Origin of the sequence: Nocardiopsis quinghaiensis, assembly GCF_008638365.1 — a bacterium.
In the GTDB taxonomy this organism is placed as follows: domain Bacteria; phylum Actinomycetota; class Actinomycetes; order Streptosporangiales; family Streptosporangiaceae; genus Nocardiopsis; species Nocardiopsis quinghaiensis.
In genome coordinates this window covers 1-56053 of sequence record NZ_VWVU01000006.1, presented here as the reverse complement: position 1 = coordinate 56053, position 56053 = coordinate 1, and the positions used below count along the sequence as shown (strand labels likewise).

53 protein-coding genes and 4 tRNA genes (1 of these 57 cut by a window edge) are annotated in these 56053 nt (G+C 69.6%); 31 read left to right on the top strand and 26 right to left on the bottom strand.

What is annotated here, in order from left to right:
• Nucleotides 1–374, bottom strand: partial view of a TetR/AcrR family transcriptional regulator gene (locus FYX01_RS14185; protein ID WP_150241461.1) — the 5' portion only. 280 nt of this gene lie to the left of the window's left edge; only the first 374 of its 654 coding nucleotides appear in the window; its start codon is at nt 372–374; the stop codon falls past the left edge of the window.
• A gap of 161 nt (nt 375–535) precedes the next feature.
• Here FYX01_RS14185 and FYX01_RS14180 point away from each other — a divergent pair, with 161 nt between their 5' ends.
• The 4 genes from FYX01_RS14180 to FYX01_RS14165 all read left to right on the top strand — a co-directional run bounded on the left by FYX01_RS14180 (nt 536) and on the right by FYX01_RS14165 (nt 6363).
• The gene (locus tag FYX01_RS14180; protein WP_150241459.1) at nt 536–2992 is read left to right on the top strand and encodes a beta-glucosidase; all 2457 of its coding nucleotides are present in this window, start codon (nt 536–538) and stop codon (nt 2990–2992) included.
• Nucleotides 2993–3098: 106 nt separating this feature from the next.
• A complete protein-coding gene (locus FYX01_RS14175) occupies nt 3099–4481 on the top strand; it encodes an ABC transporter substrate-binding protein (RefSeq protein ID WP_150241457.1) in 1383 nt (460 codons plus the stop codon).
• Entirely contained in the window at nt 4478–5449 is a 972-nt protein-coding gene (locus FYX01_RS14170) for a carbohydrate ABC transporter permease (RefSeq protein WP_150241455.1), read from the top strand. Before FYX01_RS14175 ends, FYX01_RS14170 begins: the two co-directional genes overlap by 4 nt.
• On the top strand, nt 5446–6363 hold the full coding sequence (locus FYX01_RS14165) for a carbohydrate ABC transporter permease (protein WP_150241453.1): 918 nt from the start codon (nt 5446–5448) through the stop codon (nt 6361–6363). Before FYX01_RS14170 ends, FYX01_RS14165 begins: the two co-directional genes overlap by 4 nt.
• Before the next feature lie 67 nt (nt 6364–6430).
• On the opposite strand, the gene FYX01_RS14160 is transcribed toward FYX01_RS14165, so the two are convergent.
• Nucleotides 6431–7369, bottom strand: coding sequence for a helix-turn-helix transcriptional regulator (locus tag FYX01_RS14160; protein WP_150241451.1), 939 nt, complete (start codon nt 7367–7369; stop codon nt 6431–6433).
• Nucleotides 7370–7498: 129 nt separating this feature from the next.
• Between FYX01_RS14160 and FYX01_RS14155 the strand changes: the two genes are divergently transcribed.
• On the top strand, nt 7499–8263 hold the full coding sequence (locus tag FYX01_RS14155) for an SDR family NAD(P)-dependent oxidoreductase (protein WP_150241449.1): 765 nt from the start codon (nt 7499–7501) through the stop codon (nt 8261–8263).
• Between the two features lie 61 nt (nt 8264–8324).
• Here the strand turns inward: FYX01_RS14155 and FYX01_RS14150 are convergent, their stop codons facing one another.
• Entirely contained in the window at nt 8325–8567 is a 243-nt protein-coding gene (locus FYX01_RS14150) for a hypothetical protein (RefSeq protein ID WP_150241447.1), read from the bottom strand.
• A 449-nt stretch (nt 8568–9016) separates the two neighbouring features.
• Here FYX01_RS14150 and FYX01_RS14145 point away from each other — a divergent pair, with 449 nt between their 5' ends.
• Nucleotides 9017–9196: a hypothetical protein gene (locus tag FYX01_RS14145; RefSeq protein WP_190394324.1), complete on the top strand. Its 180-nt coding sequence runs from the start codon at nt 9017–9019 to the stop codon at nt 9194–9196.
• A 137-nt stretch (nt 9197–9333) separates the two neighbouring features.
• On the opposite strand, the gene FYX01_RS14140 is transcribed toward FYX01_RS14145, so the two are convergent.
• On the bottom strand, nt 9334–9906 hold the full coding sequence (locus tag FYX01_RS14140) for an NADAR family protein (protein ID WP_150241445.1): 573 nt from the start codon (nt 9904–9906) through the stop codon (nt 9334–9336).
• Between the two features lie 312 nt (nt 9907–10218).
• Between FYX01_RS14140 and FYX01_RS14135 the strand changes: the two genes are divergently transcribed.
• From FYX01_RS14135 to FYX01_RS14125, 3 genes are all read left to right on the top strand, one after another.
• On the top strand, nt 10219–10659 hold the full coding sequence (locus FYX01_RS14135) for a DoxX family protein (protein WP_150241443.1): 441 nt from the start codon (nt 10219–10221) through the stop codon (nt 10657–10659).
• Between the two features lie 314 nt (nt 10660–10973).
• The gene (locus FYX01_RS14130; protein WP_150241441.1) at nt 10974–11651 is read left to right on the top strand and encodes a response regulator transcription factor; all 678 of its coding nucleotides are present in this window, start codon (nt 10974–10976) and stop codon (nt 11649–11651) included.
• Between the two features lie 3 nt (nt 11652–11654).
• Nucleotides 11655–13043: a sensor histidine kinase gene (locus FYX01_RS14125; protein WP_150241439.1), complete on the top strand. Its 1389-nt coding sequence runs from the start codon at nt 11655–11657 to the stop codon at nt 13041–13043.
• A gap of 45 nt (nt 13044–13088) precedes the next feature.
• Here the strand turns inward: FYX01_RS14125 and FYX01_RS14120 are convergent, their stop codons facing one another.
• On the bottom strand, nt 13089–14036 hold the full coding sequence (locus FYX01_RS14120) for a TAXI family TRAP transporter solute-binding subunit (protein WP_150241437.1): 948 nt from the start codon (nt 14034–14036) through the stop codon (nt 13089–13091).
• Between the two features lie 266 nt (nt 14037–14302).
• Here FYX01_RS14120 and FYX01_RS14115 point away from each other — a divergent pair, with 266 nt between their 5' ends.
• The 4 genes from FYX01_RS14115 (at nt 14303) to atzF (ending at nt 22237) form a co-directional block, all read left to right on the top strand.
• A complete protein-coding gene (locus FYX01_RS14115; RefSeq protein ID WP_150241435.1) occupies nt 14303–15868 on the top strand; it encodes an SLC13 family permease in 1566 nt (521 codons plus the stop codon).
• Between the two features lie 220 nt (nt 15869–16088).
• Complete coding sequence (locus FYX01_RS14110; RefSeq protein ID WP_223830461.1) at nt 16089–16802, top strand: GntR family transcriptional regulator; 714 nt, start codon at nt 16089–16091, stop codon at nt 16800–16802.
• A 51-nt stretch (nt 16803–16853) separates the two neighbouring features.
• Entirely contained in the window at nt 16854–20510 is a 3657-nt protein-coding gene (uca, locus tag FYX01_RS14105) for an urea carboxylase (protein ID WP_150241430.1), read from the top strand.
• On the top strand, nt 20510–22237 hold the full coding sequence (gene atzF, locus FYX01_RS14100; protein WP_150241428.1) for an allophanate hydrolase: 1728 nt from the start codon (nt 20510–20512) through the stop codon (nt 22235–22237). The genes uca and atzF overlap by 1 nt, the downstream gene beginning before the upstream one ends.
• Before the next feature lie 70 nt (nt 22238–22307).
• Here the strand turns inward: atzF and nhaA are convergent, their stop codons facing one another.
• Nucleotides 22308–23579: a Na+/H+ antiporter NhaA gene (nhaA, locus tag FYX01_RS14095; protein WP_150241426.1), complete on the bottom strand. Its 1272-nt coding sequence runs from the start codon at nt 23577–23579 to the stop codon at nt 22308–22310.
• Between the two features lie 231 nt (nt 23580–23810).
• On the opposite strand from nhaA, the gene FYX01_RS14090 reads away from it, so the two are divergent.
• On the top strand, nt 23811–24689 hold the full coding sequence (locus tag FYX01_RS14090) for an alpha/beta fold hydrolase (RefSeq protein WP_150241424.1): 879 nt from the start codon (nt 23811–23813) through the stop codon (nt 24687–24689).
• A 129-nt stretch (nt 24690–24818) separates the two neighbouring features.
• Here the strand turns inward: FYX01_RS14090 and FYX01_RS14085 are convergent, their stop codons facing one another.
• From FYX01_RS14085 to FYX01_RS14055, 7 genes are all read right to left on the bottom strand, one after another.
• Nucleotides 24819–25700 (bottom strand): aminoglycoside phosphotransferase family protein, encoded by an 882-nt coding sequence (locus FYX01_RS14085; protein ID WP_150241422.1) that lies wholly within the window; start codon nt 25698–25700, stop codon nt 24819–24821.
• Between the two features lie 102 nt (nt 25701–25802).
• Nucleotides 25803–26138, bottom strand: a complete 336-nt coding sequence (locus FYX01_RS14080) for a DUF2795 domain-containing protein (RefSeq protein ID WP_150241420.1) — start codon at nt 26136–26138, stop codon at nt 25803–25805.
• Between the two features lie 238 nt (nt 26139–26376).
• Nucleotides 26377–27471, bottom strand: coding sequence for an LLM class flavin-dependent oxidoreductase (locus FYX01_RS14075; RefSeq protein ID WP_150241418.1), 1095 nt, complete (start codon nt 27469–27471; stop codon nt 26377–26379).
• 48 nt (nt 27472–27519) lie between these two features.
• The gene (locus FYX01_RS14070) at nt 27520–28632 is read right to left on the bottom strand and encodes an ABC transporter substrate-binding protein (protein ID WP_150241416.1); all 1113 of its coding nucleotides are present in this window, start codon (nt 28630–28632) and stop codon (nt 27520–27522) included.
• Between the two features lie 8 nt (nt 28633–28640).
• Nucleotides 28641–29486: an ABC transporter permease gene (locus FYX01_RS14065; protein ID WP_150241414.1), complete on the bottom strand. Its 846-nt coding sequence runs from the start codon at nt 29484–29486 to the stop codon at nt 28641–28643.
• A 14-nt stretch (nt 29487–29500) separates the two neighbouring features.
• Entirely contained in the window at nt 29501–30304 is an 804-nt protein-coding gene (locus tag FYX01_RS14060) for an ABC transporter ATP-binding protein (protein ID WP_150241412.1), read from the bottom strand.
• Between the two features lie 501 nt (nt 30305–30805).
• The gene (locus FYX01_RS14055) at nt 30806–31243 is read right to left on the bottom strand and encodes a hypothetical protein (protein WP_150241411.1); all 438 of its coding nucleotides are present in this window, start codon (nt 31241–31243) and stop codon (nt 30806–30808) included.
• A gap of 542 nt (nt 31244–31785) precedes the next feature.
• Between FYX01_RS14055 and FYX01_RS14050 the strand changes: the two genes are divergently transcribed.
• Nucleotides 31786–32070 carry a hypothetical protein gene (locus FYX01_RS14050; RefSeq protein ID WP_223830460.1) on the top strand — a complete coding sequence of 95 codons (285 nt, stop codon included), beginning with the start codon at nt 31786–31788 and terminating at the stop codon, nt 32068–32070.
• Between the two features lie 59 nt (nt 32071–32129).
• Here the strand turns inward: FYX01_RS14050 and FYX01_RS14045 are convergent, their stop codons facing one another.
• The gene (locus tag FYX01_RS14045; RefSeq protein WP_150241408.1) at nt 32130–33266 is read right to left on the bottom strand and encodes an undecaprenyl-diphosphate phosphatase; all 1137 of its coding nucleotides are present in this window, start codon (nt 33264–33266) and stop codon (nt 32130–32132) included.
• Nucleotides 33267–33777: 511 nt separating this feature from the next.
• A complete protein-coding gene (locus FYX01_RS14040) occupies nt 33778–34026 on the bottom strand; it encodes a hypothetical protein (RefSeq protein ID WP_150241406.1) in 249 nt (82 codons plus the stop codon).
• A gap of 887 nt (nt 34027–34913) precedes the next feature.
• Here FYX01_RS14040 and FYX01_RS14035 point away from each other — a divergent pair.
• The 3 genes from FYX01_RS14035 (at nt 34914) to FYX01_RS14025 (ending at nt 37587) form a co-directional block, all read left to right on the top strand.
• The gene (locus FYX01_RS14035; protein WP_150241404.1) at nt 34914–35294 is read left to right on the top strand and encodes a VOC family protein; all 381 of its coding nucleotides are present in this window, start codon (nt 34914–34916) and stop codon (nt 35292–35294) included.
• An 846-nt stretch (nt 35295–36140) separates the two neighbouring features.
• On the top strand, nt 36141–36941 hold the full coding sequence (locus FYX01_RS14030) for a hypothetical protein (protein ID WP_150241402.1): 801 nt from the start codon (nt 36141–36143) through the stop codon (nt 36939–36941).
• Nucleotides 36942–36975: 34 nt separating this feature from the next.
• Nucleotides 36976–37587, top strand: coding sequence for a ribonuclease D (locus FYX01_RS14025; protein ID WP_223830488.1), 612 nt, complete (start codon nt 36976–36978; stop codon nt 37585–37587).
• 41 nt (nt 37588–37628) lie between these two features.
• Here the strand turns inward: FYX01_RS14025 and FYX01_RS14020 are convergent, their stop codons facing one another.
• Nucleotides 37629–38198, bottom strand: a complete 570-nt coding sequence (locus FYX01_RS14020; protein ID WP_150241397.1) for a class IV adenylate cyclase — start codon at nt 38196–38198, stop codon at nt 37629–37631.
• 19 nt (nt 38199–38217) lie between these two features.
• Nucleotides 38218–39036, bottom strand: coding sequence for an XRE family transcriptional regulator (locus FYX01_RS14015; RefSeq protein ID WP_150241395.1), 819 nt, complete (start codon nt 39034–39036; stop codon nt 38218–38220).
• 112 nt (nt 39037–39148) lie between these two features.
• Here FYX01_RS14015 and FYX01_RS14010 point away from each other — a divergent pair, with 112 nt between their 5' ends.
• The 4 genes from FYX01_RS14010 (at nt 39149) to FYX01_RS13995 (ending at nt 42225) form a co-directional block, all read left to right on the top strand.
• Nucleotides 39149–39277: an albusnodin family lasso peptide gene (locus tag FYX01_RS14010; protein WP_150241393.1), complete on the top strand. Its 129-nt coding sequence runs from the start codon at nt 39149–39151 to the stop codon at nt 39275–39277.
• A gap of 61 nt (nt 39278–39338) precedes the next feature.
• The gene (locus FYX01_RS14005; protein WP_150241391.1) at nt 39339–41030 is read left to right on the top strand and encodes an albusnodin/ikarugamycin family macrolactam cyclase; all 1692 of its coding nucleotides are present in this window, start codon (nt 39339–39341) and stop codon (nt 41028–41030) included.
• Nucleotides 40964–41653, top strand: a complete 690-nt coding sequence (locus FYX01_RS27165) for a lasso peptide biosynthesis B2 protein (protein ID WP_317846066.1) — start codon at nt 40964–40966, stop codon at nt 41651–41653. The genes FYX01_RS14005 and FYX01_RS27165 overlap by 67 nt, the downstream gene beginning before the upstream one ends.
• Complete coding sequence (locus FYX01_RS13995) at nt 41650–42225, top strand: GNAT family N-acetyltransferase (protein ID WP_150241387.1); 576 nt, start codon at nt 41650–41652, stop codon at nt 42223–42225. The genes FYX01_RS27165 and FYX01_RS13995 overlap by 4 nt, the downstream gene beginning before the upstream one ends.
• Nucleotides 42226–42267: 42 nt before the next feature.
• Here FYX01_RS13995 and FYX01_RS13990 read toward each other — a convergent pair whose 3' ends face one another.
• A complete protein-coding gene (locus FYX01_RS13990; RefSeq protein ID WP_394350466.1) occupies nt 42268–42471 on the bottom strand; it encodes a DUF397 domain-containing protein in 204 nt (67 codons plus the stop codon).
• Entirely contained in the window at nt 42468–43325 is an 858-nt protein-coding gene (locus FYX01_RS13985; RefSeq protein ID WP_223830458.1) for a helix-turn-helix domain-containing protein, read from the bottom strand. Before FYX01_RS13985 ends, FYX01_RS13990 begins: the two co-directional genes overlap by 4 nt.
• Nucleotides 43326–43530: 205 nt before the next feature.
• Between FYX01_RS13985 and FYX01_RS13980 the strand changes: the two genes are divergently transcribed.
• Entirely contained in the window at nt 43531–44013 is a 483-nt protein-coding gene (locus FYX01_RS13980) for an ATP-binding protein (RefSeq protein ID WP_150241383.1), read from the top strand.
• A 435-nt stretch (nt 44014–44448) separates the two neighbouring features.
• On the opposite strand, the gene FYX01_RS13975 is transcribed toward FYX01_RS13980, so the two are convergent.
• A tRNA-Lys gene (locus FYX01_RS13975) sits at nt 44449–44524 on the bottom strand.
• Between the two features lie 307 nt (nt 44525–44831).
• Between FYX01_RS13975 and FYX01_RS13970 the strand changes: the two genes are divergently transcribed.
• From FYX01_RS13970 to FYX01_RS13955, 4 genes are all read left to right on the top strand, one after another.
• Nucleotides 44832–45218 (top strand): PPOX class F420-dependent oxidoreductase, encoded by a 387-nt coding sequence (locus FYX01_RS13970; protein WP_150241381.1) that lies wholly within the window; start codon nt 44832–44834, stop codon nt 45216–45218.
• Between the two features lie 133 nt (nt 45219–45351).
• Entirely contained in the window at nt 45352–45966 is a 615-nt protein-coding gene (locus FYX01_RS13965) for a TetR/AcrR family transcriptional regulator (RefSeq protein WP_150241379.1), read from the top strand.
• Between the two features lie 49 nt (nt 45967–46015).
• Complete coding sequence (locus tag FYX01_RS13960; RefSeq protein WP_150241378.1) at nt 46016–47599, top strand: MDR family MFS transporter; 1584 nt, start codon at nt 46016–46018, stop codon at nt 47597–47599.
• Between the two features lie 271 nt (nt 47600–47870).
• Entirely contained in the window at nt 47871–48131 is a 261-nt protein-coding gene (locus tag FYX01_RS13955) for a PspC domain-containing protein (protein ID WP_150241376.1), read from the top strand.
• 139 nt (nt 48132–48270) lie between these two features.
• Here FYX01_RS13955 and FYX01_RS13950 read toward each other — a convergent pair whose 3' ends face one another.
• Together FYX01_RS13950 and FYX01_RS13945 are read right to left on the bottom strand one after the other, a co-directional pair.
• Entirely contained in the window at nt 48271–49575 is a 1305-nt protein-coding gene (locus tag FYX01_RS13950; protein WP_150241374.1) for an MFS transporter, read from the bottom strand.
• A gap of 333 nt (nt 49576–49908) precedes the next feature.
• On the bottom strand, nt 49909–50259 hold the full coding sequence (locus tag FYX01_RS13945; protein ID WP_150241372.1) for a metallopeptidase family protein: 351 nt from the start codon (nt 50257–50259) through the stop codon (nt 49909–49911).
• A gap of 85 nt (nt 50260–50344) precedes the next feature.
• On the opposite strand from FYX01_RS13945, the gene FYX01_RS13940 reads away from it, so the two are divergent.
• The 4 genes from FYX01_RS13940 (at nt 50345) to FYX01_RS13925 (ending at nt 52321) form a co-directional block, all read left to right on the top strand.
• Entirely contained in the window at nt 50345–51889 is a 1545-nt protein-coding gene (locus tag FYX01_RS13940; RefSeq protein ID WP_394350471.1) for a metallophosphoesterase family protein, read from the top strand.
• A gap of 96 nt (nt 51890–51985) precedes the next feature.
• A tRNA-Glu gene (locus FYX01_RS13935) sits at nt 51986–52058 on the top strand.
• An 89-nt stretch (nt 52059–52147) separates the two neighbouring features.
• A tRNA-Asp gene (locus tag FYX01_RS13930) sits at nt 52148–52222 on the top strand.
• A gap of 25 nt (nt 52223–52247) precedes the next feature.
• Nucleotides 52248–52321 (top strand) — tRNA-Phe (locus FYX01_RS13925).
• Nucleotides 52322–52451: 130 nt separating this feature from the next.
• Here the strand turns inward: FYX01_RS13925 and FYX01_RS13920 are convergent.
• From FYX01_RS13920 to FYX01_RS13905, 4 genes are all read right to left on the bottom strand, one after another.
• Nucleotides 52452–53924: a tyrosine-type recombinase/integrase gene (locus FYX01_RS13920; protein WP_150241370.1), complete on the bottom strand. Its 1473-nt coding sequence runs from the start codon at nt 53922–53924 to the stop codon at nt 52452–52454.
• Entirely contained in the window at nt 53921–54142 is a 222-nt protein-coding gene (locus tag FYX01_RS13915; protein WP_150241368.1) for a helix-turn-helix transcriptional regulator, read from the bottom strand. Before FYX01_RS13915 ends, FYX01_RS13920 begins: the two co-directional genes overlap by 4 nt.
• Nucleotides 54139–54324 (bottom strand): hypothetical protein, encoded by a 186-nt coding sequence (locus FYX01_RS13910; RefSeq protein ID WP_150241366.1) that lies wholly within the window; start codon nt 54322–54324, stop codon nt 54139–54141. The genes FYX01_RS13915 and FYX01_RS13910 overlap by 4 nt, the downstream gene beginning before the upstream one ends.
• A gap of 86 nt (nt 54325–54410) precedes the next feature.
• Nucleotides 54411–56053, bottom strand: a 1643-nt coding sequence (locus tag FYX01_RS13905; protein ID WP_150241364.1) for an ATP-binding protein, incomplete at its 5' end; no start/stop codon positions are given.

The following is a 56053-nucleotide window of genomic DNA, read 5'->3' as shown; positions in this document are numbered from 1 at the left end:
TCGGTGGCGCTCTCCGCAGACAGCACCGCGTACAGCCGGGTGGTTCCCGGGCGGGCCGCGTTGCGCTCGGCGGTGGACACCAGGTGGTCCAGCATCCGGCTGCCCTCCGGGGCCGGGTCGGTGTCGTCGCGCAGCTCCAGGACCGCGGTGAGCAGGTCGGTCTTGGAGCCGAAGTGGTGCAGGACCCCCGCCGGGGTGATGTCGAGCATCGCCGCGATGTCGGCCAGCGAGGTGTTGTGGAAACCCTGTGAGGCGAACACGTCGGCGGCCGTGCGCAGGATCTGCTCGCGCCGGTTCACCCGTCGGCGTGGCGCCGGGGCCTCCTCGGCACCGGGGGAGGGACGTGTGTCCGGCGCTGGTGTCGTCTCGCTCATTCCTGCTCTCCGCTTCCTGCGCTCCTTCGGGGCGCTCGGGGTCCGTGGCTGGGGTCGGGACCCACCTCTACGGTATCGAGACTTCCCACCTCTCTTGCTTAATGAGTATTAAGTAAGTAAGGTTCCGCTCCAAGAGACGTACGTCACAAGAGCAGGGGCTCATGACCTCAGACATCCACGCCCGTGTCACCCGGCTCCCGATCGAGGACAAGGTGCGCATGCTGACCGGCCGCACCGGGTGGGTCCTGCACGAGATCCCGGAGGCCGGACTGCTGCCGGTCACCGTCTCCGACGGCCCCGCCGGGGTGCGCGGCACCGAGGCCACCCAGCAGGAGCACTCGGCCAGCACCCCCAGCCCCACGGCGGTCGCCGCGGCCTGGGACACCGGGCTGATGGAGCGCACCGGCCGCTTCTTCGCCGCCGAGGCCCGCCGCAAGGACGTCGACGTCGTCCTCGCCCCGGTACTCAACCTCCACCGCTCGCCCGTCGGCGGGCGCCACTTCGAGTGCTTCTCCGAGGACCCCGTCCTCACCGGTGAGCTCGGCGCGGCCTTCGTACGCGCCGTCCAGGGAGAGGGCGTGGGAGCCTGCCCCAAGCACTTCGTCGGCAACGAGACCGAGCGCGAGCGCACCAGCTACCGCGCCCGTATCGACGAGCGCACCCTGCGCGAGGTCTACCTGCCGCCCTTCGAGGCCGCCCTGGACGCCGGGGCGTGGACCGTCATGGCCGCCTACAACGGCGTGGACGACGGCGTGGAGTCCAACAGCATGACCGACCACCACCGCCTGCTCACCGGGTTGCTCAAGGAGGAGCTCGGCTTCGACGGAGTGGTGGTCAGCGACTGGACCGCCGCCCGCAGCACCGCGCCCTCCGCCAACGCCGGACTCGACCTGGTCATGCCCGGCCCGCGCGGCCCCTGGGCCGAGGGCGACGCCCTCCTGCGGGCCGTCCGCTCCGGCGAGGTCCCCGAGTCCGTCATCGACGACAAGGTCGTCCGCGTCCTGCGCCTGGCCGCACGGGTCGGCAAACTCGACCACGACACCTCGCCCGCCGTCGAGGGTGAGGACGAGCGCGTCCTCCTGCGCGAGACCGGATCACGCGGCCACGTCCTGCTCCGCAACGAGGGCGGCCTGCTGCCCGTCGCCGTCGACGACGTGCGCCGGATCGCGCTCATCGGCCCGAACGCGGTGGACGCCTACACCCAGGGAGGCGGCAGCGCGCACGTCAACTCCAAGTACCTGGTCAGTCCCGCCGAGGGGCTCCGCGAGGCCCTGCCCGACGGGGTCGAGCTCACCGTCGTGCGCGGCGTCGATCCCCGGCGGCTCCTGCCCGCGGCCTCGCGCGACCTCGTCACCTCCCTGGGCATGACCCTCCTCGACGCCTCCGGAGACCCCGTCGGCACCCCCGAACTCGACCGCACCGCCTTCCACATCGGCGTCGACGACCCCCGTGCGGCCAGGGCCGTCGTCACCGCCGACCTCCACCTCGCCGAGCGGGGCCTCCACCAGGTCGAGGTCGGTGTGGTCGGCCGCCACACCGTCCGCGTCGACGGCGACGTCCTGGCCGAGGGCGGCCGCCCCGCCTCCGACGCCGAGATCCTGGAGTCGCGGCACAGCCACCCCGACGGACCCCGCACCGGGATCGTGGTCGACGCCCCCCGCACGGTCCGCGTCGAGATCGGCCTGGAGGTCTCCGACTTCGGCGACTTCGGCCGCGGCGTCGTCGCCCAGCTCCGCCACCTGCCGCCCGGCCCCTCCGCGGAGGAGGAGATCGCCGAGGCGGTCCGGGCGGCCGAGGACTCCGACGTCGCCGTTGTGGTGGTCGGCACCAACGACGAGGTCGAGTCCGAGGGCTACGACCGCCCCACCCTCGCCCTGCCCGGGCGCCAGGACGAACTCGTCCGCCGCGTCGCCGCGGCCAACCCGCGCACCGCCGTGGTGGTCAACGCCGGAGCCCCCGTGCTCCTGCCCTGGCTCGACGAGGTGCCCGCCGTCCTGTGGTCCTGGTTCGGCGGCCACGAGTACGGCCACGCCCTCGCCGACACCCTCACCGGGCGGTCCGAGCCCACCGGACGCCTGCCCTGGACCCTGCCCCGCGACCACGCCGACGTTCCGGTCATGGACACCCGGCCCGACCGCGGAGTCCTCGCCTACGACGAGGGCGTGTTCGTCGGCTACCGCGCCTACGACCGCGACGGCCGCGAGCCCCACCGCCCCTTCGGGTTCGGGCTCGGCTACACCGACTGGGAGATCACCGAGGCCCTCCTCGGCGACCCCCTCCCCGAACGCGACGGCGGCCTGCTCGGCGGTCCCGTCCGAGTCACCGCGACACTCGCCAACACCGGTGCCCGGCCGGGACGCCACGTGGTGCAGGTCTACGTGGAGCCCCCCGCCGACAGCGCGGGTACCACGCGTCCGGTACGGGCCCTGGCCGCGTTCGCCTCCGTACGGGCCGAGCCCGGATCGGAGGCCACCGTCCACCTCGACGTCCCGCCGCGGGCCTTCGCGGTCTGGGACCCCGCCACCCACTCGTGGCGCACTCCGGAGGGGACCTACCGCCTCGCGGTCGGCTCCTCCAGCCGCGCCATCGCGCACCGCCTCTCCCTCGACGTGCGCTAGTCCGTATCATCCGTCTCGCCTCGCTCGCGTGTTCTGGTGCTCAGGGACCGGGAACCTCGGTACCCGAACCAACCCCCCCCGCAGAAGGTCCCCCCGAGGAGACAGCATGAAAGTTCCCATCCCCCCACCGGGCGGTATGTCCCGCCGCGGCCTGCTCCGCGCGGGCCTGACGGCGTCGGCGCTCGGCTCCACCGCGGCACTCGGCGGATGCGCCGCCACCGTCGGCCCGGCCGAGGACCGGCCGCTCGTCCCGCCCAAGGGCCCCGACGAGAACATCACGCTCACGTACTGGACCTGGTGGCCGGGCCTCCAGGCGGTGGCCGACATCTGGAACGCCGAGCACCCCGACATCCAGGTCAGGGCCGTGACCATCCCAGGCGGGCTCGACGGCGGGTACGCGAAGATGTTCAACTCGCTGGTCGCGGGCAACCAGCCCGACCTGGCGCAGGTGGAGTTCTTCCAGATCCCCTCCTTCCTGCTGGAGAACGGACTGGAGGACCTCGGCCGGTACGGCGCGCTGGAGTACGCCGACCGCTACGACGAGTGGCAGTGGCTCCAGGCCTCCTACGTCGGCGGCCACTACGGCGTCCCCGTGGACTCCGGGCCGCTGACCTACTTCTACCGGGCCGACAAGTACGAGGAGTGGGGGATCGACGGCGCTCCCGCCACCTGGGAGGAGTACGCGGAGGCCGCCCGCCGCGTCGCGGCGGCAGAGGACGGCGCCTTCATCGAGTCCTTCCCCGTCGGGGACGCGGACTGGCTCGCCGGCATGTGCATGCAGGCCGGAGCCCGGTGGTTCAGCACCGAGGGCGGGGAGTGGTCGGTCAACCTCGTCGACGACGCCTCGGTACGGGTGGCCGAGTTCTGGGAGGGGCTGGTCCGCGAGGGCGTACTCAACCTCACCCACGCCGTGTGGTCCACCGGCTGGTACCAGGGCCTGCAGCAGGGCACCATCGGCACGTGGACGGTCGGCAGTTGGGGCGACGCCATCATCAGGGGCAACGATCCCGACAACCCCGGCCGGTGGAAGGTCTCCAGCATGCCCCAGTGGGACGACGGGCAGCGCCGGGAGGGCACCTGGGGAGGTTCGGCCTCGGCCGTGCTCAGCGGGGCGCCCCACCCCCACGAGGCGGTGCTGTTCGCGAACTGGCTCAGCACCGACCAGCGTGCGGTGGACGCCATGATCACCGAGTGCGGCATCGGCTGGGCCGCCTCGGAGGAGCTCAACGGGAACTCGGTCCGCAACCAGGGGCCCGACCCCTACTTCTCGGAGCAGAACTACACGAGCACCATCGCCGAGGCCACCGAGTACATCCCCACCGACTGGGAGTGGGGTCCGACCCTGTCCAGTACCAAGGACCACATCGGTGACGCGTTCCGCTCCGCCGTCGCCGACGGCACCTCCTTCGTGGACGCCCTGGCCGTCGCGCAGGAGAGGACCGTCGACGACATCCGGAACAAGGGCCTGTCCGTGAGGAGCGCGTCATGACCGCCACCACGCGTACCGCGCCCGGAGCGGACTCCCCGGACAGACCGGGCACGGCCCCCGCCGTGCCTCCCCGCCGCCGGTTCCCGTCCAGGGCCCTCATCCCCTGGGGTTTCGTCGGACCGTTCCTGACGCTGTTCGCCCTCTGCTTCGTCCTGCCGATCCTGTACGCGCTCTACCAGAGCCTCATCCAGATCCGCCGGTTCGGCCTGTTCGGCGAGGAGGGCCGGGAGACCGTCTTCGCCGGGTTCGACAACTACGCCCGGGCCCTGGGCCAGGAGACGTTCGTCGACTCCATCGGCCGCGTGCTGCTCTTCGGCGTCGTCCAGGTCCCGGTCATGATCGGCCTGGCCCTGGTACTGGCCCTGCTCCTGGAGTCGGCCTCGGCCCGCTGGCCCGGCTTCTTCCGCGCCCTGTACTTCATGCCCTACGGCGTCCCCGGCGTGGTGGCCTCGCTGCTGTGGGGCTTCCTGTACGTCCCGGGCCTGTCCCCGGTCCTGGACGTGGCCGGATGGGCGGGCCTGGAGCCGGACCTGCTCGGTCCGAACAGCGTGCTGTGGTCCATCGCCAACATCATCACGTGGCTGTTCATCGGCTACAACATGCTGATCCTCGTCGCGCAGCTCAAGACGATCCCGAGCGAGCTGTACGAGTCGGCGCGTATCGACGGGGCCGGACCGCTCCAGACCGCCTGGAACATCCAGCTGCCGCTGATCCGTCCCGCCCTGGTGCTGACCACCGTCTTCTCGATCATCGGAACCCTCCAACTGTTCGCCGAGCCGCAGATCCTGGCGGCGTTCACGGTGAACATCGACTCCGCGTACACGCCGAACATGGCGGCGTACAACTCCGCGTTCACCGACAACGACTACAACGTGGCGGCGGCGCAGTCGGTCATCGTGGCCCTGACCGCGTTCGTGCTCTCGTTCGGGTTTCTCTGGTTGGTCAACAGGAAGGACCGGCGGCGATGACCACGACCGACGTCAAGAAGGGCGACGCGGCGCCCGCGCGGCGCCGCCCCGGGGGCCGGGGCACCGCGACCGGTGCCTCCACCAGGTCAAGGATCCTGGTCACCGCGATCCTCGCCGTCGCCGCCGTCTACTTCCTGGTACCGGTGTACTGGGTGTTCGTGGCCGCGACCAAGACCACCTCGGACCTGTTCAACTCGTTCGGTTTCGGGCTGGGCGAGGACTTCGTCCTGTTCACGAACATCTCCGAGGTCCTCACCTACAACGGCGGCATCTTCTGGCGCTGGACCCTCAACAGCCTCCTGTACTCGGTGCTCGGCGCCTCGCTGGCCACCCTGCTGGCGGCCGCCGCCGGGTACGCCCTGGCCAAGTACGACTTCCGGGGCCGCGAACTGGTCTTCGGCCTGGTCCTGGGCGGTGTGCTCGTCCCAGCGGCGGCCACCGCCCTGCCGCTGTACCTGCTGTTCAGCCAGATCGGCCTGGCCAACACCTACCTGGCGGTCCTGCTGCCCAGCCTCATCTCCCCGTTCGGCCTCTACCTGTGCCGGATCTACGCCGACGCGTCGGTGCCCGACTCCGTCATCGAGTCGGCCCGGCTGGAGGGCGCGGGCGAGGGACGCATCTTCTTCACGCTCGGGCTGCGCATGATGGCCCCCGCACTGGTGACGGTGTTCCTGTTCCAGATGGTGGGCATCTGGAACAACTACTTCCTGCCGCTGGTGATGCTCGCCGACGAGGGGCTGTACCCGATCACCCTGGGCCTGGTGACCTGGCAGTCCTACCAGGGCCGTGACATCGAGATGTACACGCGGGTGGTGACGGGCTCCATGCTGTCGGTCATCCCGCTGATCATCGCCATCATCGTCCTCCAGCGCTACTGGCGCGGAGGCATGACCGCGGGCGCCGTCAAGGGCTGACCCGCGTCGGCGGGACCTCCGACCGAGCCCTTCGGAGGTCCCGCCACCCCGGACCCCTCGGACCGGGTCAGCGTGTGTCGGCCTCCACGGAGGGCGGCGGGGCCCCGACCGGCCCGCCCGGGCCGCGGGGCACCGGTCCCAGCGGCCGGGACAGAGGGGGAACGTGCTCGGGTGAGGGCGCGGGGAACTCGGCGGCCAGACGCTCCATCGCCCGTTCGGTGGGGGAGCCGGGCTCGGGGCAGTACATCATGACCTGCTGGTCGTTGTCGGGCACGGACAGGATCTGGCACTCGAACTCCAGCGTCCCCACGAGGGGGTGCTCCACCCTCTTGCTGAATCCGCGCCGCTCCCGCACCTCGCGCGACTCCCACATGCGGGTGAACCTCGGCGAGGTGCCCAGCAGGGTGGTGACCAGGCGGGCGATGTCCGGATCGCCGGGGTAGCGGGCGTAGGTGGCGCGCAGGTCCGCGACCGAGTGGCGGGTGAAGCAGTCGGTGTTCGGGTCGTCCCAGTGCGGGGCGTCGTCCGGCTGGGAGAACATCCACTCGATGATGTTGCGCCGGTCCTCCGGCAGCGCCGTCATGTCCCCGATGAAGTAGGTGGCCATCCGGTTCCACGCGAGTACGTCGTACTTGGCATCCAGCACGTAGGCGGGGGTGGTGGTCAGGCCGTTCAGCAGGTAGTGCACCGCCGGGGTGATCTCGCGGTTCACCCCCCGGGTGGCCGGTGGTTCCGCGTCCGCGATCCGGAAGAGGTAGGCGCGTTCGTCCACGTTCAGCATCAGGGCGCGTGAGAGCGCCGACAGCACCTGCCGGGACGGGTTGGGGCCGCGCGCCTGTTCCAGCCGCACGTAGTACTCCACCGACATCCCGGCGAGCTGGGCCACCTCCTGGCGGCGCAGTCCCGGGGTGCGGCGGCGCCCGGTCTCGGGCAGTCCGGCGTCGCCGGGGCCGATCCTGGCCCGCCGGTCGCGCAGGAACGCCGCGAGTTCGCCGCGGTCCACCATCGGGTGCCTCCTCAGATCGGTGCCCTCTCCCCCAGGGTGCCCCAGAACCGCGCTCCTGACAGTGGTACCGCTGATACCAGTCTCGACCGTTCCTTCCTCGTCTCCCGGTTCGTCTCCACGATGGGAGACATGGCGAAGACACAGAACGACAGGATCGCCCTCGTGACCGGGGCGAACAAGGGAATCGGATTCCAGACCGCGCGACTGCTGGGTCTGGAGGGGATGACGGTGTTGGTCGGGTCCCGGGACGCCGCACGTGGCACCGAGGCCGAGAAGGCACTGCGCGAGGAAGGGGTCGACGCCCGCGCTCTGGCGGTCGACGTCACCGACATCGAGAGCGTCCGGGCCGCCGCCGCACGGGTGGAGGCGGACTTCGGGCGGCTGGACGTGCTGGTCAACAACGCGGGCGTGGCCATGGGCTGGGGCGATCTCGGTGAGACCGATCCGACCGCGTTCCTCCAGATGCTGGAGGTGAACGTGGTGGGCATGGTGACGGTTACCGACGCGTTCCTGGACCTGCTGCGCCGCTCGGAGTCCGCACGGGTGGTGAACGTGTCCAGCGAGATCGGCTCGATCGGGACGATGACCGACCCGGCCAGCCCGTTCTTCGCGATGCGGGGCAACGTCGGGTACCCCGCCTCGAAGGCGGCGGTGAACATGGTGACGGCCCTGTACGCCAAGGCCCTCGCGGAAACCGGGGCCAAGGTGAACGCGGCCAACCCCGGATACTGCGAGACCGACCTCAACCACAACACGGGTCACCGCACCCCCGAGCAGGGCGCGCGGGTGAGCCTGCACCTGGCGACCCTGCCCGACGACGGGCCGAACGGGGCGCTGTGGGGCCACCTGGCCTCCGCATCGGACCCGGAGAGCTACGGCGTCCTGCCCTGGTAGCCGGTGCCGGTAGCCGGTAGCCGGTAGCCGGTGCCGGGCACCCGGCACCGGCTACCGGTCCTCACCAGGCCCGGACGCCGCCGACCGGAGCGGGCAGGTGCTCGCTCAGCCAGGTCCAGGTGCCGTCGTTCTCGGTGAAGCGGCGCTGGACGCGCTCCACCTCCGTGAGAGGGTTCGCGAACACCTCGGTCCACGCCCCTGCGGTGCGCTCCTCCAGGTAGAGGCTGCTCGCGTCGGTGCGCATGCGCACCGCCTGCAGGGTGTGGGAGGAACCGTCGCGCAACTGGATGCGGTAGTAGGCCATGAGAAGTCCCTGGAGTGTGGTTCGTCCTGGTCGGAAAGGACGGTGCGTTTCCCGGAACGCGCGTGGCACCGGCGGGTGCGTATGGGATCGGTTTCCCGGGGCGTGCGGCGGAACGTACGTGGTCGGGCCGCGAGAGTGCCTGCGGGGTGCGGCGAGGGCGCCGAGACCCGGAGTGCTCCGGAGAAACAGGCGCGGATGCCGGGGCACCGTGCTGTCCGCGTGATCGGACTCTACTCCTGTCCGGTGCGAGGCTCGGCCGTAAACGGAGGCACGGCAGGTGAAATTCGGATGATCCGGCGGTGATCACGGATGCTGATCCGGAAAGAGGCTTCGTTATCGCCACATCGCACTCAATTCGGTATCAGTAGGGCGATAACGAAAAACCCCTTGCGCCCGGTCCCGGCCTCGCCGCGACGGCGGAGGGCTGGTCCGGCGCGTGGTCGGCGAACGTGCTCACCACCGTCCCGCACACCCAGGCTCCGCTCCCCCGCTTTCGGGGACAGGAGGACCGGACCGTCAACGTCAGCTCCATCGCCGCGCTGCGCGGTGGTGGCGGCGCCATGACCGAGGCACGCCACGTCGCCGGCCAGGTCGTCCAGGTCAACGGGGGCGCGTACATGGGCCGTTGACCGCCGTCGGCGGATCCTGCCGGGCCTCGCGCGCCGGAGCGCGCGTTGATGACCGTTCCCGACCCGGCGGCCGACGACCCGGCCGCCGACGACCCGGGCGACCGGACGGGCCACGGGGTCTGGCGCTCGGCGGTGGGTCAGGGGGCGGCCGGGGTGAGGCGGGCGCGGGCCTCCATCAGCGCGAAGCCCAGCAGGTTGCGGCCCCGCCAGCGTTCCGGGACCTGCGCGTCGTCGTTCTTCGCGCCCATCCCGATGCCCCACACCCGGTCACGGGGGCTGGCCTCCACCAGCACCCGCCCGCCGGTGCCCAGCAGGAACTCCCGCAGGTCCGCGTTCTGGCCGAACTTGGCGACGCCGGCCTCGACCACGATCTCGAAACGGGCCGCCTCCCAGGCTCCCTGGTCGAAGCCGCGGACCTGGCGGCCGACCACCTTGGCGTCCCGGGGGTGGCCCGCGGCGAGGATCCGCTTCCCGGCCTCGGCGTCGCCGAACAGGCGTGCCTTGGCGGCCATCATGTAGTGCTCGGCGGTGGGGTAGCCGATCCCGTCCATGGTGAAGGCGGCGGGCCACCACTGCGACAGGCAGCTCGCCGACACACCCCCGTCCGCGGGTGGCTTGTGCCCCCAGAAGCACAGGTACTTCGCCCGCCCCGCCGAGGCGACCAACTCCTCCACCGTGCGTGCGTCCACGGGATCGCGTGTGTCCGTCATGGCGGAAGGGTCCCAGACGGCGGTGACAAGCGGCCCCGCGCGGATGCGCCCTGCCCGCGGGGAGGGCTCGCGGCGGGGGAGGGCTCCCGGTACGCGGGGCCGACGGGTACGGGGAGCCAGGACTGAACCACGTTCTGTTATATGCCCTCACCAGGGTGAATGCCTGGTGTAGGAAATCTTCCGATTTAGCACTCTATGTGACTAGGCGGATAAGTATTACCATTTGGTCTCCCGGAAAAAGGTCGCCGTCTCGGTTATCGGACTGGGAGCGCGGCCTATTTCCGGGTACCCGCTCACAGAACAGGAATCCCCATGACCGAGAGATCACGCATATCCGGAGTCGGCGACGCCACCACACTGCTCGCGAGGGTGGCGGTCGGCCTCGTCTTCGTCTCCCACGGTTGGCCGAAGGCGACCGACCCCGCCGGCACCGCCCAGGGCTTCGCCGCCCTGGGGATCCCCTTCCCCCAGTTCTCCGCCCTCCTCGGGGCCTTCATCGAGGTGGGTGCCGGACTGGCGCTCATCGTCGGCTTCGCACTGCCCCTCGCCGGGCTCCTCCTGGCCTTCATGATGGCCAACGCCTACTACTTCACCCACCTCGGCGACCCCCTGGTCGGCGGTTTCGAGTTCCCCCTGGTCCTCGGCGCCACCGCCCTGGCCCTCGGCTTCGCCGGCGGCCGCTACTCACTGGACCGCCTCATGCCGTGGGGCCGCTCCCATAGCCGGACCTCTGAACCCGTACCGGCCGCCTGACCAGGACACCCGGCCGTCCGTCGCCGGAGACGGACGGCCGGGTGGCTTTTCACAAGCCACCGGGTGCCAGGCCCCTTTTCTTACTTGCTTATCCCCTTTCACGACTCAGACAGAGGAACACCACGTATTTCCCGGCGCCGCACGGCGCTCCCGGCCTTTCGCGAAAGACGGACGGAGCCAGCGCACGAGGACATTCGGTCCGCACGCCGAGGTGGACCGCGCCCCGGCCGACCGCCGCACACCACCGCCGACCGGGTGTCACCGGCGGCCGCGGACCGGCGGAGTGCCATGAGCGGGGTGGAACACTGCCTACCATGCTGGTCATGCGCATTCTCGTGGTCGAGGACGACGACCGGGTCGCCCGTGGCCTGGTGACCGCCCTGCGGTCGGCGTCCTTCGACGTCCAGCGGGTGGCCACCGCGGAACGGGCCCTCGGCGCCCCGCCCGCCGACGTCGTCCTCCTCGACCTCGGCCTCCCCGACGCCGACGGCATCGACCTGCTGCGCAGGCTCCGGGACCGCCCGCAGACCGCCATCATCGCCGTCACCGCACGCGGGGAGGAGCGCGACCGGGTGCGCGGCCTGCGCGCCGGGGCCGACGACTACGTCGTCAAGCCCTTCGGCGTCGCCGAGCTCCTCGCCCGCATCGACGCGGTCCTGCGCCGCACCCGCGCCGCGCGGGCCGGAGCCGTCGACGAGGAGCCCCGGCTCCGGGTCGGCGCGCTCACCGTCGACCCCGGCTCCCGTGCGGCCAGGGCCGGCGGCGCCGAACTCCAGCTGACCCGCAAGGAGTTCGACCTGCTCTCCCTCCTCGCCTCCCGGTCCCCGTCGGTCGTGGCCCGCGACCAGATCCTCGACCAGGTGTGGGGCACCGCGTGGGAGGCCTCCTCCAGGACGCTGGACACCCACGTCGGATCACTGCGGGCCAAACTCGGCCACACCGTGCGCATCCGGACCGTGCGCGGTGTCGGCTACGTCCTCGACGGGTCCTGAGCCTTGCTCCGCAGACTGCTCGCCATCCTCCTGCCCGCCGCGTTCGTCCTGGTCGCGGCGACCGTCATCCCGCTGGGGGCCGTCGTCGCCCAGCAGCGGACCCAGGAGGTGTACGTCGACCGGCTGGGGGACGCGGGCCGGTTCGCGTCACTGGCCCGCACCGCCCTGGAGACCGACCGCCAGGACGCGCTCGTACAGGAGATGTCCCGCTACGAGGAGCTCTACGGCATCCCGGTGGTCGTGGTCGCCCCCGACGGCGAGACCGTGACCGGGTCCGGAAGCACCGGGCGCATGCGCGAAGTCATCGCGGACCTGGACTCCCCGGACACCGTCACCATCGCCCTGGCCGGAGAGCGCCCCGCCCCGCCCACCACCGTCTGGCCCTGGGCAGCCGGGCCCCTGGTGGTCGCCGAACCCGTCGGCCGGGACAGCGAGGTGGTCGGCGCGGTCGTCCTCGTCGCCCCCACCGGTCGCCTCGGTATCGACATCCTCGGCTCGTGGGGATGGCTCGCCCTGCTCAGCCTGGTACCTCTGGGACTGCTGGCGGCGGCCTCGCTGCCGCTGTCGCGCTGGGTCCTGCGCCCCATCGGCGGACTGGACGCGGCCACCACAGCGGTCGCCTCGGGGAACCTGGACGTGCGGGTGGACGCCGAGCGCGGACCGCCGGAGCTGCGCCGCCTCACCGAGTCCTTCAACACGATGGTCGGCGTGGTGCGCAGATCCCTGGACCGTCAGCGCTCCTTCGTCTCCGAGGCCTCCCACCAGCTGCGCAACCCCCTTGCGAGCCTTCGCCTGGCGGTGGAGAACCTCGCGCCCCACCTCACCACGGAGGAGGCCAGGGAGGCGCACGCCGTGGCCGTGGACGAGACCACGGCCATGCACCGGATGCTCAACTCCCTGCTGGCCGCGACCCGGCTGGAGAGTGTGACGGGTTCGGAGACCGTGGAGGTCTCCGAGCTGCTGGACACGCGGATGGAGCGCTGGCGCGCCCTGGGCGCGGCCAGGGGGATCTCCGTGTCCGCCGACGTCCCCGGGGGCGTGTGGGCGCAGGCTCCGGCCGGGGGCCTGGGCAGCATCCTCGACGAACTGGTGAGCAACGCCCTGCGCCTGTCAGGGGGGACCCGGGTGGAGGTGCGCGCCCGGGTGGGGGATCCGGCCCGGATCAGCGTGCTCGACGACGGGGAGGGACTGACGGAGGAGGAACGCGGCGCCGCCCTGAACCGCTTCTGGCGGTCGTCCCGGCACCAGAACACCGAGGGGACCGGGATGGGGCTGGCGATCGTCGCCGACCTGGTCCGCGAGGCCGGAGGGGAGCTGACGCTGGGCGAGGGACTGCCCGGGGACGGGCGCCCCGGGTTCGGTGCGGTGATCGCCCTGCCGCCCGCGCCGTGATCCTCACGGGGATCCTTGGCGGAGGCCCCCGGGCCCGCCAGGGCCTCACGAGGGCTTGTTGTCCCGGTACCAGCGCGCGGCGCCGCGGTGCAGGGGGACCACACCGGTGGATATGCCGGTGCGCACGTTGATCTGGGCCGCCTCCGGGCGGGAGGCCGCGATCCGCCCGGCGCCCGTGTACACGGTGTCGGCGACCAGGCGGGCGAGGTCCTCCGGCAGGTCGGCCGAGCACAGCAGCAGGTTCGGCACGGACATGGTGGGGCAGGCGGGCACGCCCTCGTAGGTGGTCGCCGGGACACTGGCGGGGAAGTACGCCTCGGGACGGGCGTCGGCCATGGCGACCGCCGCGTCGGAGAGGTCGATCAGGCGTATCACGTGCCGCTCGGCCAGGTCGGCGACGGCCGGGGTGGGCAGCCCCGTCAGGGAGAACATCGCGTCGATCTCCCCGCGCCCCAGGGCCAGGGCGGAGGCCGCCTGGTCCATGCGCACCGCCTCCGGTGCCACCCCGGTCTCCGTGAGGATCTGGTCCGCGGTGAACTCGGTGCCGGAGTGGTCCGCGCCCACCGAGACCCCGCGCCCCTCCAGGTCCCCCAGGCGGCGCACGGGCGACCCGTCCAGGACCACGAGGTGCACGAAGCTGTCGTAGAGGCGGCCGACGGCGCGGAGGGGGTCGGCGTCGGCCACCCCGCCGGCCATGACCGAGTCGAGGTTGGCCAGGCCGAGTTGGGCCCCACCCGCCTCGATGAGGCGCAGGTTGTCGTGCGAGGCGCCGGTCTCGACGGTCTCCACCCGGGTCCCGGGCAGGCGCTCGTCCAGCAGGAGCGCGATCTCCGCGCCGATCTCCCGGTACACGGCTCCGGGCGGGCCCGTGGCCACCACGAACACCGGCGGGGACGGGGGCTCCCGCCACGTGCAACCGCTCACCGCGGTCACGGCGAGGGCGCCTGCGACGCCCCGCAAGGCGGTGCGTCGGTTCGGTCCCCTCGGATGCATACGTGCAGCTTAGGCAGTGTGGAGGGGTGTCCGGGCGCGCTGCCCTCCGGGTCACCCTGTGTCCCAGCTCACCGACTCACCGTGTCCCAATGTCAGAGGAACCCCAAATTTCGGATGAGGTGTTGGACACCCCGGGGGGAGGTCACCACCATCGCTGTGTCAAGTCGGAGCAACCCGGGGGAAACCGGCAGGAAAACCCAGTGAGACGCAGGAGTCCCCCGGTGGGCGAACCCCGCCCCCCACTCGCCCGTCAACAGGAGGAATCCATGGCGTCCCCGAAGGGTGTCGACGCGCCGGACACCATGTCGCCCACACAGGACGGCAAGCCCGCGAACAGCTACCCCCGCTCCCGACTCATCGGCCTGGTCGCCGGTCCGCTGGTCGGTCTGCTGGTCCACTTCCTCATGCCGGACATGCCCATGCCCCTCGGCGAGGGGGAGGACGGCGATCCGGTCATGTCGGCCAACGGCCGGGCCGTCGCGGGCATCACCGCGTTCATCGCCATCTGGTGGGCCACCGAGGCCATCCCGATCCCCGCCACCTCGCTGCTGCCCCTGGTGCTCTTCCCGGTCATGGTCCAGGGCACGTCCGTCGACGACGTCGCCCCGTCCTACGGCTCGGACACCATCTTCCTGTTCATGGGCGGCTTCATGCTCGCCCTGGCGATGCAGAGGTGGAACCTCCACAAGCGGATCGCGCTGACCATCGTCTCCAAGGTCGGATCCAACACCGCCGGTCTCGTCGGCGGCTTCATGATCGCGACCGCGTTCATCTCCATGTGGGTCTCGAACACGGCGACCGCCGTGATGATGCTGCCCGTCGGCATCTCGGTCGTCGCGCTCATCACCCAGTTCCGCAACGGGAGGACGGACGCGAACTTCGCCACCGCGCTCATGCTCGGTATCGCCTACGCCGCCTCCATCGGTTCGGTCGCCACCATCATCGGCACCCCGCCCAACGTCCTGATGGTCGCCTACCTGGCCGAGAACCACGACGTCCACATCGGTTTCGGCCAGTGGATGACGGCCGGCGTCCCCCTGGCCGCGGTCTTCCTGCTCATCGCCTGGTTCGTCCTGGTCCGCGTCTTCCGCCCCGAGACCCGGAAGGTCGAGGGCGCGCAGGACCTGATCCGCGGTGAACTCGCCGGGATGGGCCCGATGTCGCGCGCCGAGAAGATGGTGCTCACCGTCTTCGCCCTCGCCGCGCTCTCCTGGATCTTCGTCCCGGTCCTGGCCGACATCGGGGCCGTCGCCTCCGCCGCCCCGTGGCTGGGCGGCCTCGGCGACGCGGTCATCGCGATGACCGCCGCGATCGCGCTGTTCCTCATCCCCGTCGACCGCGGGACCCGCCTGCTGGACTGGGAGACCGCCGTCCAGCTCCCGTGGGGTGTCCTGCTGCTCTTCGGCGGCGGCCTGGCCGTCTCCTCGCAGTTCACCGCCTCCGGGCTGAGCACCTGGATCGGCGGACAGGTCTCCGCCCTGGCGGGCGTCCCCCTCTGGGTCGTCATCCTGGCGGTCGCCGCCCTGGTCCTCGGCCTGACCGAGCTCACCAGCAACACCGCCACCGCCGCCACCTTCCTGCCGATCCTCGGCGGTGTGGCGCTCGGTATGGACGTCGACGTGATGATCCTCGTCGTTCCGGCCGTCCTCGCCGCCAGCATGGCCTTCATGCTGCCGGTGGCCACCCCGCCGAACGCGATCGTCTTCGGTACCGGCCACGTGCGGATCGGTCAGATGATGCGCGGCGGCCTCTGGCTGAACCTCGCCGCGATCGTCCTCGTCCTCGGCGCGATGTACGGCCTCATGAGCTGGGCGCTGGGCATCAGCCTCTGACGTCGGCGCCCGCACGGGGCGGACGGCGCCCACGGGCGCCGCGGTACCGGTGGAGGACGGGTCCTCCGTCCTTCCGGGCCGCGGCGCCCTTCGCGCCGTGCCCGGGCACAGGGCGCGAGCAGGCGTGGAACACGCCGAAACACGAGGAAACCCACGCTTCACCCTGGCGGAGGTCCGCCGAAACACGTCCTCCCTAGCGTCGGTCCCCATGGACACACGGATGTATACACGTCCCGAACCGCTGGTGGAGGCGACGGCCACCCCGCGCCGCGACAGGGTCTACGCCCTGATAAGCGAGGAGGTCCTGAGCGGCAGGACCGGCCCCCACACCCGGCTGGGCGAGGTCCGGCTCGCCGAGCGCTTCGGCGTCTCCCGCACCCCGGTACGCGAGGCGCTGGCACGCCTGCACTCCGACGGGCTGGTCGAACGGCGCGAGAACGGCTTCTACGCCACCGTTCCCAACCTCGTCGAACTCCGCGACCTCTACGAGCTCCGGGTCACCCTCGAACTGCGCGGCATCGCGCGTGCCACGGAGGACCCCGGTGTCCGGCACGATCCCGCGATCCTCGCCGCAGAGCTGGAGCGCTGGCGGGGCCTGCGCGCCGACCCGCCCCCGCCGGACCCCTCCTTCGTCCTCCTCGACGAGGAGTACCACGCCGCGCTGTCCCGGGCCTCCGGGAACGGGGCGCTGACCGACTCCCTGGTCTCCGTCAACCGGCGTATCCGCAGGGTGCGCATGTACGACTTCCTCACCGAGGACCGGATCACCTCCACCGTCGACGAGCACGTCGGGATCGCCGAGCACCTCGTCGCGGGCGAGCTGGACGCCGCCTACCACGCCATGTACGAGCACGTCGGCGCCTCCATGGAGGTCGTCCTGGAACGCGCCCGGCGGGCCCTGACCCGGATGGCGCTGCACGCGCACGTCCCCTGACCTCTCCCCGCGCACCGCAGCACACAAGCCCCCGGACCAAGGAGAGCCAGCGTGTTCGACTCCGTGCTCGTCGCCAACCGCGGCGAGATCGCCTGCCGCGTCATCCGCTCCGCCCGAGGACTCGGCCTGCGCACCGTCGCGGTCTACTCCGACGCCGACGCGGGCGCGCCGCACACCCGCCTCGCCGACGAGGCCGTCCGGTTGGGGCCCGCCCCCGCCGCCGAGAGCTACCTGGACACCGAACGCGTCCTGGCCGCGGCCGCTGCCTCCGGAGCGGGAGCGGTCCACCCCGGATACGGCTTCCTGTCCGAGAGCGCCGGATTCGCCGACGCCGTCCAGGACGCGGGCCTGGTGTTCGTCGGACCCGAGCCCCGCCACCTGGAGGAGTTCGGCGACAAGCACACCGCGCGCAAGGCCGCGGCCGCCGCCGGACTGCCCATGGTCGCGGGCAGCGATGTCCTCGCCGACGTGGAGGAGGCGGTCGCCGCCGCCGAGCACATCGGCTACCCCGTCATCCTCAAGTCCACCACGGGCGGAGGCGGCATCGGACTGCGGCCCTGCTCAGGCGAGGAGTCCCTGCGCTCCGCCTTCGACCAGGTCAGCCGGATGGCCCGGACCCACTTCGGCGGTGGCGGCGTGTTCGTGGAGCGCTTCGTCTCCCGGGCCAGGCACATCGAGGTGCAGGTCTTCGGTGACGGGAACGGCGGGGTGGTCACCCTCGGGGACCGCGACTGCTCCCTGCAGCGCCGCAACCAGAAGGTCGTCGAGGAGGCGCCCGCCCCCGGCCTGCCCGCGGAGCTGCGCGCCGAACTCCACCGCGCCGCGCGCGAGCTCTGCGCCGGAGTGTCCTACCGCAGCGCCGGGACGGTCGAGTTCGTCTACGACGTCGAACGCGGCGAGGCGTCCTTCCTGGAGGTCAACACCCGCCTCCAGGTCGAGCATCCGGTGACCGAGGAGGTCACCGGGGTGGACCTGGTCGCCTGGATGCTCCGCCTGGCCCGCGGCGAGGACGTCCTCGCCGGCCTTCCCCCCGAAGGGCCGGCGCGCACCGGCCACGCGGTCGAGGCCCGCGTGTACGCCGAGGACCCGGCCCACGGATTCCGGCCCAGCTCCGGCCTGCTCACACGGGTCGAGTTCCCCGCGGGGGTGCGCGTGGACGGCTGGGTGGAGGCCGGGCAGTTCGTCACCAGCGACTACGACCCCATGCTCGCCAAGGTCATCGTGCACGGCGAGGACCGGGCCGACGCCCTGGAGAGGCTCGCCGCCGCGCTGGCCGGTGTCCGGATCGACGGGCTCCAGACCAACCTGGGCCTCCTGCGGTCCCTGGCCCGCCACGAGGACGTCCGAGCCGTCGGACACACCACGGCCACCTGCGCCGGGATCGGCGACCGGGAGCCGCGCGTCGAGGTGGAGCGGGCCGGGACCCTCACCACCGTCCAGGACTTCCCCGGACGCACCGGCTACTGGCAGGTCGGCGTCCCGCCGTCGGGCGCCATGGACGACCTCTCCCTGCGCCTGGGCAACCGTGCCCTGGGCAACCCCGAGGGCGCCCCCGGACTGGAGTGCACCATCGAGGGCCCCGCCCTGCGCTTCTCCGCCGCCGCCACCGTGTGCGTGACCGGTGCGCCCGCCGGGGTCACCGTGGACGGCGTCCCGGCCCTCCAGTGGGAACCTGTGCGGGTGCCGGCGGGCGGCCTGCTCGACGTCGGAGCCTGCCGGGGACCGGGCATGCGCACCTACGTACTGGTCCGGGGCGGGCTGGACGTCCCCGAGTACCTGGGCAGCGCGTCCACGTTCACCGCCGGCGGGTACGGCGGCCACAGCGGCCGGGCCCTGCGCCCCGGGGACGTGCTCCGGTCCCTGCCGGAGCCCGCCGACGCGCCCGCGCCCAGGCCCGTCCCCGAGGCCGAGCGGCCCGGGATCCCGGGCCCGTCCGGGATGGCGGACACCGCTCCGGAGGCCACCGCCGCCGGTCGATCCGCGGACGGCACGGGCTCCCACTGGGACATCGAGGTGTCCGAGGGGCCGCACGCCGCACCGGAGTTCCTCACCCGGGAGGGGCTCGCCGCCTTCTACGCCACCGCCTGGAGGGTGCACTCCCAGTCCGCGCGCAACGGGGTCCGCCTGTCCGGTCCCAAACAGTCCTGGGCGCGCCCCGACGGCGGCCAGGCCGGACTCCACCCCTCCAACATCCACGACACCGCCTACTCCGTCGGCGCCGTCAACCTCTCCGGCGACACGCCCGTCCTGCTCGGCCCCGACGGCCCCAGCCTGGGCGGGTTCGTCTGCCCCGTCACCGTGGTCAGCGGGTCCCGGTGGAAGGTCGGCCAGCTGCGCCCCGGCGACACCGTGCGCTTCCACCCGGTGACCGAGGCCGCGGCCGAGAGGATCCACACCGCCCCCGAGGCCGCCGCGCTCCTGCGCGGCAGCGGAGCGGACGGCGACGACGGCGTCCTCGCCCGCGTCCCGGCGGACGAGGGCACACCGGAGGTCACCTACCGGCGCGGCGGCCACGACAACCTCCTCGTCGAGTACGGGCCCATGTCCCTGGACCTGGGCCTGCGCATGCGGGTCCACGCCCTCATGGCCGCCCTCGGCCAGGCCGCACCGCCCGGCATCGTCGACTCCACCCCCGGCGTCCGCTCCCTGCACCTGCACACCGACCCGCGGGTCCTGCCGCTGCGCACCCTCCTGGGCCTGCTCCGGGAGATCGAGGGGCAGCTGCCGCCCACCTCGCGGCTGCGGGTGCCCAGCCGCACCCTGCACCTGCCGATGTCCTACGACGACCCGTCCATCCACGAGGCCATCGCCCGCTACCGGACCGGCGTGCGCGACGACGCGCCCTGGAACCCCGACAACATCGAGTTCATCCGCCGGATCAACGGCCTCGACTCGGTCGACCAGGTCCGCGACACCGTCTTCGACGCCTCCTACCTGGTCCTGGGCCTGGGCGACGTGTACCTGGGCGCCCCGGCGGCCACCCCGCTCGACCCGCGCCACCGCCTGGTCACCACCAAGTACAGCCCAGCGCGCACCTGGACCCCCGAGGCCGGGGTCGGCATCGGCGGCGCCTACCTGTGCGTGTACGGCATGGAGAGCCCCGGCGGCTACCAGCTCATCGGCCGCACGGTCCCCGTGTGGTCCGGACTGCGCCAGTACGGCCCGTTCGAACCCGGCACCCCGTGGCTGCTGAGGTTCTTCGACCGGATCAGCTGGTACCCCGTGGGCCACGAGGAACTCCTGGACATCCGCGCCGACCTGCTGGCCGGACGCCACGAACTCGCCGTCGCGGACGGGGAGTTCGTCCTGGCCGACCACGAGCGCTTCCTCGCGGAGAACGCCGACTCCATCGGGGAGTTCGAGCGCCGCCGGTCCGCGGCCTTCGAGGCCGAGCGGCGGGCGTGGGAGGCCTCCGGAGAGTTCGAGGACAGGCCCGAGCCCGAGCCCGTCGTCCCGTCCGCACCGGACCTGCCGCCCGGCGCCCGCCTCGTCGAGGCGCCCCTGTCCGCCTCCGTCTGGAAGGTGGACGTGGCTCCCGGCGACCTGGTGGAGGAGGGGCAGCCCCTCGTGCGCCTGGAGGCCATGAAGCTGGAGGTCGTCGTCCGGTCCCCCGGAACGGGAAGGGTCTCGGACATCCTCGTCACACCGGGCCAGCACCTCGAACCGGGGAGCGCCATGGCCGTCATCGCCCAAGGAGGGTCCGCCTGATGCCCGCTCCCACCGACCGTGTCCGCTCCGCCTACCGCCGGATCACCGGGGCCGACCGGCCCGAGGTCTGGATCACCCTGCGCCCCGAACGGGAGCTGGCCGTGGAGGCAGAGGCGCTGGAGGACCGGCTCGCCTCAGGAGAGGAGCTGCCGCTGGCGGGGACGCTCGTTGCGGTCAAGGACAACATCGACGTGGCGGGCCTCCCCACCACGGCCGCCCACCCCGGGTACGCGTTCACCCCCGCGGCGAGCGCGCCGTGCGTGCGCAGGCTGGTGGACGCGGGCGCCCTGGTGCTCGGCAAGACCAATCTCGACCAGTTCGCCACCGGGCTGGTCGGCACCCGCAGCCCCCACGGCGCGGTCCGTGGCGCCCACGACCCGGAGCGGATCTCCGGCGGGTCCAGCTCGGGTTCGGCCGTGGCCGTGGCCCTGGGGATGGCCGACATCGCCCTGGGCACCGACACCGCCGGTTCCGGCCGGGTGCCCGCCGCCCTGAACGGCATCGTCGGACTCAAGCCGACGCTCGGCCTGGTCCCGTCCTCCGGTGTGGTCCCCGCGGCCCGCCCCTACGACTGCGTCACCGTGTTCTCCCGGGACCTGGCCTCCGGCCGCGCCGCCCTGGCCGTGATGACCGGCCCCGAACCCGGGGACCCGTTCAGCCGCGACTGGCCCGCCGACGTGCGGCTCGCCGCCCGGCCCGGGGGACGCGTGGCGGTTCCCTCGGACGAGGCGCTGGCACCGCTCGAGGACGGGGAACGGGCGGCCTTCCGGAAGGCCGTCGACGCGCTGCGCGCCTTCGGAGTGCGGACGGGGGAAGTCGACGTGTCCCCCCTGCTGGAGGCGGCGCGGCTGCTCTACGACGGTGCGGTCGTCGCCGAGCGCTACGCCGCCGTGGGGGAGTTCCTGGCCGGCCACCCCGAGGGGGCCGACCCCACCGTCTCCGCGATCATCCTGGCGGCGGAGGGCGTCCCCGCCCACCGGCTCGCCGCGGACCAGCACAGGCTGGCCTCCCACAGGGCCGAGGCCCGCCGGCTCCTGGACGGGTTCGACGCCCTCCTCCTGCCGACCACGGTCGGCCACCCCACCCTGGAGGAGGTGGCGGCCGACCCGGTGGGGGCCAACTCGCGCCTGGGAACGTACACGAACTTCGTGAACCTGCTGGACATGGCGGCGGTGGCGGTGCCCGCCGGCACCGCCGACGGACGGCCCTTCGGGGTCAGCGTGCTCACCCGCGCGTTCGAGGACCAGGTGGCCCTCGACCTGGCGGCGGGCCTGGTCGGTGAGGATCCGGGGGAGGCCTACCCCGCGCCGGGCGTGGAGTTGGCGGTGTTCGGCGCGCACCTGCGCGGTCAGCCGCTCAACCACCAGCTCACCGGTCTGGGAGCCCGGTTCGTGGAGGAGGCGCTCACCAGCGCGGACTACCGCATGGTCGCCCTGCCCGGGTCCGCCGCGCCCGACGGGAGGTCAGCGGCGGTGCCGTCCAAACCCGGCGTGCTCCGGACGAACGGACGGGGCACCTCCCTGCGATGCGAGGTCTGGCGTATCTCCCCGGCGGGGCTCGGCGCCTTCCTGGCCGCCCTGCCCCCGCCCATGGCGCTGGGAGCGGTCACCCTGGCGGACGGTCGCGCGGTGGTCGGGTTCACCTGTGACCCCGCCGCCGCCGAGGGCGCCGAGGACATCAGCCACCGCGGCGGATGGCTCGCCCACCTGGCCTCGGGGAGGGGCTGAACAGCGGCGGGCCCGTCGTCCCGGCGGGTTCCGGGACGACGGGCCCGTGCCGTCGCGTCCTCGCGTCCGCCTACTCGGCGGGCAGGTTCGTGGGGTCGACCGGGCGGCCCAGCTTCCGGTAGTGCCTGGCCCGGAAACCCAGGATGCCCGTGGCCAGGAGGGTGGCGATCAGGGAGGCGACCAGCACACCCGTCTTGGCGTGCGCCAGGTGCTCCGGAGCGCCCAGGAACGACAGCTCACTGATCAGCAGTGAGACGGTGAAGCCGATACCGGCCAGCTGCGACATGCCGACGATGTCGATCCACTTCAGGCTGGGGTTGAGCTCGGCGCTGCTCACCTTGGTGGTCAGCCACGAGCCGCCCGCGATGCCGATCACCTTGCCGAGGATCAGGCCGGCGGTGATGCCCAGGGCGGCCGAGTCGGTGACGATGTCGCCGAAGCCGTCGAAGACCACGCCGGCGGAGAAGAACGCGAAGATCGGCAGGGCCAGCCCCGAGGCCCAGGGGCGCAGCAGCTGCTCCACACCGTGGCTGGGGTCGTGGGTCTCGCCGGGCAGCGCGCTGGTGCGCATCAGCAGTCCCATCGCCACGCCCGCGATGGTGGCGTGCACGCCGCTCTCGTGGACCAGGAACCAGATCGCCGCGGCCAGGGGCACGTAGACCAGCCAGTTGGGGACCACCGACGCGTTGAGCGAGGCGGCCAGCCCCCTGCCCCGCTGCAGGTACCAGAACACCACCAGACCGGCGGCGGCGGCCAGCAGTGCCACGAAGTCGATGCCCGAGGTGTAGAACACCGCGATGACGATGACCGCGCCGAGGTCGTCCACGATCGCCAGCGTCAGCAGGAAGGTCCGCAGTGCCACGGGCAGTCCGCGGCCGACCACCGCGAGGATGGCGAGGGCGAAGGCGATGTCGGTCGCCATCGGGATACCCCACCCCTGGATGGTCTCGGGGGAGGTGATGTTGATGGCGACGTAGATCGCGGCGGGCACGATCATGCCGCAGATGGCGGCGACGATCGGCAGCATGGCACGTCTGGGATTGCGCAGCTCGCCGTGGACGAACTCCTGTTTGAGCTCGTTGCCGACGACGAAGAAGAAGACGGCGAGGAGGCCGTCGGCCGCCCAGGTCTCCAGCGTCAGGTCCAGGTGCAGGAACTCCGGTCCGAAGGTGATCGCGCGCAGGCTCTCGTAGACCTCACCGAACGGGGAGTTGATCCAGACAAGTGCGAGGGCCGCGGCTCCGATCAACAGAAAACCGCCGACGCTGTCGCTGCGGAGCGCGTCGGCGAAACGGGAGAGCACTCCTGGACCTGGGGAGTGCTCGATCGGGTCGATGCTCATGGGCACCTTTCGGGAATACGACGGAAGGACTCGCCGACCAGTCTTCCCGGCACACCTAGGCGCCAGTGCGCCTCGCCCATGCTCCCGGAAGGGGTGGTAAATGTCCAGCCCAGGGGCTATGTGTCCGATTCGGATGGCGCGCCCGGAGGTCGGTGAGTACAGTCTTCCGCAGGTGTGCCGGGAAGACTGGTCGGCGGTCGCTGTCTCCTACCCCGAAACAGCAGGTGGCTCATGCCCGATTCGAACCCGCAAGGTGTGCGTGTCTACCGCTCCGAGGCCGGGGCCCGCGAGGTCCGCGCCTGGTGCGGGAGACGTCTCGCCGACTGGCCGGAGCTCACCGCGCTGCCCGAACTGGACACCGCTCTCGGAGCCACCCGCGCCTTCCGCGCCCCCGGCGGGGACGCCACGCCGGTACTCGTCCTGAGCGGGACCAACTTCAACTCGGCGACCTCGGTGGACACCGCCCGGGTCATCGCCCGGGACCGCCGGGTCCTCCTGGCCGATCTGCCCGGACAACCCGGCCTCAGCGCCGGTGTACGCCCCAGGACGGACCGGGCCTCGGCCTACGGTTCCTGGTTCGACGAGGTGCTCCCGCAGCTCACCGAGCGCCCCGTCACCGTGCTCGCCCACTCGCTCGGCGCCGCCGTCGCCCTGGCCGCGAAGCCCTCGCAGCTGGTCCACGCCCTGGTGCTGGTCGGCCCCGCGGGCCTGACCACGGCGGCCAAGAGCCCGGAGCTGATGCGGGTCGCCCTGCCGTGGATGATCGGTCCGCACGAGGGCAAGAGCACCCGCCTGCTCAACTTCATGAGCGGCCCCGGACACGTCACCACGGGCGTCCACCCCTACGCCGGGTGGATGACGCTGGTCGGTCGCCACTGCCGGACCAGCCTGGCCCCGGGGCCGCTGCCGCTGGAGTGCCTGCGCCCCTGGGAGGGCACCCCGGTCATCGTGGCCACCGGCTCCCACGACGCGCTCTACTCGCCCGCGCGCCTGCACGGCCCGGCCCGCCGCTTCCTGGACGCGGACGTGGCAGTCATGGAGGGAGCGGGCCACCTCGCCCTGAACGAGCAGCCCGAGCGGGTCGCCGAACTGCTGCGCTCGGTGGACTGACCCGGGCGGTCCTGGAGGGGCGGACCGGGGCTGCTCCCCCCACGGGCCGCAGGCCGGATCGTCCGCACCGTTCGGCCACTGCCGTGCCCTCGGATGCGCGCCCTCGGAACACACGCGTGACGACCGGCTTCAGGCCAGCACCTGTTCGAGGGCGTGCGCGCCGACCGACGCCAGAGGCGCGTCGTCGGAGGCGTACAGCAGGCTCCCGAAGAGGAGCGCCCAGGCCCGGGCGCGGTCCCAGGTGTCGGAGTCCACCGGGCAGAGCTCCTCCAGCCGGGCACGGAAGGCGGCGCGGCCGGGGGCGTCGAACAGCAGCCAGGCCACGGCCAGGTCGGTGGCGGGGTCCCCCGAGGTCAGGTCGCCGAAGTCCAGGACGGCCGCCAGTTCCGGTGCGCCCTCGGAGGTGACGAGGATGTTGGCGGGGTGCAGGTCGCCGTGGAGCCACAGCGGCGGTCCCGGCCACGCCGGGGTGGCGGTCAGCCGTTCCCACAGGGACAGGAGTTCGCCCGCGCGGGGGAACGGGCCCGCGTCCAGGCGTTCGCGCACACGCGCGTACCGGGCGGTCAGGGGCACGCCGCGGAAGGGGTTGGCCGGGGCGTCGTCGGGGGCGGGCACGTGCATGCGGGCCGCGAACCCGGCCAGGGGGCGGGCCAGGCGGCGCCGCTCGGGAACCGGCAGGACGGCGGCGGTGCGCCCCTCGAACCAGCGGTTGACGGACCAGTGCCAGGGATAGCCGCAGCCGGGCACCCCGGTGCGCACCGGGACGGGGAGGGCGACGCCGACCCGGTCGGCGATCCGCCCCAGCCAGCGCTGTTCGTTGAGGACCAGGGCGGCGGCGGACTCGCGCCGGGGGAGCCGGACGGTGAGGTTCCCTCCCAGGCGCAGGATCGTGTTGTCCCATCCGCTGGCGAGGGGAACGAGGGGGAGGCGGGCCAGGTCGGGGTACTGTTCCCGGAGCAGCCGCTCGACGAGCGGGACGGTGACGTCGACGTCCGCGGCAGGGGTGTTCATGCGTCCATGATCCGCCACGCCGCCGGGCGCTCCCCGCCGGCGCGCCCACCGCCCCGGTGTACCCGGTCGGACCGGATCCGGGGCGGCCCCGCGGTGCGCGGGTCAGGCCTTGCGGTTCTCGCCCAGCTCGTCCTCGATGGGGTTGACCGGCCTGGTCTCCTTCGTTGACTCGGCCATGCCGGGCTTGCGGTGCTCTCGACGGTGCTGCGCGCGGGCGGACTCGGGATGGGAGTCCGTGTCGGACCGGGGCAGGGGCACCGAGCGCAGTACCTCCTCGGGCTGGTAGTAGTCCGCCGGCGGAATCGCCCGCAGGGCGCTGAGCAGCTCCTCGTCGGCCTCCGCGTCCCGGGCGTGCTCCACGATCCGGTCCTTGCCCGCGGGGAAGTCCACCTCGCCCAGGATTTGCTGCAGCCCCTTGATCCCATGCTTGACGCTCATCGTCAGTCCCTCCGTCTCGTGCGAGGGCCGGACCGCTCCACGCCGTTCAGCGGCGGTGAGCGGTCTGACCTGCCAGGACACGGAGGCTGCTACCCGATCGGAGCGGACCCAATCGTCGGTCCCGCCGCCGCGGACCCGGCGGGACACGGGAGTCCGGCGGACACGGGACGCACCGCACCGCCCGGCCCCGGGCGGATCCCCGCCACGGGCGGCCGGGCGGTGCGGTGGGGGCGGCCCGTCAGCCCCGCTCCGCCTCCGCCTCCTGGCCCGGGCGCAGCAGCGGCAGGACCCTCTCCCCGAACTCCACCATGTCCGCGTGGTAGTCGGGGAAGATCAGCATCAGGCCGTCGAGTTCGGCGTACTCCACGATCTCGCGGATCCTCCCGGCCACCGTCTCGGGCGAGCCGGTGACGAACGGCGTCTGGAACGCCTCGTCCTCGGGCCTCTCGGAGGTCAGCGACAGGGCCTTGTCCAGGGGCAGGCCCCAGGACAGCTTGAGGTTGACGATCGCGTCGACGTCCGCACCGCGACCGTACTCCAGCCTCCGCTCCTCGGCGGCGGCGTCGGTGTCGGCCATGATGACGGTGAGCATCGAGTACGTCTTGATGCTCCGCTCCTGCTTGGCGGCGCGCTCCTTGACGTCGCGGCTGGCATCGCGCAGGCCGGGCAGGTCCTGCGCGGTCAGGAACGAGCCGTCGCAGTGACGGGCCTGGAAGTCCAGACCGGTGTCGGAGCGGCCCGCGCTGATCAGGGCCGGAGCCGGGTCGGGATGCGGACGGGAACGGCAGTCGTCGAGCTGGAAGAACTCGCCGTGGTGGGTCACCGAGTCCTCGGTCCACAGCCTCTTGAGGACGGTGGTCCACTCCTCGGTGTACCGGTAGCGGTCGGCGTGCCCGAGGTCCTCCCGCCACAGGCCCATCTGCGCGAACTCGCCCGCGTAGGCGCCCACGACGATGTTCATCCCCGCCCGGCCGCCGCTGATGTCCTGGAGGGTGGTGTACATCTTGGCGGCGATGGCCGGGTTGAACAGGTTCGTGTGGACGGTCGCCCACACCTTGACGTGCTCGGTGGCCTCGGCGAGCCCCGACATCATCGTCATCGACTCCAGGGTCCGTCCCCAGTGGTCGGTCGCACCGTCGTAGCCGCGCCACTTGCCCATGGACATGACGAAGTCGAGTCCGTAGGCGTCGGCGAGGACCGCGGTCTTCTTGTTGTACTCGTAGGTCGCCTCCGGGTGCGGTGAGGTCTCCGAGACGATCCACCCCCCGTTGCCGATGGGAAGGAAGATGCCGTACTCGGTTTCGGCGGCCGGAGGCCCGCCTGGTGCTGCCATCCTTGGCTCCTCGGTTGTCGCTCTTGTGCGCTGTGCACCTTTCGGTGCCTACTCGCCGCCGGTCCAGGTCACCTCGGAGGCGACGTGGACGGCCTCCAGGTACCGGGGGTCGAACAGGGGCTCCACGTCGGGCATCTCGTCGAGCTGACCGTTGTCGACGAGCGTCCGGCCCTCGGCCTCGGTCAGGGTCAGGTCGATGTAGCCGACCGTGGCGTCATCGGGGGTGGAGGCGTTGACCAGCTCCTGCTCGGAGTTCCAGATCCGCAGGTTGTGGTCGACGTCGTATCCGGCCTCGGCCAGCTCGGCGGCGTACCCGACGCACTCCTCGCCGTTCTCCTGGCAGTACGAGAAGGCCTGGGAGAGCGCCCGCAGGTAGTCCTCGACCACCGTCGGGTTCTCCTTGGCCCACTCGGGGTTGGCGGCCATCACGCCGAACGAGCCGACGACCCCGTAGTCCTCGGGAAGCCACTCGTTGTAGTCCTCGTCCATGTCCGAGAGCAGGAACGGCTCGTTGGAGCGGAACGCGGTCAGCGCCTGCACCTGGTCGCGGGGCAGCACGCTGGGGTCGTAGCCCACCTCCACGATCTCGATGCTGTCGAGGTCGACGCCGTCGGCGACCAGCATGGCCTCCAGCGGCGCGGGCAGCATGCCCTTGTGGCCCAGGGTGGTGCCCTCCAGGTCCTCGAGCGCCTCGATGCCGGTGCCGGTCAGGAGGCTGGCGATGGGAACGTGCCCGTAGGTGGCGATGCCGATGACGTCGTGTCCGGCGTCGTTGGCCTGGAGGACCTCGGCCTCGTTGCCCAGGGACGTGAAGTGCGCGGTGCCCGCGGACACCAGCTGTGAGTTGCCGATGGTGTCGCCGCTGCCCGGCTGGATCTCCACGTCCAGGCACACGGCCTCGAAGTAGCCCAGGGCGTCGGCCGCGACGGCCTCCAGGATGCTGACGGAGGCCTGGTACTGGTAGCCGGTGATGTAGGTGACCGTCCCGGCCGCGCGGTTGGTCTCGCAGCGCTCCTCGTCGATCACGCTGGTGATCTCGGGTGCTTCGTCGGTCGCCTCACCTTCGGCGCATGCCGCGGTGAGGAGGAGGACCGACGCCGCGACCGTCGCCAGGACGGGGCGCAGGCGTCGGTCGCGGGGGTGCGAGGGCGGAGTGCTCATGGGGCTCCTTAGGAGGTGGTTCGCTGCTGGGACTCGTGCCAGAACAGCAGCCTGCGTTCGAGGATGGTGATGAGTGCGAGCATCAGCACGCCCATCACGGCCAGGCAGGCGACGGCCGCGTAGACGTACTCCAAGCGGGCGGTCGCGGCCGCGTTGCGGATCATCGTGCCGAGTCCGCTTGAGGACCCGGCCGCGACGAACTCGGCGACCACGGCGCCCACGATGGACAGGGGGAACACCACTCGCAGCGCGGCGAGGGTGTAGGGGAGGCTGCTGGGAACACGCAGCCGCAACAGCACCTCCATGCGGGAGGCGTGCAGGGTCGAGAAGACGTGTAGGACGGGGACGGACACCGACCGCAGGCCGGTGGTCACGTTGATGAGCACGGGGAAGAACGTGATGATCGCGGTGACGATGACCTTGGGGGCCATACCGAACCCGAAGGCCACGACCAGGGCGGGGGCGAGCGCGACGACGGGGGTCACGTTCAGGACCACCGCCAGCGGCATGATCGCGCGCCGCAGCACCGGGATCTCCGACATCAGCAGGGCGAGGAAGAACGCCGTACCCGCGCCGCAGGCCACGCCCAGCAGGGCGATGCTGAGTGTGGACCAGGCGTTGGCCAGGAACAGCAGGGGGTCCTCGACGAGGATCGCCCCGACCTCCGCCAGCGGGGGCAGGAGGTAGGGCTGGTCCGCGGCGATCGCCGACCAGGCGAGGCCGACGAGCAGCACCGCCACGGCGGTGGGCAGCCACACGCCCGGCCTCAGGGCGGAGCCGTGTGTGCGAGCGCCGCGGCGGCGCACGGGCGCAGCGCCGCCGGAGCGGGAACGCACGGGTGTGGTGGTGGCCATGGTCTCTCCTCCTCTCACTGGTGGACGAGGTCGTCGGGAGCGGCTCCGACCTCCCACGCGGACTGCAGGGACGCGCGGACCCGGTCCTCCAGGGCGTGCATGAGCGGCCCGGTCACCACGGCCTCGTCACGGGGACGGGGCAGGGCGACGGGCAGCACCTCGTGTACACGGCCGGGCCGGGCCGACATCACGACGATCTCGTCGGAGAGGGTGACCGCCTCGCGCACCGAGTGCGTGACGAACACGACCGTCGTGGACATCCGCTCCCACAGGCCCAGGAGTTGGAGCTGGAGCGCCTCGCGGGTGAACTCGTCCAGGGCGGAGAAGGGCTCGTCCATCAGCAGCAGGTCGGGCCGCAGTCCGAAGGCGCGGGCGATGGCGACGCGCTGCTTCATCCCGCCGGACAGTTCGTGGGGGTACCTGTGCGCGGCGTCCTCCAGACTGACCATGCGCAGCAGGAGGTCGGGGTCCTCGCTGCCCCGTCCCGCCCGGCGGTTGACCCTGGCGGGAAGGGACACGTTGCGCCGCACGTTCAGCCACGGCAGCAGGGCGGGGGTCTGGGGGACCAGGCCCACCGCCTTGGCCTCGCACATGCTCTTGGGCGTGGAGCCGAAGACGGTGACGGCGCCGGTGTCGTGGTCCTCCAGACCGGCGATCACCCGCAGGAGGGTGGACTTGCCGCAGCCGCTGGGGCCGATGAGGCTCACGAAGCGGCGGCGGGAGACGTCCAGGTCGATGCCGTCGAGTGCGGGGCGGCGGGGGTCACCGCCCTCGTAGGTCTTGGTGAGTCCGCGTACCTCGATCCGGTCGTCGCTCACGTGGCGTCCAGGGCTTCGAGCCGGAGCACACGGACGTGCGCGGGGCCGTTCGGGAACGCGTGGCCTCCGGCTGTTTCCGGATGGCCGGGGTGTGGGGATGCCATACCTGCTCCTTGGAGGGTGTGATCGGATGATTGCACACCGTGTCTTCATGGTGAATAAGTACTGGAGGGGCGAAGAGGAGCGCGCAGGTCACCGGGTGCGGCGTCATCAGCCGAGCAGGAGGCCGGGCGACACGGGTCCGGAACGGGGCACACAGCGCGTCCCGGTCAGGGACGTGGCGGGTACGCGGGGGTTCGTTCCTGTACGCGGGCCGGAAACGCGGATGAGCTCGGCCGCATGGGGAGAACCCATGGGACACCCTCCAGATGGCTGTCTCCGGGCATGGGGAGCTAGAGACCTTCGATGGAGAGCGGGCGGAAGGAGCATGTCGACGGCCCGCGGGGATCGTTGACGCGTCGAATGATAGGGATTGCTTATTAACGCGTTATGAAGCGTTGATCACGTACTGATATCGAGGGCTCGGATTCTGTGCTGGTCGTCGGCGATGGCGACCGTGATCCGGTGCGTGGCGAACGCCGCGGGCAGCCAGGCGCCGCGCCCGAAGAGCTTGGCGAGTGGTTCGCCCAGCACCAGGAGGACGCGCGCGTCCGGGAAGTGGCGGTCGCGCAGCCAGACGAGTTTGAAGGCGTCCGCGATGACCTTGTTGCGCTGCGCCGACTTGACCGGTCCGTGCAGGGGCGAGAACTGGGCCAGGACGGTCGGCCGACCCCCGTCGGCGCCGTCGACCCCGATCCGCGTCCCGTCCGCGAGAGTGAACTCGCGGGGAGTGAGTTCGGTTCCCAGGTAGGCGGAGAGCGCCCTGGTGAGTTCTGTGTTGCCCTGCCGAGCCGGTCGTGCTATCTCCTCCGGCGGGGGGCTTTCCGCTGAATGCACCATAACAAGGAAACTTTAATGCACGCAGATCACACAAGCACCTTGGTTATCTGTGGGCACCTCCGTATCAAAGATCTCCGGTGTTCCGACCTGGGTTTTTCCATATTACTAGTGTCGTGACTCACATCCCTCGGCTCGTGCCCCGAGCCCCGGCGTGGCGGGCCCTCCCGGTGCTGTCCGTGGCCTCCTGGGCACGGCTCCTTGGTTACTCACTGGTAAGGAGAAGGGCGGGGAACGCGGTCCCAGAATTCTCCCTCTTCCTGCCTTTGGAAGAGCGCCAGTTCAGACGGTGTTCGCCCGGGGCCCGGGTCGGGGTGTGCCCGTTGTTCACCGGGAGGGGATATCTGAGCGGAAAATGCTCGCGTTCCGATATGTGGGATGATGTCCGGTCCTGAGGTGATATGTCGGGATTAGAGGTGTCGGAGTTGCCGCTGACGCGTGGCCGCCCCCGGCCCCTTCCGGACGGGACCGGGGGCGGAGGGCGGAGAGCCCGCACGTGCCACGGGATGTTCCCGGGCGCCGTACCCGGGCAGGGGAGGAAGCAGGTGTTCCGGCAGACCAGCGAGCAGGAGGCAGTGGTGGCGATCGTCCATGCCGAGCATGTGACTCGGCTGCTGAGTACGGAGGACGGAGACCCGGTGCTGATCGTTCACCGGGGCCAGGCCGAGGTCGTGGAGGCGGCCGAACTCGACGACCCGCGTTACGAGGGCGCGCTGCGTGTGGCCGAACGCGGTGACCTCGTACCGGAGAAGGGCGGGGAACCGACGCGGGAGGAGGCCGAGGCCCTCGCGCGTCGGTTGGACACGGCGGTGAGGAACCTCGGCGGCTGACCGCGTCGCGGGGCCCGGCGCGTACTCCCGGCCGGGCCCCGCGCGGACTCCGCTCGGGCCTACCCGGACGCCTTGGGGTCGTAGGTCTCTCCGGTCACGGGGTTGGTGGCCATGCCGGTCGAGGCGTCGTAGTCCACGTCCATCCCCAGGTCCGGATCGTGGTAGAGGCCGGTGTCGGGGTTGCGCGGAAGACCCACCTCGGGGTCGATCTCCCAGCCGGTCACCGGGTCGACGGTCGGGCTGGGCTCCTCGGAGGGTTCCCCGGTGGGCTCGGCGGAGGGTTCCGGAGACGGGTCGGAGGTGGGCTCGGAGTCCTCCCCGGGAGTCTCCTCCACGATGACGATCTCGTTCTGGGCGGGCTGCGACTCCGCGCCGCCCTCCGGGTCGAGCACGCCGAAGCTCACCAGGGCCAGGACGAGGACGCCCAGACCGACGCGGTAGTAGACGAACGGCATGAAGCTGTGCGTGGTGATGAAGCGCATCAGCCAGGCGATCACCGCGAAGCCGACGACGCCCGCGATGACCGTTCCCACGATGGTGGCGCCCCACCCGGCGTACTCCTGGTCGCCGATGTCGGTCAGCTTGTACACGCCGGCTCCGAAGACCGCGGGCAGCGCCAGCAGGAAGGCGTACTCGGCCGCGTCCTTGCGCTTGAAGCCGAGCAGCATCCCGCCCGTGAGGGTTCCGCCCGAGCGCGAGACGCCGGGGATCAGGGCGAGCGCCTGGAAGAGGCCGAAGGTCAGGCCGCGGGGGATGTTGAGATCCTCCAGCGTGCGGTGCTTGCGCGAGTACGTGTCCACCACGCCGAGGATCACGCCGAAGATGATGAGGTTCAACGCGATCAGGCGCAGGTCCCGGAAGACGCTGTCGATCTGGTCCTCAAGGAGCAGGCCGAGGACCACGATGGGGACCGACCCGAGGATGACGTACCAGCCCATGCGCGCGTTGACGTCGCTCCGCAGGTCCCGGTTGACGAGCGATCTCGTCCACGTCGACAGGATCGCCCAGATCCGCTTCCGGAAGTAGATCAGCACGGCCAGCTCGGTGCCGATCTGGCTGACGGCCGTGAAGGCGGCGCCGGGATCGGGCCAGCCGAAGAGTGCCGACACCACGCGCAGGTGCCCGCTGGAGGAGATCGGTAGGAACTCGGTCAGCCCCTGGACCAGGCCAAGGATGATTGCTTCGAAGATGGACACGGCAGAGTCTGCTCCAGGCTGCTTCGGTCGCCAGTGGGGCGACGACTGTCACGGGCACGGCGAGAGACGCGCTCGGGAAAGGGGATGGTCCACGAAGCTTACTGAGAACTCCGGATCGGCACGTCACCGAGGAGCGGATCGTGGGCGGTCAGGGTACGGGCCGAGGATCCGCGGCGGCCACGGCGGACAGCCGGTCTGGGGCGCGGCGGGCCCGTCAGCCCCGCAGGCCGTCGGGCAGCGCGTCCAGGTGGGACCGGTGCGCGGTCACGGACGCCACCTTCCCCGTCTCCCCCTGTCCTGCCGCCGTCCCAGCGTGTAGCGGATGTGAGTGTCGTCGAACCGTGCGACGGGGGAGAGGCGTTCCGCGGGACCGGCGAGGCCGTCGGAGTCGGCACCGCTCGCACTGACCAGACCTCCAAGGGCAGGGAGGGCGTAGGCAGGCGTAGGCACACGGGAAGTGCTCCCGCCGGCCCCGGCCCCTCCCTCCAGGGGCCCTGCCCGGCGACGGGGCTCAGGCGCCCTGGCCCCGGGCCCGCTCGGACATCCGGTCGCGCACCTCGGACAGGGTCGCGATCAGCTTGTCCAGGTAGGGGCGGTCCCTGATGTCGTCGTGCAGGTGCAGGGTCACCCCGGGTGCCACGTCGACCAGGGCCAGGGCCAGGAGTTCGGGGTTGTCCTCATGCCAGAACACCTTGACGTCGTCGGCGTCGGGCTGGCTGATGGAGAGCTGGACGGTGGTGGTGATCGAGGTGTCGCTCACGGGGTGCCTCCTACGGGGTCGGGGTGCGGGACCGGGCCGGTCGCCTGCCCAGCGGAGAGGGGAGTGGACCGGCCACCCGGTTCCGGCGTCCATGAGCGCGGCCGCGACTCGGCTTGTACGTCTCGGCCCACCCGCTCACGGATCCTACCTACCCGCCGTACGGACTCCTACGTTTCGGTGGGCGCCGTCGTCCCCGCCAGCGGACGGGGACCGGCACTGACGAACCGGGGCCGACCGGCTCTCAGCCCAGTGGCGCACGGGAGTCCAGGGCCCTGGTGGTGAAGACCATCAGACGGGCCCGCACCACCGGCACCGTCCAGCGCCTCACCGGCCGCCCGCCGCGCGGTTTCCGCGAGGCCGCGGAACGGGAGCGGGCATGAGAAAACTCCAGGTCGATGGCGACGGGAAGACCGCTCTGGCCTGGGGGCTCGTGTGGTGGGGCCCCAGGGGCCGAGGCCTGGACCTGCGGACTGAAAGTCCATATGGAAATGGTCAGTTTGTCCCTGTATAGGTAGATTCGTTCAAGAATGCCCGTTCTCCGTCGGGCTACCGACGACTACGGAAGTCCACCGGGGACTACCGGGTGCCGGGGCGCCGGAGCCACAACGGAGCTGATTCGGCCGTTCGCGAGGCGCGGACCAAGTCCATCGGCGATTCGACGTACGTGTGCCGGAAGCGCTGAGAACGCTGCGAAGTGAGTGGGCATCAGTTCGGCGTTTCACGCCGACGGCCCTGTCCGACCGCCCGGACAGGGCCGGCCCCGAAATCCTTTCGGCCGTGTTCGCCTCATCCGTTACGATCGCGGGATTGTTCCCACTGCTGGGAGCCCACGAGGTTCGCGTGTGGTCTCCCCCGGCGGTTCCCAGGCTGAGAGACAGGTTCCGTTCATGGCATGCCGTATCAGTGAGCTCGTGCTCGGTTGCCGCGACCCGGAGGTGCTGGCGCGGTTCTGGTGCGAGGTCCTGGACTTCGTCGTGATCGCTCGCGAGGACGACGGCACGGTGGAGATCGGGCCGCGCGAAGGGTTCGGCGGTCCGCAGCCGACGATCATCCTCAGCCGCAGGGACGAGCCGGAGAAGGGGAAGCCCCGGCTGCACATCGACGTCAACGCCACCGACCGCGATCAGGACGCCGAGCTCGAACGCCTTCTGGGGCTCGGGGCCCGCCCGGCCGACATCGGCCAGACAGGGCAGGAGCAGTGGCATGTCCTGACCGACCCCGAAGGCAACGAGTTCTGCCTGCTCAAGGCCCGCCTCGACCCACTCTGACGTTCACCGGCCACGCCTCGGCCCCTGGGGACTTGTGGCCTGGCCTGGCCCCGTGGGCGTGCGGGCGGCTGTGGGACGTTGGTGGGCGTGTGCGGACGGTACAGCAGTGGGGGTCGGGCCGGGGTCTGTCCGTTCGGGTGCGGCTCCGCGGTGGAGCGGGGTCCTCGGGGACCTCGTGAGGTGGGGAGCACCCACCTCGCACCGGGGCAAGCACGGAGCTCTTTCGAGGTGCCGGGCATGAGGTAACCCCAGGTCGGTGGCGGCGGGAAGGCCGTCCTGACCTGGGGTTCCGGTGGTAGGGCCCCAGGGGATCGAACCCTGAACTCGCGGATTAAAAGTCTGCGGGAAACCTGCTGTACTGCCCCATATGTACGGCTTCGTTCCTGGTCGTCCGGCCGCCGTCGTGCTACCGGAGACCACAGGAGTCCATCAAGGACTACCGGGTTCCTGAACAGCGGAGCCACAACGGAGCCAATCCGGCGGCCCACGAGGCGCGGATCAAGTTTGCTGGTCACGGTTCGGTGGTCGTCAAGGATTACCGAACCGTGACTTCGCGTAGCTGCCGTGATGGTGCTGAAGTGCGTCCTTAGGGCCTCGTGCGTGCGCTCTGGACGTCATGAACGCCTTGGGCACCACTCGTTCTGTACTCACAGGAGCCGATGGTATTGCCATCGGTCCTCTCTCTGTCTGCCACCTGTGCCTAGGCAACCCCTGTCGATCGACGGTCAACTCGGCAGGTCTGCAACTAAGGTGAGCAACGTCTGCAGAGCACGGAGATCAGGACTCGCCAGACGTGGCCCACACGCTGGGCACGAAAATGTCCGAAGCTCAGCGTACTCTCGAGCCATGGAGGCTGAAATCAGAAGCTCACAGCATAATCGGCCATTTCGCGAGCTGTTGACGGCTAAGTTCATTTTAGTAGCTGTCGCTGTTTCTTTCATTGGTATCCTCCTTCTCTACTTGGGAAGTATAGAGCGCTTCTGGATAGGGCGTGATGGGGTCCAGGCTCTTGTTAATCAACTGGGATCGATTCTAGTCGTATCCGTTTCTCTAGCGCTAATATGGGAGCTTCTTGGGAAGCGTGCATTTGCTCGAGAGATATTTGAAAATTCCCGAGCAATGGGTGACATTGAAGCCTCTGGTATTCAGAGTATCGGTACAGATTACGTCTCAGACCCCGACTGGGGTGAACTATTTAGGGGTGTGCGCGAGCTGGATATATTCGTAGCTTATGCGCGAACATGGAGAAATTCACACCTGGAGCGGCTGCGCGATCTCGCGCAAGTAAAAGGCGCGCGAATCAGGGTAATTCTTCCTGATCCTGAGTGTTCCGAAACCGTTTCAACTCTTGCACGTAGGTTCGACATGACGGAGGGCGACCTGCGTTCAGCAATTGAAGAAGCTAGGCGCGATTTCATCGGGCTTCGAAATCCAGAAGGTGCTGAGGTGCAAGTCTACTATCGCAAGGGTGACTTGGTGTTTAGCCTGTATCGATTTGATGCCAGAGCTGTCGTAACATTGTACAGCCATAGTCAGCGGCGCGGGCAGGTCCCTAATGTGGTCTGCAAGAGTAGCGGAACAATCTACAGCTTTGTTGTTGACGAATTCAATGGAGTCTTGGAGCAAAGTCGAAATTCAGAGAAATGAATGAATCCAGGAGAAGGAGAAAGCGTTGACTAGTGTGCAGGTGTGTGTTGGCGACCTCACTGAGGAGTTGCTGGCATTAGCGAAATCGCAGAAGTCCCTGGCCTGCGATATTGAGACCACTGGTCTTGATTGGAATGCTGATCGGATTGGGACAGTTCAGATATATGCTCCTGATATTGGTGCAATAGTGGTTCGGGTCTCTGAAAAATTCCCATCGAGACTCATTCAGGTGCTCGAGTCGAACAATATTGCAAAGGTTTTTCATCACGCGCCTTTTGACTTGAGGTTCTTGCGTGCGCACTGGGGTGTAAAAATCAAGAACGTCCGCTGCACCAAAGTTGGCTCACGCCTTCTTCGACCGGCTGTCAGTAGAGAAAGCCACAGCCTCAAGCCTCTGCTTAAGTATTGGATAGGAGTGTCAATTGACAAAAGCCAACAGCAGAGTGATTGGGTTTCTTCTGACTTGAGTTCTGACCAACTGCGGTATGCTGTGAGCGATGTAAGGTACTTGCTGGATCTGCTCAGTCTTCTTAATAAAGAAATGATGAAACGTGATCTTTTCGATATCTATAATGAATGCATGAGATTCTTGCCTACGCAGGTGGAACTTGATGTCTCTGGGCAGTCGGACATATTTGCCCATTGACCTTTTTTAGGTGCCGCATTATGTTGTTAGTCTTTCGTGATTTAATATTTTTGGATTCTGCGGTGGGCTATGACTGCAGCGGTGTACTCCTCGGTGGTCAGATCGCTCTCCTCGATGCCTAGGCTGTTGAGCACGTTCCGGACCAAGGCCAGCCCCTCGGTCACCTCGTCTTCGGGGACCAGGGTCTCAACTTCGATGAACGTTCCTTCGAGTTCGGGGACGGTGACGACCGTGGCCAGGCATTCGCGGCCGTCATCAGTGGTGAGCGAGAAGTTGGCGCAGTGCTTGGTGAGGGACACCAGGTGCTCATAGCCGAGGCCGGTCAGGATCGCGTCGAGTTCCGGGGCCGACTCGGCACGGGTCTCGTGTTCGGGCTTGGAGCCGCTCGCCTCGTCCACGGGCGGGGCCTTGTAGGTGAACACGACCTTCTGGTCGCCACCCCGCTCGATGACGCGTACGCGCAGTTCGCGGCTTTGGCTAGTGAGGGATCCGTCGGGGAGGTCGTAGTAGGTGTCCCGGTAGACGGCGATCACTTCCTCGGCCCGGCCACGCAGGAGTTCCATCATCCGCTCTGGCTTGGCGACCCGTGCCTTGAGCTCCGCTTCGATCACCTTCGTGCCTTCCCTTCGATCACAGGAGACGGTGCGCACCCCGGCGCAGCTCCTCGAACTGTCTGATTAGCCCACGATGCAGGGCGCCGTAAGGGGTGGGCGCCAGCTTGTACATAGCTGAGGAGTGCCCTTCCCAATCGGAGTCGAACGCGGAAACGTACATCAGGCCGTCGATCGCGATGACTCGCCAGATCGGAAGGCCGTCGTAGACGTATAGCTCGACATCACCGGTAGCGACGAGCTCCCGAATGCGTGCGATGGCCAGACGGATTCCCGCAGCGAAGGATTCCGGGCTCTCACCGATCTCTTCGGCCCGGCGCTCGGCGGCAGGGCTGTCCGGATCCAGAAGCAACAGGCGCAGTTTCATCCGTCCTTCGCGAACGGCGTCGCGAAGCAGCGAGTCGTTCATGCCGAGGAGCCCCAGACCGCGAACCGCGAGAACGTCGAGCGAGTCGGCATGAGCAGCGCTCGCACGGATCTCGTTGGCCGCCGCCGACTGGGAGGGGTAGACCTGGACGATCTCGGCTCGGCCGGATGCTCCGAGGTGGTCCAGCCCTGCAGGGTGGCGCGGGGCAAGCCCGAACAGCATGCGTGCGGTATCCGGCATGCCGAGGCCATCGGCGATGCGCTCGTAGACGGTCATCGCGCTCACGGCGCGGGACCCATTGGAGATCTCCGAGACCCGGGCCTGTGTCATGTCGATGGCCGCACCGATGCGTGACTGAGAGACACCATGGGCGCTGAACACCCGGAAGAGAGCAGCGATGTCCCGTCGGCGCAGGATCGCCCGGGTTTCTTCGGATTCCCAGGCTCGTAGGGGAAGCAAGCGCTCGGTCACCCGACGACGCTACATCCCACCGTGAGATACCCGGGCTGGAATGGCCACATCCGGCAACTTTCCGCGACGATCTTTGACAGCAACACAGATCCCTCGGAGCAGAGAGAAGTCGATGGACGAGACACGGAATGAGACCCCGGAGGCCGTTGGAGTCGTGGTCGTCGAGCTCGGAGACGCTGCCGAACTAACCCTCGGTCAGGGGCAGGCCCAGAACGAGAACAAGCGCAACCCCTACAACTGACCGCCTCGGGTGCCCGGGGCAACCCCTCCCGGGCACCCGCTCAGAGCGCAGGAGAAAGCCCATGTGGTTCGGTGGTTCGACAGGTCCGCCCTCCGCCCGTCCCCGCGGTTCCATCCCTCTCGCTCCGTATCTGCCGCAGGTATGGGCGAGTTCTGACTGGCCCGAGCACGAGCGACGTGTCGCCTCTCACCGAGGGCGTCACGTAGTGGTGCTGGGCCCTTGCGGCGTCGATGAGGAAGAACTGGTCCGGGTTACGGGGCACACTGTGCCTGACGACGTGGTCTGGCGGTGGCCGGGCAGCTATGTCGTGGCGCAGATCGAACCGGGGACAGTCACGATCTGGACCGATCTCTCCTCGGCGATCCCGGTGTATACGCGACGAACCCCTGAAGGAGTGCTGTGGGCCTCAAGCTCGCACCTACTGGCCGGCTTCGACGGAGCGCCGGTGGTGAACCTGGACAAGGTCGCCGCACGGTTGGTCAGCCCTGATACGGCGGAGGCCGGAACGGATTCCTTTTTCCACGGGGTCGCACGCGTGCCACCCGGACACCGGCTCCGACTGACCGTTCGTCGTGAACCGGACACAAGGGCGATGTGGCGACCGACCCCGATGGCCGACGGCCACGCACTCCGGCTACGATCCGCGCTAGAAGACGCCGTCGCTGTCCGTGTCGACCACTCGGCGCGGCCGAGCACGGACTTCTCTGGTGGATTCGACTCCACAGCGCTCGGACTCCTGGCCGCGGAACGCCTGGCACCGGAGGGACGCGGGATCGTGGGCGTCACCGTTCATCCGGAAGGCGTCCACCACGGCGGAGACCTCGACTACGCCCGAGAGGCCGCCCACCATCCGGGACTCGATCACCGCTGGATGCCGGTCACTGACGACCACACTCCCTACGGGAAGCTCGATCTGGTCCCCGCAACGGACGAACCAGCGCCATCGACGGTCTCCTATGCCTACTTCTCTGGACAGTTGACCTGGCTCACCGAAGAAGTCGGCTCCGACATGCACATGACCGGAGACGGCGGGGATGCTCTCCTCCTCACGCCCCCGTACTACCTGGTCGAACTCCTGAATCGGGCCAGGATCCGTCGGGCTCTCGGTGAGGCGGCTCGATGGGCGCACGTACGGCGGATGTCGATCCTGGAAGCCTTCCGAACTGCGAACTCCAGGGCAGAACCGGCCCCGGTCCCGTCCTGGGTCGGTGCGAAGCAACCCGTGGCCGGTGGCGAGGACCCCTTCTCCCTAGAGAGCCCGACCCTGCGTGCCCTGATGCGGACGATGGCCCAGGCCGGCCGCACGGCTCGTTCCGACGTACAGATCGCCGAGGCCTTCGGGATTGCGCTGCACAACCCTTACTTCGACTCTCAGGTCATCGACGCCTATCTGTCCGTGCCGGTCGACGGCCTTCCAGGACCGGCCCGCTACAAGCCGATCATGGCCGAGGCCATGCGTGACCTGTTCCCGGAACGGCTCACCCGGCGCACCACGAAGGGAGACGCCTCCAGCGACCACCACCACGGGTTGAGGAAGGCGCTGCCTGCACTCCTCGGCTTCGTTGACGGCCACCTGGCCGGTGAAGGACTGGTCGATGTCGCCGGGTTGCGCGGATCGATGCGGCGCGCCGCCATGGGTGTGGGTGACGAACTGGCCCAGGTCGAGTCCGCTGTGGCCACCGAGGCATGGCTTCGCGCGGTCCGCTCCGCGCCGGCAATCCCATGGGAAACGATCGAGGTGAGGGCGGCATGAAGGTCACGTCTGTTGGCCTGCCTGAAATCCGTGCCTGCGATCTGGGGGCAGCGACCGTGGTCGTTGACTACGGAACCGGCGCCGTTCGTGTCCTTTCTCCTGAGGCCGGAAGGCAGTCGGCCGTGGACGGGCCACCGGCCGTCAGTGGTCATCGGTGGGAGGCGAGCTGGGGTGTTCAGGAACTCCCAATGGGATTCTCCGAGTTTCCCCGAGTGCCCGGCCCCTACCGATGGGCCGCCGCAGCGGCGCTCCTCCTGGTGCTCGGCGTCTCCTGGGGAGGTCGGCGGCGGTTCCGGATGGGGAGGATGCTCCGGCTCATGGAGGCCGTGTCCCGACTGCATCGCCGTGCAGCCGATATACACCAGGCCGAGAAAGCCGTGCACGCGGTACGGGCTCTGGGCTTGTTCTCGCCCGTGCGCGTCGCGTGCTTGGAAGAATCGGTGGCCGCGGTGCTGGCCCTGGCCATACGTGGGCGTGGAGTGCGCTGGTGCCATGGGGTGATCGCGGATCCCATCCGGCTGCACGCCTGGATCGAGGTGGAGGGCCGGCCTGTGGAGGAGCCGGACAGCACACGGCGGTGCACCGCACTGCTGACCATCCCCAGCATGGAGGAGAGCACGTGAGTGAACCCCTGATGTGGCTTCGAGGGGACAAGGCCGGGATCGGCCCGTTGCGCGCCGATCTGGCGGAGGAGTACTGGCGGTGGGAGCAGTCGATTCCGACGATCGTCGGCTACAACCGGCAGACCCCGCAGCCGATGGAGACCACCCGAGAGATCCTGGTCGAGGGCTACGGGCGTGCTTCGGACCGGGAACTGCGGTTCACCGTCTACGACCTGAGCGGGGACGAACCACGTCCTGTCGGGCTGGCCCAGGTGTACGTCGATCCGATGCGCCGCAACGGGGAGTACGTGGTGGCCATGGGGGAGTCCCGAGGGAAGGGTGTGGGCAGTGAGGCGACCCGGCTGGTGCTGGACTACGCCTTCCACGTGACCAACCTGCGGTGCGTGTACCTGACGGTGATCGAACCCAACGCCGGGGCGATCCGCGCCTACGAGAAGGCCGGGTTCAAGCGACAGGGGATACGGCGCAACTCCAACCAGTGGCTGGGCGAGACCGTCAACGACGTGCTGATGGACGCGGTTCCCGAGGACGTTCCGTGGAAGTCCCTGGTGAAGGCGCAGTTCGCGACCTGAAACGCCAGCTGTGTGCCCGCCGCCGGGCGGGCACACAGGGGTTCACGTTTTGGGGGAGTCGATCCCTGAGAGGAAGCCGGTCCAGGCCGAGGCGGGGAACTCCAGGGAAGCCAGGTGAGGATTCTGGCTGTCCCGGACACCGGTGACGGCCCCTTCCGAGACCTCCACGCACGTGCCGGCCTCGTTGCTGTAGCTGGACTTGTGCCAGGGCTTCTTCGCGATGCTCATCTGTGAGACCTCGTTCATGCGTCGAGTTCGGTGATTCGGGTTCGGATCAGGTCGCGGGAACGCTCTTGGGACATGGCCGCGGCCCGGAGGTGGTTGGACCTCAACTCGTGGTGTTGCACGTCCTCGGGTGCGTCGAACAACAGACCCTGTGGCGGGACGTCCACGTGCCCGACGCGGTCGTCACCGATCCACAGTAGGCAGAACCCGTAGTTCAGGCTCATGCCTTCGGACTGGGGCAGGACCTGGAGGTCGATTCTGGGGTGGTCGCTCAGCTCCAGGAGGTGTTCGAGCTGGGTGCGCATCACCTTGGGGCCACCCACCTGGCAGGTGAGGACCGGCTCGTCGATGACCCACCACATCTGCGAGGGAGATTCGCGATAGAGGATGCTGCGGGTCCGTTCCACTCGGGCTTCCAGCCTGCGCTCTCGTTCGGCCTCGTCGGGCACGGCTCCGCGACCCATCAGGGCTCGAATGTAGTCGGGGTGCTGGGCCAGGCCGCTGAAGAGCCCGAGGGTGTACTCGAAGATCTGGTCGGCCTCGTACTCCAGCGGGTAGTACGCGCCGCCGGGGATGTCCTCATAGGCGTTCCACCAGGCGGAGGAGCGGTTGCGGCTGGCTGCCTTGGCGATGTGGGTGAGTTCCTCGCGTAGCTCGTCGGGCGCCGTGTAGAAGCGGCAGAGGGCGTCGATCTCCGGGCCGCTGAGGCGCTTCCACTTCCCGTTCTCGATACGGGAGACCTTGGACTTGTGCCAGCCCATCTCCTCGGCGGCCTCCTCCTGCGACAGGCCGGTCCTGGCACGTAGTCGCTTGAGCTGGCTGATCAGGTAGTGCCGCCGGGCGGGGGAGCCCTGGACCGGAGTGCCCTCGGGCATCTCCACCTCCTGTCGTCGCTGTGCTGGCGTTGTCATCTTCCCACTGACAGAGAAGCACGCATCATTACTCATTGTACGCAAATCAACTTGCTGCACTTGTAATTTGCGTTGTTGCAAATCATGATGGATGCAAGCGGACTGATGCCGGATGGGTGACGGGTCCTGCTGTGTCGATTCGGTATGGACGTAGGCGAGGTGGTGCTCGATGGACGGGGTCGTGTGTTCCTGGGTGAGGCCGAGGCCGGTGGACGTGGGTCTGGCCCGTGGTCTGGTCGACCACGCTCTGGTGGCGGCCGGAGTGGGGGAGGCGGGGCGTGCAGCAGCTCGGCTGGCCGTGAGTGAGGCGTTCACGAACGCCCTCGTGCATGGGCGGCCGGAGGTGGGCGTGGAGGTGTGGTCGAAGCCCGGGCACTGCGCCGTGATCGAGGTGTACGACACCGAGGCCACGGTGCCGGTCTTCCCGCAGACGTGGGAGTTGGCGGATGCGGTGGCCGAGCACGGTCGCGGGCTGGGGCTCATCCAGGCCTTCACTCGCGAGGTGTGCGGTGCCTACCGCTGTGGTGAGGGCAAACGGGTGTGGTTCGCGGTGGCCCCGGACGGGGGCGAGATCGATGCCGATGCCGTTCGGTGTCTGGTGGACGAACGTGCTCGGCGGAAGGCCGACGGGGCTTCGTCCACGGCTGCTTGACCTCGGTCACCGCCGCCATGGGAAGCGCAGCTCCGGCTTCTTCCGGAGCCATTGACACTCATGGTGTTCCGGTCTGGCTGGCTTGAGGCAGAGGGAAGAGAAGGAGGAGAGATGGTGAGTGACCGCCGTGGGAAGCGCCGTAGGCGTCACCGGGGAGCGTGCCCGTACCTGGTTCGGCAGGACGACCGTGTGAGCACGGGTACGGGCTGCCTTGGCGCGTATGCCGGTTCGCTGGGGGCCGGGGGAGCTCGAAGAGTTGGCCGGTCTCGTGCGCATCTGGCAGGCGTTCCGCGCCGGGCCGTGTTGAGGTGGATCTCTGCTGATCTTGCGCTCCGCCCGTACCGGGGAGCGCACCAGGAGCATTTTCGAGGTACCAGGCATGCAAAGACCCCAGGTCGGGAGCACGCTACATGTGCTCTGACCCGGGGTCTCGTGTGGTAGGGCCCCAGGGGATCGAACCCTGAACCCGCGGATTAAAAGTCCGCTGCTCTGCCAATTGAGCTAAGGCCCCGTGTGGACGTCCGGGCGCTGCCGGAGTTTCACCGGGGACAACTCTACCGCAGCGCCACAACGGTCGTGGAGCGGTGAACACGCTTGTGTGGAGAGGATCCAGCCGTTGGCGGGGAGAGCCGGAGGCGGTCCCGGTGACCCGTCGGCGCTACGAGGAGACCGCGCACGGTGCGCCCCGGAACCAGTGCGTGCGGCGACGTGGCACGCAAGCCGTGTGCGCGGGCTTTCCTGGCGCGTCGCCGCGTCCGCGACGGGGCGTGTTGGTGTACTCGGAGGGCATTCCGAGCCAACCGACGACAAGGAGCATCATGGCGTTCTCCGAGAAGCAGCAGGCGGTCCTGCGCAAGCCCGCGTTCGGGCACGTGGCGACCCTCGGCCCGGACGGTGCGCCCCAGTCCAGCCCCGTGTGGATCGACTGGGACGGCGAGTTCCTCAGGTTCAGCCAGACCACGACCCGGCAGAAGCTGCACAACCTCAAGCGCGACGGCCGGATCGCGGTGTCGGCCGTCGACCCCGACGACCCCTACATGTACGTGGAGGTCCGCGGCGTGTGTGACCGGGTGGAGAAGGACGAGGACAAGGCCTTCATCAACGAGATGGCCCAGAAGTACCTCGGAAAGCCCTACCCCTGGGACGACCCCGAGGAAGAGCGCGTCATCGTCTACGTCCGCCCCGAGCGCTTCGTGGGCCGGTAGGAGCGTGTGCGGCCCCGCGTTGGTGGGGCCGCACCGCCGCACATCCCGGTACGCGTGGCTTTCGGCCCGAAAGAATACCTGTTGAGAAAGTTTGCATGGTCTGCAATAATTGGTCGTGCACGGGGGAGGACCATTGGGGCTGCGCGAACGCAAGAAGCAGGCCACGCGCCGCGCCCTCCAGGACGCGGCCGTGAGCCTCATCCTGGACCGCGGTCTGGAGAACGTGACGGTGGAGGAGATCGCGGCCGAGGCCGACGTCTCCACCCGGACCTTCTTCAACTACTTCGCCACCAAGGAGGACGCCCTCCTCGGCGACGTTCCGGGGACTCCCGACGAGGAGACGCGGCGGGAGTTCGTCAACGGCGGCCCCACCGGCGACTTCGTCGAGGACCTCATCACCGTGCTGATCACGTTCCTGGTCAGTACCGACGACCTCGCCACGCAGCGCGCCGACATGCGCCTGCGCAGGAAACTCATGGAACGCGAGCCCCAGCTCGTGCGCGGCATGCTCGCCCGCTTCCACAACGTGGAAATGGAACTCGCCGCGGCCATCGCCGAGCGGACCGGCGTCTCGCCCGAGGACGACCAGCCCCTCCTGGTCGCCGCGTCGGCCATGTCGGTGATGCGCCACACCATGAAGAGCCTCCACTTCTCGGAGAGCGAGGAGACCGCGGACGTCCGCGCCAAGATCCGCGCGGCCTTCCGCCATCTGGGCGAGGCCTACGGGCCGTCCACGCCCACCAGCTGACCGGGGCACTCCGGCCCCTCGGGGCCTCCTAGCAGGCGAACGGAGTCCCATGCCCACCACTCCCAGCCGCACCAGGCTGCGCTGGATCTTCCTGGCGATCATCCTGACGATGCTGCTGGCCTCCCTGGACCAGACCATCGTCGCCACGGCCCTGCCCACCATCGTCGGCGAGCTCAACGGCCTGGAGCACCTGTCCTGGGTCGTCACCGCGTACATGCTCGCGGCCACCGTCGGCATGCCCATCTACGGCAAGGCGGGCGACATCTTCGGCCGCCGCTACGTGTACCTGTTCGCGATCGTGGTCTTCCTGCTCGGATCCGTGCTGTCCGGGATCGCCCAGGACATGACCCAGCTCATCCTCTTCCGCGCCCTGCAGGGCATCGGGGGCGGCGGCCTGATGATCAGCGCCCAGGCGATCATCGCCGACGTCGTCTCCCCGCGGGAGCGCGGCAAGTACATGGGCATCATGGGCGCCGTGTTCGGGGTCTCCTCGATCGCCGGTCCGCTGCTCGGCGGCTTCTTCACCGACCACCTGGACTGGCGCTGGATCTTCTACATCAACCTGCCCCTGGGGGCGATCGCCCTGGTCGCGGCGGCGACCATGATCCGCCTGCCCAAGCCCGAGGGGCCCAGGCCGAAGCTGGACTACACGGGCACCGTGCTCCTGGCCGCCACGAGCGTGTGCCTGGTGCTGGTGACCAGTTGGGGCGGCCACACCTACGACTGGGTGAGCCCGCAGATCCTCGGCCTGGGCGCCGGAGCGGTCGCGGCGGCGTTCCTGTTCGTGTGGGTGGAGCGGCGCGCGGCCGAGCCGATCATCCCGCTGCGTCTCTTCCGTGACCGCGACTTCGTCCTCACCGCGCTGATCGGCATCACGGTGGGTATCGCGATGTTCTCCACGGTCTCCTATCTGCCCACGTTCCTGCAGATGGTCAAGGGTGCCAGCGCCACCGAGTCCGGACTGCTCATGCTTCCCATGGTGCTCGGCATGCTCACCAGCACCATCACGACGGGCCGCCTCATCTCCGCGACCGGCCGCTACAAGCACTGGCCCATCATCGGCACCGCCATCATCACGCTGGGCCTGGTCCTGCTCTCCCGGATGGACGCCGACACCTCCTACCTCTACAACGGCTCGGCGATGCTGGTCATGGGCCTGGGCGTGGGCATGGTGATGCAGAACCTGGTGCTGATCGTGCAGAACACGGCTCCCCGCCGCGACCTCGGCGCCGCCACCTCGGCGAACAACTACTTCCGCCAGATCGGTGCGTCCTTCGGCATCGCCGTGTTCGGATCGGTCTTCGTGTCCCGTCTCAACGAGCGGGTGGCCGACGTGCCGGGCGGCGGTCTGGAGTTCGAGGGCGGTGAGGCCGGGATCAGCTCCATGACTCCGGAGATGCTGCAGAGCCTGCCCGGCCCGGTGCGCGATTTCATCGTGGACGCCTTCGCCGGTGCCCTGCCCCCGATCTTCCTCTACGTGGTTCCGATCGCGCTGGTCGGGTTCGCGCTCTCCTGGTTCATCACCGAGAAGCCGCTGGCCACCACCGTCGGCGGCGCGGAACAGGACAGGGAAGGCGGAGAGGACGCGGAGAGCGGCTCCCGGGACGGGAAGGACGCCAGGAACTCCGCGTAGGCACAGGGCCCGCGTGGGCACAGGGGACTCCCGCCGCGCCAGCCCACGGCTCCCATCACAGGGGCGCACGGCTTTCCCGGGCCGGGGAGGCCGTGCCCCCGTGTTGTGGGACACGTCTCAGGAACGTCGCCGGCCCCTCCGCCGTCGAAACCTCCAAGGGGTGTTCCGGCGCCCCGTACCCGTACCCCTCCAGGGGGCTCGGGGGATGTCAGGGGAGACACCAGGGCTCTCCCCGATGGGAATCGTCGTGGGGAGGGGGCAAGGTGGAGACATGAACGAGAACTACCAGAACAAGCGCTTCCGACGCAGTGGCTCCGACCGGTATCTGGCCGGTGTGTGCGGCGGGATCGCCGAGTTCCTCAACATCGACTCCACCATCGTCCGCCTGGCCTTCGTGGTCCTGACGGTCCTCGGGTTCAGCGGCGTCTTCGTCTACATCCTGGCCTGGCTGATCATGCCGGCCGAGAACGAGAAGCGCTCCTTGCTGGAGCAGATCATCCGCAACTTCCAGGGAAAGCCGAGCGAGAACTGATGTGGACCCTCAGAGCACACCCGGGCTGGGAACGCCGTGAGCTGCGCGTTCCGCGGGAGGAGCGCGAGGTCGAGGAGACCCGCGACACCCCCGCGGAACGCGGCAAGGAACACTAGGGCGGTTCCGGCGGACACACGCCCTAGGCAGCGTTCTCGGTCGCGTTCATCTGCTCGATGGTCTGCCCGGCCATCCGCGACCACGGGATCGCCAGCAGCGTCGCGCAGACGACGCCGAGGGCACCGGCCGACGCGATGACGGCTCCGGTGCCGAAGTGCTCGGCGAAGAACCCGGCGATCAGGATGCTCACGCCCTGTGCGGCCTGAAGCCCCGCCGCGACCAGTCCGAAGGCCAGACCGCGGCCCTCCTTGGGCACGCACAGCACGAACGCCGCGTTGGCCACGAACTGGTAGGAACCCGCGACGCCGCAGAGCGCCAGGGCCGTCACCATCAGCCACAGCGGCGGACTGGCCAGCCACAGCAGCAGGGGCACGCAGGTGAGCACCGCCAGCGGGCCGAGCAGGCGCATGCGGGTGGGCGGCGGGATGATCCGCGTCAGGACGAGCCCGCCGGCGAAGGCGCCGACCGAGGCGCCCGCCATGATGAACCCCGCGGCGGCCGGACCCGCGCCGATCTCCTCGGCCATGGGGTTGGCCAGGCCATAGGGGATGCCGTACAGACCGGCGAGCCAGGCGAGCAGCGCCAGGGTGCGCAGACGCGGGTCGGCGAAGACGAGTTTGGCTCCGTCGCGGGTCATGGCCAGGAACCCGGGACGGTCCTCCTTCTCCGCGCGGGGCGAGGGGCGAGCCCTGACCCCCAGCAGCACGACGAGGGCGGACAGCACGAAGAGGATGCCGGTCGACATCACGGTGATGTTGGGGCCCACGTAGGAGACGATCACACCGCCGGCGACCAGCCCGGCGAGCATGCCGACCTGCGTGGTCAGCTGGATGATGGCGGTGCTCGCCACGTAGCGCTCGCCTTGCACGATCTCGGCCATCATCGCGGCTCGGGCCGCGGCGAAGGGGACCGACGGCACCACCGAGCAGAACAGCAGCACCCAGATGGCCCAGATCGGCATACCGGGGATGCCGATGAGCACGATGACGGCCGCTCGCACGATATCGCAGGCGACCATGACGCGTCGGCGGGGGAGGAGGTCGGCGAGTCCCGCGATCAGGGGGCTGATGATCGGGGGCAGGAAGGTCAGGGCCAGGGTGACGCCCGCGGCGAGCGCCGATCCGGTCACCTGGAAGACGAGGACGCTGGTGGCGATGTTCAGCAGGTTCGTGCCGATCATCGACAGGGCGTGGGCGAGCCAGACGGAGCGGAACTCGCTGATCGCCATGACGTCGCGGTAGCTGCTCCGCCAGTCGTCGCTGTTGGGGGCGCTCGAAGACTCGTGGTCTCCGTTGTCAGGTGTGTTGTCGAGGCGCGGATTGGCCACCCGGCACTCCCTTACTGTTACAGGGTTGTAATCACGCTGTGTCGTGTCCCAATAACCAACAGTTCCGGAAGGTGGGCTTCATCGCAAGCCTTTTCCGGGAATTCGTGTCTGATTCGTTGCTGTGAGTAAGGAATGCCAGGGTGGATTCGGTCATACTCTCCGCAGGTCATGAACGGATCGTTCTCCTCGGTACGGATAATCCGAGCGGGAGCTCGGAGGTGACCAGGAATGCCAGGTATGTGCTAATAGTTCCCTAGTTTGCACAGAGGGTTGTCCGAGGTGCTCACACGGGGGGCCGCGGCGCGGGGGAGGGGACCGGGCGGGCGTGGCGGATCAGCCCCAGCCGAGTTCGGTCAGCCTGGCGTCGTCGATCCCGAAATGGTGGGCGATCTCGTGCACCACGGTGACCAGGACCTCCTCCACCACCTGTTCGGGGGTCTCGCAGAAGGCGCAGATGTTGCGCCGGTAGATGAAGATCTGGTCGGGCAGCACACCGAAGTAGGCGTCCCCGCGCTCGGTCAGCGGGATGCCCTCGTACAGGCCGAGCAGCCCGTCCGGGGACTCCTCCTCGACGGTGATCACCACGTTGTCCATCAGCCCCGCCAGCTCGGACGGGATCTGGTCCAGGGCGTCGGCGACCAGTTCCTCGAAGTCCCTGCGTGTCAGTTCCACCACGTCCGCCATTGTGCTGCCTGACCAGGGTGCTTCGGAAGAGACATAACACTCTGGAGGGGAGGAAACATTGGGAACGGCCTCCCACGACGGCATGATGGGGGGTGTGTTGTCTTGGGAAGCGATCCGCGGGTACGACTTCCGTGGAGCCCTCCAGCGGCTCCGCGGCACCTTCGACCGGCTGCGTGCGGGACGCGCGTGGAGGTGGGGATGCGTCGTCGTGGCGGGCCTGGTCGGAGGCTGGCTGGGCCTGGCGCTGGGCGGGCATGTGGTCACCCCCATCGGCCCCGCGGACGTCACGCTGGGCCTGAGCCCCCAGTGGCACGGTGAGACGGTCGTCAACGTCGCCCCGCTGGGGCAGTTGGCCTTCGACACCCACAACGCCCCTCTCAAGCTCGAGGCGACCATCACCGACATCCGGCTGTCCGCGGCCGAGAAGGTCTTCACCGACCCCGACGCCATCAACCGCATGGCGGCGGGCATCGGCTCCGACCTGCGCGCCGGGGTGATCGACCTGCTGGTGCGCGCGGCGCTCGCCGCGGCACTCGGGGCGGCCGTGACGGGGCTGCTGCTCTTCCGGAACGTGTGGCGGGCCCTGGCCAGCGCGCTCGTCTCGCTGGGCGTGCTCGCGGCCTCCGGCGCCGTCGCCGCCAACACCTTCAACCCCAGCGCCATCGCCGAGCCCCGGTACACGGGCCTGATCGCGGGCGCGCCGCAGGTGGTGGGCAGCGCCGAGGAGGTGGTGGGCCGGTTCAGCCAGTACCAGGAACAGCTGGCGGGCCTGGTCGGCAACGTCGCGATGATCTACGAGGCCACCTCCACTCTTCCCGTGTACGAGGAGGACGAGTCGGTGATCCGTGTGCTGCACGTGTCCGACATCCAGCTGAACCCGGCGTCGTGGAGCATCATCAGCACGCTCCTGGACCAGTACGGGGCGGACATGGTGGTGGACTCGGGAGACCTCACCGACCGTGGCAGCGCGGCCGAGGACGTGTTCGCCGACGAGATCGGCGAGCTGGACGTCCCGTACGTGTGGGTGCGCGGCCAGCATGACTCCATGGGCACGCAGCGCGCCGTGGAGGCGCAGGAGAACGCCGTGGTGCTGGACGGGGAGATCCAGGAGGTGGGCGGCCTGACCTTCTACGGATCGGGGGACCCCCGGTACAGCCCGGACGCGACCCGCCTCAACCCGAACGCCGCCGAGGTGGCCGCCCAGGGCGAGGAGGAGGCCGAGGAGGTGATCCGCTCCAAGGAGGACGTGGACGTGGCCCTGATGCACACGCGCACGCAGGCGGAGGCGTTCGACGGGGTGGTGCCCCTCGTCCTGACGGGTGGCGAGCACCTGCGCTCCACCGAGCTGACCGACCTGGGCACCAGGTTCCTGGTGCAGGGATCCACCGGCGGTGCAGGGCTGCGTGGCCTGGATCACGAATCCGACCGTCCGATCCCGTACCAGGCGTCGGTTCTGTACTTCGATGCCGAAACCGGGCGCCTCCAGGCGCGCGACGACATCGACCTGGGCGGGGTCGGGCTCACGTCGGCGCAGGTCGAGCGGCACATCGAGGCCGATCCGGACCGCCCCGTGGGAGAACCGGCCTCGGGTTCGGAGGAGGAGACCGGCGGCGCCGAGCGCACACCCTGACGGTGGTGTTCCCGCAGGTAGGGTGAATAACGGACGCTCGGGGGAATCACTTTGGTGTTGGTCGGGTATCTCCCCTATGCTTGGCATGTCACACGGGCCCCCATCGTCTAGCGGCCTAGGACGCCGCCCTTTCAAGGCGGTAGCGCGGGTTCGAATCCCGTTGGGGGTACGACGCGGTTCGAGCACTGCCGGACATCTGGCAGAATGAGAAGCGCAACGACGTGCGGGGCCACGCGGCCCGGCGCGACAACAGAACAAGGTCCTGTGGAGCAGTTAGGAGTGCTCGCCACCCTGTCAAGGTGGAGGCCGCGGGTTCAAATCCCGTCAGGACCGCTGTCGCCGAGAGATCGGTGAGCGCGGCTAGGTAGCTCAGTTGGTACGAGCGTCCGCCTGAAAAGCGGAAGGTCGGCGGTTCGACCCCGCCCCTAGCCACAACCCACACACATGCAAAAAGGCCCCGCCACCTGTGTAAACAGATGGCGGGGCCTTTTCGTGCGTCGGTGGCTGTCGGTGGACCGTGGCGGCTTTCAGTGGGTGGCCGCGCTGAATACGCGCTGAAGTCTCAGAAGCGTCGGCGGGCCTCCTCGATCTGCTCCTTCGCCCGGTCCTCCTCTCCCACGAGGCACTTGGCGTAGATCTTCTTGAGCACACCCACGCTGTGCCCTGCCCACTGGGCCACGAGCGTCTCCGAGACGCCCGCGTTGAGCCACGTGGACACGCAGGTGTGTCGAAGGTCGTAGGGACGCCTCGCGAGCGGAGAGGCCGCCTCAGCGTCGCTCAAGGCCTCCTCACGTGCCCATTCCCACGCACGCCGGTAGGTGATCGTCGCCAGAGGACCGCCTCGGATTCCGGTGAACAGCCGCCCCTTGGGGTCGGTGCCGAACTTCTCCATGTGCTCCCAGAGCAGTCTGGTCAGTTCGGGGTCGCAGGGGACTGGCCGGACTTCCCCCTCGCCTCGCTGCTTGGGACTTTTACGAGTGTCACGGCTGGTGCCGTCGTCGGTGAACTCCGGCCGGGCGTCCGGTGTCACCTCGCCCACATACAACGTCCCCCAGCCGTAGGAGACCACCTCACGCCCCTCCTCGGTGGTCTCGCGCTTCGGGGCTGGCAGGGACAGGTCGTGCTTGTGGAGGTTGACTGCCTCCTCGGGGCGGAGCGCGGCGTAGTACATCGACCCGAAGAACGCCACGAGTCGCGGGCCGGACTTCATGCCCCGGCGCCGCTCGGTCTCCTCGTAGCCGTACTCCCGCACCTTGTCGAGGAGAGAGCGGGCCTGCTTCGGGTTGACCACACACCGCCGGTCGACCTGGTGGATGGAGCGGGACCCGGACGCCTCCAGCTCACCGATCGGGTTCTGTTCGAGCAGACCTTGGTCGACGGCGTACCTCAGAGCAGCCTTGAGGATGCCGTGGTTGCGGCGCTGCGATCCGATCACCAGTTTCTTGCCGTTCAGATCCCGGATCGCCGCCTGGAGGGCGGCCTTGGCCACCGACGAGTCCTGTAGGTCCGAGATCGGCCGCGAATGCTCAGAGACCCATTGCAAGGCGTCGGCCACTTCCTGGGGTCGGTCGCCGGCCCGGAACGTCTTGCTGTAGGCGAACCGCCGGAGCGCGGCGCGGAGCAAGACAGGGTCGGGCATCTCTCGTTCGGTGGTGAACAGGGCGGTCGTCGCCATCGTGAGTGCGAACGAGATGTTGCCCCGGTGCTTGGCGGAGATGTCGGGCCACTTGTGGTCCACGTAGGAGACTGCGAAGTCGTGCCATGTCACCTCCTCCCTGGTCTCGGCCTTCTTCTCCATCTCAGCCCGGAGCAGCCCCACGGGAAGACCGCGGCTGATGCTGAATCCCTCACCTTTGCTCTGTGCCTGTATGAGCTGGGAGCGGAACGCTTCGGCCTGAGCGGACGACCCGTGGGGCTGGCGGTGGGGCTTCTTTTCCACTCGCCAGCGCACGGTGTGCGTGGTGACGCGAGCTCCCTGGTAGACCTCGGTCTTCCAGATCCGCACCTGGTAGCTCAGGTCATCGGGGTCGATCATCGAGCGTTGTCCTCAGCGCTGGTCATGAATTTCTCGAACTCGGATCGGCGGATCCGCAGACTTCCGTTGGGCAGCTTCGCGCACTTGGGAGCGCGTCCCTTCTTGCGCCAGTCGTAGAAGGTGTCGCGGCTGATCATCAGCTCCTCGCAGAAGTCGTCGACCGTGAGCCAGCCGCGGGTGCGCTGGGCGGGGATCCTGGGGACCTTGACGGTGCTCATTCGGGTGCGACCTCCAGGTAGACGCGGACGTGGTCGGGATTGTGGCGGCTCGGGTAGGCCCCGGACGGGTCGGCGGACGGCAGTGCGTCGGTGATGGCGTCCACGACCTGGTCGACGGTCTCGGGCGGTCCGATCACGCGGACCTTGGCCAGGTCCAGGCGGCGCTTGCGGTGTTCGGTCATGCTGGGAGTGCCTTTCCTTCGGGTTGGGTGCGGCCCCGGCCGGGCTGGCAGGCATCGGGTCCGGGGCCGCTTTCGGATGAGCGTGGTCAGGTGCGGTGGCGGTGCGCACAGCTGGTGCACACCCGCGGATGGGTCGTGGCCTCGAATCGGCGGAATCCCGCTCCGCACGTGGTGCACGGGCCGATCTCCACGGGTTCGGCGGACGTCTTTTCAGAGAGTGGGGGGAAGCCAGCCTCCGCAGGCTCCGTAGCCTCCGCAACCTGCTGTGACCTGGGATGACGAGCGGAGCCTGGTGCGGAGGCTGCGGAGCCTGGAGTCTCCGTGCCCCTGGGGTCAGATGTGACTGCCTGGTCAAAAAAAAGGGTGTCCTGCCTGGTCACCGTGGTGTCCGGGGCAGGATCAGCGTGCGGAGGCTGCGGGGCCTGGCCGTCGAGGCTGTGGGCGGTGAAGGTGTAGAGCTGGCGGCGGTGGCGCTCCTTGGACCGCCCGGCCTCGGCCACGCTGATCCCGATCGACCTCAGCACCGGGGCGTCCCGCTTGAGCTGGCCGGAGGCGCGGGTGGCGTCCACCGGCCAGGAGCGGGGCCGCGGGTCCGGGGCGGGGATCAGGTCCAGGAGTTGGCTGATGGACCCGGTCCATGACCCGCGCTCGTCGATGAAGTCCGCCACCGCGCTGGTGAACGGTTTGGCGTCGAGCAGGTCGGCGGTGGTCACCTGGGAGGCGGTCAGGTAGGTGTCCAGGGTGTTCCAGCCCAGGACCGTGTCCAGAGCCCCGAGGATGCGTGCGAAGTCGGCCATGCGGGGCAGCTCGTCCAGGTGCGTGGTGGGTAGCTCGGCCAGCACCCGGCACAGCAGGTCCAGCAGGGCGGCCCGGATGGCGGGCGCGTCGCGGGTGTAGGCGGCGGCGACCTCGTTGTGGGGGCGGCGCTGCTCCCTTTTGATGGGCAGGAACTCCACGGTCAGCATCCGCTCGGACAGGTCCGAGGCCAGAGCACCGGTGTCGATCGAGGTGAGCGCGATCAGTCGTCGGAAACTGAGGACGGACACGTCGTCGTCGGAGTACAGGGCCCGGTCGACCAGGCCGTCACCGGTCACCGCCTTGCACAGGGTGTCCGACAGCCACATCGGGATGACCGAGACGTTGTCCAGGCACACCGCCCACGACGCGGAGGCGACGGTGGCCCAGGTCTTGATGTCGCGCGGCAGCGACCGCAGCGCGGCCGGGGAGGGATCGAGCAGGTTGATCAGCATCTCCAGCGCGGTGGACTTGCCGGTGCCCTGCTCGCCCTTGCCGCCCAGGATCGGGTGGGGCAGGTCGGGCATCATCCCGGCCACCATCCACCCCACGATGAGCCGGAAGGAGGGCTCGTCCACGTTGAGCAGGTCCCGCAGCGCGGCCAGGCCTTGGGTGGTCTGCCCGGCCGGGCCGGGCTCGGTCATGGGGCTGGTCAGCTTGGTGCGCCGGAACAGCACCGGGCTGCGTTCGGCGATGTGCCAGCCGTCGGGGCCGGCGACCACGCACCTCCCGTCCGGGGTGCCCAGGTCGATGACCACCTGGTCGCCGTTCTCGGTGCGGTGGGTGGCCAGCCGCAGGTGGATGGGTTGGGGTTCTTGGTCCATAGCGCGTCCTTCCAAGACGGAGATCGCGTCGGTCAGCGCGGACTGGGAGGGCACCGCGTGGTGCTCGGCGTAGTACTGGCGGGCCAACTGCACCCGCAGCCCGTCCTTGC

Excerpts from the sequence above, each read along its gene's own strand:
- FYX01_RS14180 (WP_150241459.1), top strand. The coding sequence starts at position 536 with ATGACCTCAGACATCCACGCCCGTGTCACCCGGCTCCCGATCGAGGAC.
- FYX01_RS14175 (WP_150241457.1), top strand. The coding sequence starts at position 3,099 with ATGAAAGTTCCCATCCCCCCACCGGGCGGTATGTCCCGCCGCGGCCTG.
- FYX01_RS14170 (WP_150241455.1), top strand. The coding sequence starts at position 4,478 with ATGACCGCCACCACGCGTACCGCGCCCGGAGCGGACTCCCCGGACAGA.
- FYX01_RS14165 (WP_150241453.1), top strand. The coding sequence starts at position 5,446 with ATGACCACGACCGACGTCAAGAAGGGCGACGCGGCGCCCGCGCGGCGC.
- FYX01_RS14160 (WP_150241451.1), bottom strand. The coding sequence starts at position 7,369 with ATGGTGGACCGCGGCGAACTCGCGGCGTTCCTGCGCGACCGGCGGGCC.
- FYX01_RS14155 (WP_150241449.1), top strand. The coding sequence starts at position 7,499 with ATGGCGAAGACACAGAACGACAGGATCGCCCTCGTGACCGGGGCGAAC.
- FYX01_RS14150 (WP_150241447.1), bottom strand. The coding sequence starts at position 8,567 with ATGGCCTACTACCGCATCCAGTTGCGCGACGGTTCCTCCCACACCCTG.
- FYX01_RS14140 (WP_150241445.1), bottom strand. The coding sequence starts at position 9,906 with ATGACGGACACACGCGATCCCGTGGACGCACGCACGGTGGAGGAGTTG.
- FYX01_RS14135 (WP_150241443.1), top strand. The coding sequence starts at position 10,219 with ATGACCGAGAGATCACGCATATCCGGAGTCGGCGACGCCACCACACTG.
- FYX01_RS14130 (WP_150241441.1), top strand. The coding sequence starts at position 10,974 with ATGCTGGTCATGCGCATTCTCGTGGTCGAGGACGACGACCGGGTCGCC.
- FYX01_RS14120 (WP_150241437.1), bottom strand. The coding sequence starts at position 14,036 with ATGCATCCGAGGGGACCGAACCGACGCACCGCCTTGCGGGGCGTCGCA.
- FYX01_RS14115 (WP_150241435.1), top strand. The coding sequence starts at position 14,303 with ATGGCGTCCCCGAAGGGTGTCGACGCGCCGGACACCATGTCGCCCACA.
- FYX01_RS14110 (WP_223830461.1), top strand. The coding sequence starts at position 16,089 with ATGTATACACGTCCCGAACCGCTGGTGGAGGCGACGGCCACCCCGCGC.
- atzF (WP_150241428.1), top strand. The coding sequence starts at position 20,510 with ATGCCCGCTCCCACCGACCGTGTCCGCTCCGCCTACCGCCGGATCACC.
- nhaA (WP_150241426.1), bottom strand. The coding sequence starts at position 23,579 with ATGAGCATCGACCCGATCGAGCACTCCCCAGGTCCAGGAGTGCTCTCC.
- FYX01_RS14090 (WP_150241424.1), top strand. The coding sequence starts at position 23,811 with ATGCCCGATTCGAACCCGCAAGGTGTGCGTGTCTACCGCTCCGAGGCC.
- FYX01_RS14085 (WP_150241422.1), bottom strand. The coding sequence starts at position 25,700 with ATGAACACCCCTGCCGCGGACGTCGACGTCACCGTCCCGCTCGTCGAG.
- FYX01_RS14080 (WP_150241420.1), bottom strand. The coding sequence starts at position 26,138 with ATGAGCGTCAAGCATGGGATCAAGGGGCTGCAGCAAATCCTGGGCGAG.
- FYX01_RS14075 (WP_150241418.1), bottom strand. The coding sequence starts at position 27,471 with ATGGCAGCACCAGGCGGGCCTCCGGCCGCCGAAACCGAGTACGGCATC.
- FYX01_RS14070 (WP_150241416.1), bottom strand. The coding sequence starts at position 28,632 with ATGAGCACTCCGCCCTCGCACCCCCGCGACCGACGCCTGCGCCCCGTC.
- FYX01_RS14065 (WP_150241414.1), bottom strand. The coding sequence starts at position 29,486 with ATGGCCACCACCACACCCGTGCGTTCCCGCTCCGGCGGCGCTGCGCCC.
- FYX01_RS14055 (WP_150241411.1), bottom strand. The coding sequence starts at position 31,243 with ATGGTGCATTCAGCGGAAAGCCCCCCGCCGGAGGAGATAGCACGACCG.
- FYX01_RS14035 (WP_150241404.1), top strand. The coding sequence starts at position 34,914 with ATGGCATGCCGTATCAGTGAGCTCGTGCTCGGTTGCCGCGACCCGGAG.
- FYX01_RS14030 (WP_150241402.1), top strand. The coding sequence starts at position 36,141 with ATGGAGGCTGAAATCAGAAGCTCACAGCATAATCGGCCATTTCGCGAG.
- FYX01_RS14010 (WP_150241393.1), top strand. The coding sequence starts at position 39,149 with ATGGACGAGACACGGAATGAGACCCCGGAGGCCGTTGGAGTCGTGGTC.
- FYX01_RS14005 (WP_150241391.1), top strand. The coding sequence starts at position 39,339 with ATGTGGTTCGGTGGTTCGACAGGTCCGCCCTCCGCCCGTCCCCGCGGT.
- FYX01_RS27165 (WP_317846066.1), top strand. The coding sequence starts at position 40,964 with ATGGCTTCGCGCGGTCCGCTCCGCGCCGGCAATCCCATGGGAAACGAT.
- FYX01_RS13990 (WP_394350466.1), bottom strand. The coding sequence starts at position 42,471 with ATGAACGAGGTCTCACAGATGAGCATCGCGAAGAAGCCCTGGCACAAG.
- FYX01_RS13985 (WP_223830458.1), bottom strand. The coding sequence starts at position 43,325 with ATGCCCGAGGGCACTCCGGTCCAGGGCTCCCCCGCCCGGCGGCACTAC.
- FYX01_RS13980 (WP_150241383.1), top strand. The coding sequence starts at position 43,531 with ATGGACGGGGTCGTGTGTTCCTGGGTGAGGCCGAGGCCGGTGGACGTG.
- FYX01_RS13970 (WP_150241381.1), top strand. The coding sequence starts at position 44,832 with ATGGCGTTCTCCGAGAAGCAGCAGGCGGTCCTGCGCAAGCCCGCGTTC.
- FYX01_RS13960 (WP_150241378.1), top strand. The coding sequence starts at position 46,016 with ATGCCCACCACTCCCAGCCGCACCAGGCTGCGCTGGATCTTCCTGGCG.
- FYX01_RS13955 (WP_150241376.1), top strand. The coding sequence starts at position 47,871 with ATGAACGAGAACTACCAGAACAAGCGCTTCCGACGCAGTGGCTCCGAC.
- FYX01_RS13945 (WP_150241372.1), bottom strand. The coding sequence starts at position 50,259 with ATGGCGGACGTGGTGGAACTGACACGCAGGGACTTCGAGGAACTGGTC.
- FYX01_RS13940 (WP_394350471.1), top strand. The coding sequence starts at position 50,345 with ATGGGGGGTGTGTTGTCTTGGGAAGCGATCCGCGGGTACGACTTCCGT.
- FYX01_RS13920 (WP_150241370.1), bottom strand. The coding sequence starts at position 53,924 with ATGATCGACCCCGATGACCTGAGCTACCAGGTGCGGATCTGGAAGACC.
- FYX01_RS13915 (WP_150241368.1), bottom strand. The coding sequence starts at position 54,142 with ATGAGCACCGTCAAGGTCCCCAGGATCCCCGCCCAGCGCACCCGCGGC.
- FYX01_RS13910 (WP_150241366.1), bottom strand. The coding sequence starts at position 54,324 with ATGACCGAACACCGCAAGCGCCGCCTGGACCTGGCCAAGGTCCGCGTG.